This is a genomic window from Pseudomonas sp. C1C7 (assembly GCF_013359595.1).
Taxonomy (GTDB): Bacteria; Pseudomonadota; Gammaproteobacteria; order Pseudomonadales; family Pseudomonadaceae; genus Aquipseudomonas.
This window is the reverse complement of the sequence record NZ_JABFMP010000050.1, coordinates 1-41276: the sequence shown is the minus strand read 5'-3', so window position 1 is coordinate 41276 and position 41276 is coordinate 1. Positions and strand designations below refer to the sequence as shown.

At 62.5% G+C, this 41276-nt stretch carries 42 protein-coding genes; 20 read left to right on the top strand and 22 right to left on the bottom strand.

Features of this window, described 5'->3' with window-relative positions; translation table 11 throughout:
* Window positions 1-240: 240 nt before the first annotated feature.
* Genes HNO86_RS27535 through HNO86_RS27525 form a run of 3 tightly spaced genes read right to left on the bottom strand, consistent with a single transcriptional unit; the run spans window position 241 to window position 3165 of the window.
* On the bottom strand, window positions 241-1395 hold the full coding sequence (locus HNO86_RS27535; protein WP_372242568.1) for a 3,4-dihydroxy-2-butanone-4-phosphate synthase: 1155 nt from the start codon (window positions 1393-1395) through the stop codon (window positions 241-243).
* A gap of 17 nt (window positions 1396-1412) precedes the next feature.
* Window positions 1413-2339, bottom strand: a complete 927-nt coding sequence (locus tag HNO86_RS27530) for an alpha/beta hydrolase (RefSeq protein WP_175380080.1) — start codon at window positions 2337-2339, stop codon at window positions 1413-1415.
* The gene (locus tag HNO86_RS27525) at window positions 2326-3165 is read right to left on the bottom strand and encodes an SDR family NAD(P)-dependent oxidoreductase (protein ID WP_175380079.1); all 840 of its coding nucleotides are present in this window, start codon (window positions 3163-3165) and stop codon (window positions 2326-2328) included. The genes HNO86_RS27530 and HNO86_RS27525 overlap by 14 nt, the downstream gene beginning before the upstream one ends.
* Before the next feature lie 146 nt (window positions 3166-3311).
* Here HNO86_RS27525 and HNO86_RS27520 point away from each other — a divergent pair, with 146 nt between their 5' ends.
* The 4 genes from HNO86_RS27520 (at window position 3312) to HNO86_RS27505 (ending at window position 6666) form a co-directional block, all read left to right on the top strand.
* A complete protein-coding gene (locus HNO86_RS27520; protein WP_175380078.1) occupies window positions 3312-4355 on the top strand; it encodes a Rieske 2Fe-2S domain-containing protein in 1044 nt (347 codons plus the stop codon).
* A 133-nt stretch (window positions 4356-4488) separates the two neighbouring features.
* Window positions 4489-5619, top strand: a complete 1131-nt coding sequence (locus HNO86_RS27515) for a helix-turn-helix transcriptional regulator (protein ID WP_175380077.1) — start codon at window positions 4489-4491, stop codon at window positions 5617-5619.
* Between the two features lie 101 nt (window positions 5620-5720).
* Window positions 5721-6272 (top strand): ADP compounds hydrolase NudE, encoded by a 552-nt coding sequence (nudE, locus tag HNO86_RS27510; protein WP_175380076.1) that lies wholly within the window; start codon window positions 5721-5723, stop codon window positions 6270-6272.
* Window positions 6273-6498: 226 nt separating this feature from the next.
* On the top strand, window positions 6499-6666 hold the full coding sequence (locus HNO86_RS27505) for a hypothetical protein (protein WP_175380075.1): 168 nt from the start codon (window positions 6499-6501) through the stop codon (window positions 6664-6666).
* A 61-nt stretch (window positions 6667-6727) separates the two neighbouring features.
* On the opposite strand, the gene dmpG is transcribed toward HNO86_RS27505, so the two are convergent.
* From dmpG to HNO86_RS27485, 4 genes are read right to left on the bottom strand one after another with little or no spacing between them, the layout of a single operon-like run.
* Window positions 6728-7762: a 4-hydroxy-2-oxovalerate aldolase gene (gene dmpG, locus HNO86_RS27500; protein ID WP_175380074.1), complete on the bottom strand. Its 1035-nt coding sequence runs from the start codon at window positions 7760-7762 to the stop codon at window positions 6728-6730.
* 13 nt (window positions 7763-7775) lie between these two features.
* Window positions 7776-8684, bottom strand: a complete 909-nt coding sequence (locus tag HNO86_RS27495; RefSeq protein WP_175380073.1) for an acetaldehyde dehydrogenase (acetylating) — start codon at window positions 8682-8684, stop codon at window positions 7776-7778.
* Window positions 8685-8703: 19 nt separating this feature from the next.
* Window positions 8704-9495, bottom strand: a complete 792-nt coding sequence (locus HNO86_RS27490; RefSeq protein ID WP_175380072.1) for a fumarylacetoacetate hydrolase family protein — start codon at window positions 9493-9495, stop codon at window positions 8704-8706.
* A complete protein-coding gene (locus HNO86_RS27485) occupies window positions 9492-10322 on the bottom strand; it encodes an alpha/beta fold hydrolase (protein WP_175380071.1) in 831 nt (276 codons plus the stop codon). Before HNO86_RS27485 ends, HNO86_RS27490 begins: the two co-directional genes overlap by 4 nt.
* Window positions 10323-10485: 163 nt before the next feature.
* On the opposite strand from HNO86_RS27485, the gene HNO86_RS27480 reads away from it, so the two are divergent.
* Together HNO86_RS27480 and HNO86_RS27475 are read left to right on the top strand one after the other, a co-directional pair.
* Complete coding sequence (locus HNO86_RS27480) at window positions 10486-11259, top strand: SDR family oxidoreductase (RefSeq protein WP_175380070.1); 774 nt, start codon at window positions 10486-10488, stop codon at window positions 11257-11259.
* Between the two features lie 150 nt (window positions 11260-11409).
* Entirely contained in the window at window positions 11410-11895 is a 486-nt protein-coding gene (locus HNO86_RS27475; RefSeq protein WP_175380069.1) for an SRPBCC family protein, read from the top strand.
* Window positions 11896-11967: 72 nt separating this feature from the next.
* Here the strand turns inward: HNO86_RS27475 and HNO86_RS27470 are convergent, their stop codons facing one another.
* From HNO86_RS27470 to HNO86_RS27445, 6 genes are read right to left on the bottom strand one after another with little or no spacing between them, the layout of a single operon-like run.
* Window positions 11968-12354: a steroid Delta-isomerase gene (locus HNO86_RS27470; RefSeq protein ID WP_175380068.1), complete on the bottom strand. Its 387-nt coding sequence runs from the start codon at window positions 12352-12354 to the stop codon at window positions 11968-11970.
* Window positions 12354-13556, bottom strand: a complete 1203-nt coding sequence (locus HNO86_RS27465) for an acetyl-CoA C-acyltransferase (protein WP_175380067.1) — start codon at window positions 13554-13556, stop codon at window positions 12354-12356. Before HNO86_RS27465 ends, HNO86_RS27470 begins: the two co-directional genes overlap by 1 nt.
* Window positions 13557-13580: 24 nt before the next feature.
* A complete protein-coding gene (locus tag HNO86_RS27460; protein ID WP_175380066.1) occupies window positions 13581-14039 on the bottom strand; it encodes a MaoC family dehydratase in 459 nt (152 codons plus the stop codon).
* A gap of 2 nt (window positions 14040-14041) precedes the next feature.
* Entirely contained in the window at window positions 14042-14824 is a 783-nt protein-coding gene (locus HNO86_RS27455; protein ID WP_175380065.1) for an SDR family oxidoreductase, read from the bottom strand.
* 13 nt (window positions 14825-14837) lie between these two features.
* Window positions 14838-16031, bottom strand: coding sequence for an acyl-CoA dehydrogenase family protein (locus HNO86_RS27450; protein ID WP_175380064.1), 1194 nt, complete (start codon window positions 16029-16031; stop codon window positions 14838-14840).
* A complete protein-coding gene (locus HNO86_RS27445; RefSeq protein ID WP_175380063.1) occupies window positions 16028-17200 on the bottom strand; it encodes an acyl-CoA dehydrogenase family protein in 1173 nt (390 codons plus the stop codon). Before HNO86_RS27445 ends, HNO86_RS27450 begins: the two co-directional genes overlap by 4 nt.
* A gap of 228 nt (window positions 17201-17428) precedes the next feature.
* Between HNO86_RS27445 and HNO86_RS27440 the strand changes: the two genes are divergently transcribed.
* Window positions 17429-18076: a DUF480 domain-containing protein gene (locus HNO86_RS27440; protein ID WP_175380062.1), complete on the top strand. Its 648-nt coding sequence runs from the start codon at window positions 17429-17431 to the stop codon at window positions 18074-18076.
* A gap of 164 nt (window positions 18077-18240) precedes the next feature.
* Here the strand turns inward: HNO86_RS27440 and HNO86_RS27435 are convergent, their stop codons facing one another.
* Window positions 18241-18759 carry a cupin domain-containing protein gene (locus HNO86_RS27435; protein ID WP_175380061.1) on the bottom strand — a complete coding sequence of 173 codons (519 nt, stop codon included), beginning with the start codon at window positions 18757-18759 and terminating at the stop codon, window positions 18241-18243.
* A 50-nt stretch (window positions 18760-18809) separates the two neighbouring features.
* Window positions 18810-19631, bottom strand: a complete 822-nt coding sequence (locus HNO86_RS27430; protein ID WP_175380060.1) for a shikimate 5-dehydrogenase — start codon at window positions 19629-19631, stop codon at window positions 18810-18812.
* 245 nt (window positions 19632-19876) lie between these two features.
* Here HNO86_RS27430 and HNO86_RS27425 point away from each other — a divergent pair, with 245 nt between their 5' ends.
* From HNO86_RS27425 to HNO86_RS27415, 3 genes are all read left to right on the top strand, one after another.
* Window positions 19877-20242 (top strand): hypothetical protein, encoded by a 366-nt coding sequence (locus tag HNO86_RS27425; protein ID WP_175380059.1) that lies wholly within the window; start codon window positions 19877-19879, stop codon window positions 20240-20242.
* Window positions 20243-20562: 320 nt separating this feature from the next.
* Window positions 20563-20757 (top strand): hypothetical protein, encoded by a 195-nt coding sequence (locus tag HNO86_RS27420; protein ID WP_175380058.1) that lies wholly within the window; start codon window positions 20563-20565, stop codon window positions 20755-20757.
* Between the two features lie 114 nt (window positions 20758-20871).
* Window positions 20872-21063 (top strand): hypothetical protein, encoded by a 192-nt coding sequence (locus HNO86_RS27415; RefSeq protein WP_175380057.1) that lies wholly within the window; start codon window positions 20872-20874, stop codon window positions 21061-21063.
* Here HNO86_RS27415 and HNO86_RS27410 read toward each other — a convergent pair.
* Complete coding sequence (locus tag HNO86_RS27410; protein ID WP_175380056.1) at window positions 21060-22121, bottom strand: AI-2E family transporter; 1062 nt, start codon at window positions 22119-22121, stop codon at window positions 21060-21062. The two genes, HNO86_RS27415 and HNO86_RS27410, sit on opposite strands and share 4 nt — an antisense overlap.
* 163 nt (window positions 22122-22284) lie before the next feature.
* Here HNO86_RS27410 and yegQ point away from each other — a divergent pair, with 163 nt between their 5' ends.
* Complete coding sequence (gene yegQ, locus HNO86_RS27405) at window positions 22285-23610, top strand: tRNA 5-hydroxyuridine modification protein YegQ (RefSeq protein ID WP_175380055.1); 1326 nt, start codon at window positions 22285-22287, stop codon at window positions 23608-23610.
* Between the two features lie 120 nt (window positions 23611-23730).
* Here the strand turns inward: yegQ and HNO86_RS27400 are convergent, their stop codons facing one another.
* Window positions 23731-24594, bottom strand: a complete 864-nt coding sequence (locus tag HNO86_RS27400; RefSeq protein ID WP_175380054.1) for a LysR family transcriptional regulator — start codon at window positions 24592-24594, stop codon at window positions 23731-23733.
* Window positions 24595-24692: 98 nt separating this feature from the next.
* Between HNO86_RS27400 and HNO86_RS27395 the strand changes: the two genes are divergently transcribed.
* On the top strand, window positions 24693-25601 hold the full coding sequence (locus HNO86_RS27395) for a DMT family transporter (RefSeq protein ID WP_175380053.1): 909 nt from the start codon (window positions 24693-24695) through the stop codon (window positions 25599-25601).
* Window positions 25602-25646: 45 nt separating this feature from the next.
* Here the strand turns inward: HNO86_RS27395 and HNO86_RS27390 are convergent, their stop codons facing one another.
* Window positions 25647-26513, bottom strand: coding sequence for a LysR family transcriptional regulator (locus tag HNO86_RS27390; protein ID WP_175380052.1), 867 nt, complete (start codon window positions 26511-26513; stop codon window positions 25647-25649).
* A 190-nt stretch (window positions 26514-26703) separates the two neighbouring features.
* Here HNO86_RS27390 and ampC point away from each other — a divergent pair, with 190 nt between their 5' ends.
* The 3 genes from ampC (at window position 26704) to HNO86_RS27375 (ending at window position 30082) form a co-directional block, all read left to right on the top strand.
* Window positions 26704-27786 carry a class C beta-lactamase gene (ampC, locus tag HNO86_RS27385; RefSeq protein ID WP_372242569.1) on the top strand — a complete coding sequence of 361 codons (1083 nt, stop codon included), beginning with the start codon at window positions 26704-26706 and terminating at the stop codon, window positions 27784-27786.
* 300 nt (window positions 27787-28086) lie between these two features.
* A complete protein-coding gene (locus tag HNO86_RS27380; protein WP_175380050.1) occupies window positions 28087-29454 on the top strand; it encodes an AAA family ATPase in 1368 nt (455 codons plus the stop codon).
* Window positions 29447-30082, top strand: coding sequence for a retron system putative HNH endonuclease (locus HNO86_RS27375; RefSeq protein ID WP_175380049.1), 636 nt, complete (start codon window positions 29447-29449; stop codon window positions 30080-30082). Before HNO86_RS27380 ends, HNO86_RS27375 begins: the two co-directional genes overlap by 8 nt.
* Window positions 30083-30119: 37 nt before the next feature.
* Here the strand turns inward: HNO86_RS27375 and HNO86_RS27370 are convergent, their stop codons facing one another.
* Window positions 30120-30689: a DUF4174 domain-containing protein gene (locus tag HNO86_RS27370; protein ID WP_175380048.1), complete on the bottom strand. Its 570-nt coding sequence runs from the start codon at window positions 30687-30689 to the stop codon at window positions 30120-30122.
* 293 nt (window positions 30690-30982) lie between these two features.
* Between HNO86_RS27370 and HNO86_RS27365 the strand changes: the two genes are divergently transcribed.
* From HNO86_RS27365 to HNO86_RS27350, 4 genes are all read left to right on the top strand, one after another.
* Complete coding sequence (locus tag HNO86_RS27365; RefSeq protein WP_175380047.1) at window positions 30983-31732, top strand: creatininase family protein; 750 nt, start codon at window positions 30983-30985, stop codon at window positions 31730-31732.
* 181 nt (window positions 31733-31913) lie between these two features.
* A complete protein-coding gene (locus HNO86_RS27360; RefSeq protein ID WP_175380046.1) occupies window positions 31914-32303 on the top strand; it encodes a sigma factor in 390 nt (129 codons plus the stop codon).
* Between the two features lie 41 nt (window positions 32304-32344).
* Window positions 32345-32761, top strand: a complete 417-nt coding sequence (locus HNO86_RS27355; RefSeq protein WP_175380045.1) for an organic hydroperoxide resistance protein — start codon at window positions 32345-32347, stop codon at window positions 32759-32761.
* 145 nt (window positions 32762-32906) lie between these two features.
* Window positions 32907-35819 carry a winged helix-turn-helix domain-containing protein gene (locus tag HNO86_RS27350; protein ID WP_372242567.1) on the top strand — a complete coding sequence of 971 codons (2913 nt, stop codon included), beginning with the start codon at window positions 32907-32909 and terminating at the stop codon, window positions 35817-35819.
* 22 nt (window positions 35820-35841) lie between these two features.
* Here the strand turns inward: HNO86_RS27350 and HNO86_RS27345 are convergent, their stop codons facing one another.
* From HNO86_RS27345 to HNO86_RS27335, 3 genes are all read right to left on the bottom strand, one after another.
* Window positions 35842-36459 (bottom strand): response regulator transcription factor, encoded by a 618-nt coding sequence (locus HNO86_RS27345; RefSeq protein WP_175380044.1) that lies wholly within the window; start codon window positions 36457-36459, stop codon window positions 35842-35844.
* Between the two features lie 75 nt (window positions 36460-36534).
* Window positions 36535-36906, bottom strand: a complete 372-nt coding sequence (locus HNO86_RS27340; protein ID WP_175380043.1) for a response regulator transcription factor — start codon at window positions 36904-36906, stop codon at window positions 36535-36537.
* Entirely contained in the window at window positions 36906-39440 is a 2535-nt protein-coding gene (locus HNO86_RS27335; RefSeq protein WP_175380042.1) for a PAS domain-containing protein, read from the bottom strand. Before HNO86_RS27335 ends, HNO86_RS27340 begins: the two co-directional genes overlap by 1 nt.
* Window positions 39441-39700: 260 nt before the next feature.
* Between HNO86_RS27335 and HNO86_RS27330 the strand changes: the two genes are divergently transcribed.
* On the top strand, window positions 39701-41137 hold the full coding sequence (locus HNO86_RS27330; RefSeq protein WP_175380041.1) for a catalase: 1437 nt from the start codon (window positions 39701-39703) through the stop codon (window positions 41135-41137).
* Window positions 41138-41276: the final 139 nt, after the last annotated feature.

Genomic DNA, 41276 nt, shown 5'->3' with positions numbered 1-41276 from the left:
CCCGCCACCCCCACCGCCACCCAGCAAAAGGCCGATGCCTATCAGCTGTGGCAGGGGCATGCGGTGATCACCGTGATCGACGGCAACATGACCGCGCCGCAGGTGGTGCAGGATCGGGCGGAGGGGATGTTGAAGGGCATCAAGCCTTAAAGTCGTGGATCAACACACATCACTGTGGGAGCTGTCGAGTGCAACGAGGCTGCGATCTTGTAAAGGCAAGATCGCAGCCTGCGGCAGCTCCTACACAGAATCTGTGGACCAACCCAAATCACTGTGGGTTTTGCGGGTGCCTTGGATCGGAGGCTGGAAAGGCACAAACTCGGTGACTTGCAGATCGAATCCCGACACGGCCTTGTAGGGCACCGGGGAGCTCATCAGGCGCATTTTGCGGACCTTCTGGTCGCGCAGTATCTGGGCGCCGATGCCCAGGGTGCGCTGCGGGAACTGTGGAGTGCGGGGTTTGGCCCCGGTGCTGAGGCGCAACTGTTCGAGCACGCTGTCGGCGGTTTCCTTTTGTGCCAGCAGCACCAGCACGCCACAGCCCGCCGCCGCGATGCACGCCAGCGAGCGCTCCAGGGTCCACTGCTGCGCCCCGCCCTCACTCTCGCAACCCAGGGCATCACGCAAGGTCTCGATACTCTGCACCCGCACCAGCACCGGCTCGGCGCTGTCGATCCGGCCCTTGACCAGAGCCAGATGCATCGCGCCCTGATACGTGTCCTGATAGGTCGTCACCCGAAACTCGCCATGGCGGGTATGCAAAGGATACTCACCGCCACGCTCGATCGTGCCCTCATGAAGAATCCGGTAGTGAATCAGATCGGCAACGCTGCCAATCCTCAACCCATGCCGCCAGGCAAAGGCATGCAGCTCGGCGCCACGGGCCAGTTCGCCCTCTTCATTGAGAATCCCCACCAGCGTCGCCGCCGGCTGTAGTCCCGCCAGCCGCGTCAGATCACACGCCGCCTCGACATGCCCGGCCCGCTGCATCACCCCGCCCGGCAAGGCCTGCACCGGAAAGATGTGCCCCGGCTGCACCAGGTCCGCCGGCCCGCTGGCCGGGTCGACCGCCACCTGAATCGAGCGCGCCCGGTCCGCCGCCGAAATGCCGGTGGACACCCCGGTCGCCGCCTCGATGGAGCGGGTAAACCCCACCCCATGCCGGGCCCGGGAATTGGGCACCATCAGGTCCAGCCCCAGCGCCCGGCAACGTTGCTCGGTCAGGGCCAGGCAGATCAATCCTCGCGCCTGCACCGCCATGAACGTGACCGCATCGGCCCCGGCCTGCTCGGCGGCCATCAGCAACGAGCCCTCGCCGTTTTTCTCGTCGTCGGTGATCACCACCATCTGCCCGTCGGCAATGGCCTCGATCAACCGCGGCACACTGTCGAACACAAACTCCGCCGCGCCGTTCAATTGAGTGCCCCGCGGACATCAGCCGCCGCTTCGGACAACACCCGCGCCGCGCCCTCGACAAAAGGCGCCATGCTGATGAATCCGTGGATCATGCCTTCACAGCGTTGCACCCGCACCGCGACACCCGCCTGCTGCAAACGCGCGGCAAACGCCTCGCCCTCATCGCGCAACGGATCGAACTCGGCGGTAATCAAGGTGGTCGGCGGCAACCCCGCCAACGACTCGGCCCGCAACGGCGAGGCCAGCGGATCATCGCCCTGCCCGGTGTCCTGCAGATACTGCTGCCAGAACCAGTACATCATCGCGCTGCTCAGCAGATAACCCTCGGCGAAATCCTCATAGGAACGGCTGTCGCAACGGGCATCGGTCACCGGATAGAACAGGCACTGATAGCTGATCTTCGGCCCCTGGCGCTGCGCCGCCAGTTGGCTGACCGCCAGCGCCAGATTGCCCCCGGCGCTGTCCCCGGCCAACGCCAGGCGGCTGGCATCGACGCCCAGCGCGGCGGCATGCTCGACCAGCCAGCAGGTGGCCGCGTAGCAATCGAGCGGCGCCGCCGGGAAGTGATACTCCGGCGCCAGGCGATACGCCACCGACACCACCACCGCTTCCGTCTGGCGAGCCAGCGAGCGGCACAGATTGTCGTGGGTATCGAGATTGCCCATGACAAATCCGCCGCCATGGAAAAACACCAGCAGCGGCAGGTTGCCCTCCTCAGACGGCCGATACAGCCGCGCATCCAGCTCACCGTCCGCGCCGGCCACCCGCAGTTCACGCACCTCGCTCATCGGATCGCCGGGAATGGCCGGCAGCAGGTTGTCGGAAAACTGCCGGTACTGCACGGCGTCCACCTGGCTGAAATCAGGTTCCGGCAAGTCGCGAAACTGCTGCAGCACCGTCGCGATCTGTTTATCCAGCGGCATGGGCATCGTCCTCTACATCGGTCATTTGAAACAGTGGATTGGTCTCTTGCAGGATGCTCTGCACCCGCCGCTCCAGGGCCGGTTTGAAGCCCTTGTGCGGCAGGATCCAGAAGCGCTTTTCATCGATGGCGGCGAACACCTGGGCCGCAAGCTCGGCCGGGGTCATGCCCTGGCGAATGGTGTTGTCGAGCAGCTGGCTGAAGGACGATCCGGCTGAATCGGCAACTTGATTGGAAGCCATGATTTCACTGGCCACCGGCCCCGGGCACAGCACCGAGACGGTCACCGGCGCACCGAGCATGGCCAGTTCGTAATGCAGGGTTTCGCTGAGGGCGACCACCGCCTGCTTGGTTACGTTGTAGGGCGCCATCAGCGGACTGCTGACCAGGCCGGCCAGCGATGCTGTATTGATCACGTGGGCTCCACGGCCCTGGCTCAGCAACAGCGGCACAAACGTGCGGATACCGTTGAGCACCCCGCCCAGATTGACGTCGAGCATCCGCTGCCACTGCGCATCGGTGATCTCCCAGCTGAAGCCGGTCTGCATCACCCCGGCGTTGTTGAACAGCAGATCCACCCCACCGAACTGCTCGACGGCGCAGTCACGCAAGCGCTCGACCTGCTGCACATCGCCGACATCGGTGACGCAGGCCACCGCCTGTACACCGCCCGCTTTCAGTTCATCGCACAGGCTCTGCAGCCCCGCCGCATCCCGATCCGCCAGCACCAGGCGCATGCCCCGCGCGGCCGCGTGCCCGGCCAGGCCGCGACCGATGCCGCTGGCGGCCCCGGTAATCACCGCCACCGGCCCTTGTTCATTATTCATCGCCAACTCCTGCCATGGGTCCAATGGCGCCAGTAGAGCCGGCCGGGGTTTGGCGGCCATCGTCCATTCAGACGATGCCGGCTTTTACAGGGGCGGCAGAATCCGTTACATGCGCCAACCCCGTGATCCCTTGGGAGAATAATAAGATGAGTAACCTGCACCGCATCGAAGCCAAACTGCTGGAAGACCGCTATGCCCGCGGCTGGCATTGCCTGGGCCTGGCCGCGCAATACCGCGACGGCAAGGCCCATCGCCTGGAGGTGTTCGGCACCAAGCTGGTGGCCTTCCAGGGTGAAGACGGCGAGCTGCATGTTCTCGATGGCTATTGCCCGCACATGGGCGCCGACCTGAGCACCGGTTGCGTGGAAGGCAACTCGATCCGCTGCCCGTTCCACGCCTGGCGCTGGGGTGCGGACGGCGTGTGCGACGACATTCCCTACGCCAAGCGCATTCCGCCACGGGCCAAAATCAAAAGCTGGCCGATCATGGAAGAAAACCGGCTGCTGTTCGTCTGGAACGACCCGGAAGGCAACCCGCCGCTGCCCGAGCAACGCATCCCGCGCATCGACGCCTGTTTCAGTGACGAGTGGGCCGCCTGGGAAGTCGCCGAATTGCAGATCGGCACCAACTGCCGCGAGCTGATCGACAACATCGCCGACATGGCGCACTTCGGCACGGTGCACGGCGCGCCGGTGGACGAGTTCATCAACGTCTTCGAAGGCCACCTGGCCACGCAGATCATGAGAGCCCGCAGCGAGCGCCTGTCCGGTGACAGCGTACTGAGCACCGAGGCCACCTATTTTGGCCCGGCCTATCAGATCACCGAGATGACCGGCGCGATGAACGGCCAGCCGATTCATTCGATCCTGCTCAACTGCCATGTGCCGATCGATCTGGACAGTTTCACCCTGCGCTACGGCGTGCTGGTGAAGAAGATTGCGGGGCTGAGCGAAGAACAGAATCAGGCGATGGCCAAGGCCTACGTGCAACAGGCCCAGGCCGCTTTCTACGAAGACGTGGCGATCTGGCACAGCAAGACCCGCGTCGACAACCCATTGCTGTGCGACGGCGACGGCCCGGTCTATCAGTTGCGCCGCTGGTACGAGCAGTTCTACACCGATGTCGCCGCGCTGTCGGCGGACGTGGCCGAGCACAAGAAGTTCGTCGTGCGCGCCTGCGAAAAGGCCTGATCCGCAGCCCGTCGCGCTCCCGCGGCCTGACCGGCAGCCGCCCGTCAGGCCCCGGGTCCGAGCGTTGCAAGGAGTCGATAACGGCGCTTATTCTCGGCCACCGCCAACGCTAATAATAAAAATGGTTTTACCTATGCAACAAAGTCTCTGCCTCGATACGTTCAGTGATTTGATCGGCAACCTCTATCAGGGCCCGCTGGAAACCATTCCATGGGCCACCTTTCTCAATCAGCTCAACGTGCACCTGAACAGCAAGTACGTGACCTTCATCCTGCGCCCGCCCAGCGCCCATGTGGACGGGCTGATGGTCAACACCACCGGCACCTCGACCGAGGCGACCGCGTCGTACAACACGCACTTTTTCAGCCTCGACCCCTTTGTCGGCCTGCCCAACCGGCAGGTGGTGACGTCGGCCGAATTCCTCTCCACCGACGAGTGGCTGCAGTCGGAGTTCTACAAGAACTTCCTCGAGCCGGTGGGGGTGTTCCACATTCTCGGCGCCGACATCAACACCAACGATGGCGCGCAGTGCCGGATCCGCATCAGTCGCGGTCGCGAGGACAAGCCGTTCGGCGATGAAGAAAAGGCGGTGCTGGCGCAGTTCATTCCGCATCTTGAGCGTTCGATCAAGATTCACATGCAGCTCAACCGCATCGAGGCCGAGCGCAACCTGTACGCCGGCGCGGTGAATCAGATGGCGGTGGGCACGATCATTCTCGATGAGTCGGGCAAGGTATTGCAGACCAATCAGGTGGCCGACCGGCTGATCCAGGAGAAGGATGGCATCAAGCTGGTCAACGATGGTTTGCAGGTGGGCACGGCGCGCGATACCCAGGAGTTCCGGCGCCTGGTCAAGCAGTCGCTGCTGTCGCAGAAAAGCAGCAACCCCTCGGTGGTCGAAGCACTGCGGGTGCAGCGGCCTTCGGGCAAGGCGGATCTGGGGATCATCGTGCGCTCGGTGCCGCTCACGGATTGGAGCGAAGGCAAGCAGTGCCCCACCGTGGCGATTTTCATCAGCGACCCGGAGCAGCAATCCACCGCGCCTCAGGAGATTGTCCGGGCGCTGTTCGACTTCACCCCGGCGGAGACTCAGTTGGCGATGTTGTTGGCCAACGGCCTGACCCTGGATGAAGCCTCGGAAGAGCTGGGCATCAGCCGCAACACTTCGCGGGCGCATCTGCGTTCGACCTTCTCCAAGACCGGCGTGACTCGCCAGACCATGTTGGTACGGCTGATTTTGCGCAGCGTGGCGACGCTCGGCTGACCGACTTGTTTGTGCAACGATGACCGCCCTCGTCCGCTTGGACGATGGCGGCCCAGGTTGTACGGCGCACAGTGGCCATGTCCCAAACGGGGGTACGACCCATGCGCAACTGTCCAACCATCCTCAAGACCGAACTGCTGGCCGAGAGCGGCCATTTTCAGATCGAAGCCCTGCACCTGCAATTCAGCAACGGCCAGCGACGGGTTTACGAACGCCTGCGCGGCACCGGGTATCGCTCGGTGATGCTGGTGGCGATGCCTGATCCGGAGCATGTGCTGCTGGTGCGCGAATATGCGGTGGGCGTGGAGAAAACCATCCTCGGCCTGCCCAAGGGCGGCGCCGAGCCCGATGAAGATTACCTGCAGGCGGCGCAGCGCGAACTGGGTGAAGAAGTCGGCCTGCGTGCCGCGCAACTGACCGAACTGGGCGAACTGACGCTCGCGCCGGGGCACCTCTGTCATCGTTACCAGGTCGTCCTGGCCGAACACCTGAGCCCCTGCCAACTGCAAGGCGACGAACCCGAAGCCCTGGAATGCCTGCGCATCCCCCTCACCCAAATCCCCGACCTCGTCGCCCGCGGCGAACTCCACGAAGCCCGGGCGATTGCGGCGTTGTTCATGGCGATGGGGGCGTTGGCGCAACGTGGCGCCTGACACACCGCCATCGCGGGCAAGCCCGCTCCCACAGGTTTTGTGACCACCGCCGGCTTTGTGTAGGAGCTGTCGAGTGCAACGAGGCTGCGATCTTTTAAAGGCAAGATCAACAGATCGCAGCCTGCGGCAGCTCCTACAGTGGTCTGGGTAGTCCATTCGGACGAAGCCCCTTGCACCTCGCCGCAATACCCTGCTTCTACAACAATAAAACCGTACCGAGGCCGCCATGCGTAAAGCCACTTGCGCTCTGTTCATCATCGTCTGTGCCGGCAGTTCCGCCAGTCTTTGCCAGTTGTTCAAGAACGAGGCCTATCGCCCGGCCACGGCGTATTTCAGCTGTTCGAGCAATGCGATGAGCTGCTACCCGCCGCTGGTGCGCAGTCTGCTGCCTTGAATAAACCGCAAGACATAAAAAAACCACCGAATCACCGGTGGTTTTTTATTGCCCGCAACGATCAGGTCGGCAACACGCCCCGGGCCCGCGACAGGGTCAGGGCCAGGTCCTCGATCATGTCTTCCTGACCACCCACGGTCCCGCGACGCCCCAGTTCCACCAGCAGCTCACGGGCGGCGATGCCGTATTTCTGTTCGGCGCGCTTGGCGAACAGCAGGAAGGAACTGTAGACCCCGGCATAACCCAGGGTCAGCGCATCGCGGTCCAGGCGGATCGGCTGGTCCATCATCGGCACCACCAGGTCTTCGGCCACGTCCATGATCCTGTACAGATCCACGCCACTGTTGACGCCCATGCGCTCCAGCACCGCGACGAACACCTCCAGCGGCGTGTTGCCCGCCCCCGCGCCCAGCCCCGCCACCGAGCCGTCGATGCGCGCCGCGCCCGCCTCGATCGCAGCCAGGGAGTTGGCGATGGCCATGCCCATGTTGTGGTGACCGTGGAAACCCACTTCAGTCCCGGCACTCAGGCCCGCGCGCAGGGCGCCGATCTTCTGCGTCACTTCATCGGGCAGCATGTAGCCCGCCGAGTCGGTGCAATAGATGCAGTTGGCGCCATAGCTCTCCATCAAACGCGCCTGCTCCAGCAGCTTTTGCGCGCTGACCATGTGCGCCATCATCAGAAAGCCTACGGTATCCAGGCCCATCTTCGCCGACATGCCGATGTGCTGCCCGGAGACATCCGCCTCGGTGCAGTGGGTGGCCACGCGAATGGTCGAGACGCCGTGCTCATGGGCCATCTTCAGATGGTCCAGGGTCCCGATCCCCGGCAACAGCAGCGCCGAAACCCTGGCCTGCTGCATCTTCGGGATCACCGCGGCGAAATATTCCTCGTCGCTGTGGGCCGGGAAACCGTAGTTCAGCGAAGCCCCGCCCAGGCCATCGCCGTGGGTGATTTCGATCAATGGCACGCCGGCCACATCGAGCCCTGTGGCCACGGCGACCATCTGGTCCAGGCTGATCTGGTGCTGTTTGGCGTGCATGCCGTCGCGCAGGCTCATGTCGTGCAGACGGACGCGCTTACCTTGCAAATTCATCGGGATTCTCCACTCAACGGACAGGCAGTTGCAGGGTGCCCTTGTGGGCTTCTTCGGCGAACATCTCGGCGGTGCGCAAACCGGCGGCAGTCATGATGTCCAGGTTGCCGGCGGACCTGGGCAGGAAATCGCCCAGGCCCTCGACCTCGATGAAGATCGACACCTTGCGCCCGTCGAACACCGGCCCGTTGATCAGCTTGTAGCCGGGCACATAGCGCTGCACTTCACGGACCATCTGCAACACCGACGTGCGGATCGCATCCTGGTTCGGCTCCTCGTCGGTCAGGCAATGGATGGTGTCGCGCATCATCAGCGGCGGCTCCGCCGGGTTGATCACGATGATCGCCTTGCCGCGCCGGGCACCGCCGATCTGCTCCACGGCACCTGCGGTGGTGCGGGTGAACTCGTCGATGTTCTGCCGCGTACCGGGGCCGACCGAACCGGATGACACCGTGGCGACGATCTCGCCGTAAGCCACCGGCTGCACCCGCGAGACCGCCGCCACCATCGGGATGGTCGCCTGGCCACCGCAAGTGACCATGTTGACGTTCATCGCCAGGCTCGAGGCGTGCTCCTTGAGATTGACCGGCGGCACGCAGAACGGGCCGATGGCCGCCGGCGTGAGGTCGATCATGATCACTCCCAGCTCGTTGAGTTTGCGGCTGTTTTGCGCGTGCACGTAGGCCGAGGTGGCATCGAAGGCGATGCGAATGTCGTCGTCGAGAACGTGAGGCAACAGGCCGTCCACGCCCTCGGCGGTGGTCTTCACGCCCATCTCCCTGGCCCGCTTGAGGCCCTCGGATTGCGGGTCGACGCCGACCATCCACACCGGCTCGATCCATTGCGACCGACACATTTTCATCAGCAAATCGGTGCCGATATTGCCCGGGCCGATAATGGCCGCTCTGAGTTTCTTGCTCATCCGGTTAAAACCCCACAAGTCAGGCGCAGAAAGACACCCGGGCGCTGCCCAGGCCGTCGATGGTCAATTCGAAGCGGTCGCCGGCTTTGGCTGGCTCCAGCGGTACCAGCGAGCCGGACAGAATGATTTCCCCGGCCTTGAACGGAATGCCGAAGGCGCCCAGGGTGTTGGCCAGCCAGGCCACCGCCGTCAGTGGATTGCCCTGCACCGCCGAGCCCAGGCCTTCGCTCAACGGCGCGCCGTTCTTGAACACGCGCATGCGCAGGTTGGGCAGGTCCAGCTGCCGTGGATCGACCTGGCTGTCGCCGAGCACGAACACACCGCAGGAGGCGTTGTCGGCGACCGTGTCCTGGATGCGGATGCGCCATTCGTGAATCCGCGAGTCGACGATCTCGAAGCACGGCATCACGCACTCGGTGGCCTCCAGCACGTCGGCTTCGGTGATGCCGGGGCCGACCAGATCACGCTTGAGCTTGAAGGCGATTTCGCCTTCGGCGCGGGGCTGGATCAGCTTGTTGGCCGACAGGGAAATCTGCGCGTCATCGGCAAACGACATCTGCCGGGTGATGAAGCCGAAATCCGGCTGGTGCACGTTGAGCATCTGCTGCACGGCCGCCGAGGTGACGCCGATTTTCTTGCCGACGATCTGGTCACCGGCCGCCACCCGCCGCTCAATCGCGTAGAGGGAAATGTGGTAGGCATCTTCGATGCTGATGGCCGGCCAACGCTCGGTCAGCGGCGCCAGTGTCGAGCCGCTGAGCAGCGCCTGATAAAGCTCTTCGCCGAATTCACGGCGCAATTGCACGCTCATCCGCGGGCCTCCTGAAGAAACGCCAGACACTGGCGATTGAATACATCACGGTGCTCGACCTGCACCCAATGCCCGCATTCGCTGAGCATCACGAAACGGATGCGCGAGCAGTGTTCGAGCATGGTCTGCGCCCCCGACGACGGGCAGAACTTGTCGTTCATACCCCAGAAACCGAGGATCGGGCATTGCAGTTCGGCCAGGCGCGCGGTCATGTTCGGCACCTGCATGGTCGACAGCACGCACACCGGTTGCTGCTGCACCACGACCACCCGCTCGTTGACGGTTTCGTCGCTGATCAGGCTGGCATCGAACAGTTGCAGCGCCAGCAGGCGACGCATGCCCGACGCGTCGTTCAGCTCACCCTTGGCAAAGGCGGCGCCCATCTTCTGGATGCCTTCCATTTGCAGGTAGTACTGCTCCTTTTCCATCAGGCCACCGGGGGCCATCAACACCAGGCGGCTGACCCGCTGCGGCTGGTCGAGGGCCAGCTTGATGGCGATCGCGCCGCCCAGGGAGTTGCCCACCAGCACGCAACGCGGGATGTCCAGGGCGTCGAGCAGACCGCTCAGGGCGCTGACGAAGAAATCGAGGGTGTAGAGGGTGTCGGGCTTGTCCGAAGCGCCGTAGCCCGGCAGGTCCGGGACGATGACCCGATAGCCCGCTTCGGCGAACACCGGATAGTTCTGCTTGAAGTTGCTGTGACCGCTGGCGCCCGGCCCGCTGCCATGGATGAAAATCACCGGCTCGCCGCTGCCGCCCGTGTCCAGATAGTGCAGCTGCAAACCTTCCGGCAGCGTAACGAAGTGCCCTTGCGCTGAAGCGCCCATAAGGTGTCCTCCCGGCCTGTTGTTGTCGCCGGATTATTCCGAGGGCCCGGGTGCTCAACATCGTCCGAGAGGACTACGCCGCCCTAGTCTTTTCGGACGTTGGCCGCGCGGTGCGCCAGACCTAGCATCGACAGCATTCCCGAGCCAGACAACGAGGCATCCCATGCTTGATCCGATGGACTTTCGCGGCAAAGTGGTACTGGTCACCGGCGGTGGCAAAGGGGTTGGTCGCGGCATCAGCCAGCGCTTTCTCGAGTGCGGCGCCGAGGTGGTGATCTGTGGTCGCGAAGCGCCGGCCAGCCTGCCGGCCGGTGGTGGACGCGAGGCGTTTTTCGTGGCTTGCGATTTGCGTGATGTGGAGCAGAGTGCAGGACTGATTGCGCAGATTGTCGAGCGTTTTGGTCGCCTGGATGTGCTGGTCAACAATGCCGGCGGCTCGCCGAATGCCGATGCCGCCACGGCCTCGCCGCGGTTCAGCGAGGCGATCATCCGCCTGAATCTGCTTGCGCCGCTCAATCTCTGTCAGCAGGCCAATCAAGTGATGCAGGGTCAGGTGGATGGCGGGGCGATCATCAATATCTGCAGTGTCAGTGCGACCCGCCCTTCTCCCGGTACGGCGGCTTATGGCGCGGCCAAGGCCGGGTTGCTGAACCTGACCACCTCGCTGGCGGTGGAATGGGCGCCGAAGGTGCGGGTCAATGCCGTCACTGCTGGCCTGATCCTCACCGAGCAGGCGGCGATGCACTATGGTGACGAAAACGGTCTGGCCCGAGTCGCGGCGACCATCCCGTTACAGCGCCTGGCAACCCCACAGGACATCGGCGATACCTGCCTCTACCTGGCCTCGCCCCTGGCCCGTTACGTCAGCGGCGCAGACATCGCCGTTCACGGCGGCGGCGAACGCCCGGCCTTCCTCGATGCCGCCGGCCCCTTGTAGGAGCTGTCGAGTGAAACGAGGCTGCGATCTTTTGATTTTCTCAAAGCAAGTTCAAAAGATCGCAGCCTGCGGCAGCTCCTACAGAATTCATGGTCACCACGGATCCGTTGCGATCTTTTGACAAACCCACCCAACACAAGGCCCCCAGACATGTCCGCAACCGCCAGCCACAGCCTGCTCCTCAACCTCCCCCCACAAACCACCTGGGCCAAACTCAGCAACCTGAGCCTGGCCCCACACTACGTCCCCGGCCTTACCGGCAGCCACTTCCACCCCGGCCCCAAAGAGGGCGTGGGCGCCAGCCGCCGGGTATTGCGCAGGGGCGGTCAGTACCTGGATGAAAGCGTGGTGCAATGGCAGGAAGGTACGGGATTCGTGCTGCGGTTGCACAAGGACAGCAACGACTCGCCCTTTCCGTTTCGCCAGGCAAGTTTCAGTTATGCCTTGCAGCCTGCGGGACAGGCGACGCGCATCACCCTGCAAATGCACTACAGCCTGCGCGGTGGCAGGTTGATGGAGAAGCTTTTGGGCAAGGCATTCGACAAGGTGGTGCGGCAGATTGCCGAGAACCTCAAGGCCTACTATGAGACGGGCCGGACCCAGAACACCGATCTCAAGCCTGCCACGGTCCCGTGAAATCATCTTCGCCTGACAAGCCGCCTTCGCGGGCAAGTCGAATCGTCGCACCGCCGCTCCCACAGTTTTTTTCTATGCAGAACGTGGGCCGATGTTGCTTTCGCCCCAATAGGCTTTCATCGAGCGGATCTTGCCGTCGGCGTTGAACTCCATCACATCGATCACATGCAGCGAGCACGGCTGTCCGCCCCACTCCATGTCAACGCGAAACGGCATTGCGCCGCAGCCGTTGGAAGTGACGCGTACGGGGCCGGTGCGGGTGGCCGAGACTTTCATTGCGCCCAATCCCTGGCGATAGAAACCCGCGATCGCTTCGAGGCCTTGCAGGGGCACCTGGCCGACGGGATCTTCGACAGTCGCATCCTGCGCATACAGCGCAACAATCCCCTCGATATCACCGGCATCGACCAATTCCACATAGCGTTCCATGGTCGACTGAATCTGCTGGACACTGATCATCACACCACCTCGAACAGCGCTGCCGCGCCCATGCCGCCGCCGATGCACATGCTCACCACCACATAACGCACGCCACGACGCTGGCCTTCGATCAGCGCATGGCCGACCATCCGCGCCCCGGACATGCCGAACGGATGACCAATGGCAATCGCCCCGCCGTTGACGTTCAGACGATCGCCTGGAATGCCCAGGGTGTCGCGGCAATACAGGACCTGGCAGGCAAAGGCCTCGTTCAGTTCCCACAACCCGATGTGCTCCATGGTCAGGCCGTGGCGCTTGAGCAGTTTGGGAATGGCGTACACCGGGCCGATGCCCATCTCGTCGGAATTGCAGCCGGCGACCGCCATGCCACGGTAGATCCCCAGCGGTTCGAGGCCACGCTTCTCGGCCATTTTCGCGCTCATCAGCACCGAGACCGAGGCGCCATCGGACAGCTGCGAAGCATTGCCGGCGGTGATGAAACGGCCCTTGTCGCTCCACTGGCCACCGGCCCACACCGGCTCCAGCGCATTCAGGCTTTCAAGCGTGGTGTCCGCACGATTGCACTCGTCGCGCTGCAGGGTGACCAGTTCATGACGGGTCTCACCGCTGGCCTTGTCGAAGATCGCCTGGCGGCTGGTCAGCGCCGTCAGCTCGCGGTCGAAGCGTCCGGCGCTCTGGGCCAGGGCGGTGCGCATCTGGCTCTGGTAGCTGTACTCGTCCTGTTCCTCGCGGGAGATGCCGTAGCGCGCGGCGACGATCTCGGCGGTTTCGAGCATCGGGATGTAGGCGTGCGGATCAAGATCGATCACCGAACTCGACTGGTTGCGGTAAAGGTTCTTGTGCTTGTTCTGCACCAGGGAAATCGACTCCAGGCCGCCGGCCACGGCAATGTCGATTTCATCGCACATGATGCCTTTGGCAGCCATGGCGATGCTCATCAGGCCCGACGAACACTGGCGCTCCACCGCCATGCCGGCGACCGATGTCGGCAGGCCGCCGGCAATCGCGCACAGGCGGCCCAGGTTGTAGGACTGGGTCCCCTGCTGGGCAGCGGCGCCGATGATCACATCGTCCACCTCCCCCGGCTCGATCCCGGCCCGGCGCACGGCTTCGCGCACCACGTGGCCGCCCATTTGCGGCGCTTCGGTGTCGTTGAACGCGCCGCGAAAGGCTTTGCCGATGGGCGTGCGGGCGGTCGAAACGATGACGGCTTCTTTCATGCTCAATTCCTCGAAAATGCTGACTCAGGCGGGGTAGTAACGGCTGATGGTGTCGACCACGCAGCCGGGGCGCTCTTCGCCCTCGATCTCGACGCTGACGCGGATGGTCGCCTGCACGCCGCCCTTGACCTCTTCCACCGCCATCAACTGCGCGCTGCCACGCACCCGCGAACCGACGCGCACCACGGACGGAAAACGCACCCGCTCGCAGCCGTAATTGACGCCCATGGCCAGGCCACGGACCTCGACGATCTGCGGCAGGAACAGATTGACCAGCGACAGGCTCAGGTAGCCGTGGGCGATGCAGGTGCCGAACGGCCCGCTGGCAGCTTTCACCGGGTCGACGTGAATCCACTGGTGATCGCCGGTGGCATCGGCGAACAGATTGATCCGGTCCTGATCCAGCAACAGCCAGTCGCTGACGCCCAGCGCTTGGCCTGCCGCTTCGAACAGGGCCATCGGCGTGTCGAAAATACGCGCCATCTTCAAGCCCTCTGGCTGGACACCGACAACACTTCGCCGGTCATGTAGGAGCTGTAGTCACTGGCCAGGAACATCATCACGTTGGCCACTTCCCAGACTTCGGCGGCACGCCCGAACGCTTCGTTGGCCGCCAGTTTGTCGAGCACGGCCTGGGGCGCGGATTTGCGCAGGAAATCGTGCAGGGCGATGCTCGGGCTGACCGCGTTGATGCGGATGCCATGTTCGGCGGCTTCCACCGCCGCGCAGCGAGTCAGGGCCATCACCCCGGCCTTGGCGGCGGCGTAGTGGGATTGCTCCTTCTGCGCACGCCAGCCCAGCACCGAGGCGTTGTTGACGATGACTCCGGCGCGACGCTCGATCATTTTCGGCAGCATGGCGCGGGTCATGCGCATGGTGCCGGTGAGCGTCACGTCGATGACCCGGTGCCATTCCTCGTCGGCCATTTCCACCAGCAAGCGCGAGCCGCCAAGGCCCGCGTTGTTGATCAGCACATCGACCCCTTGCAGCTCACGTTCGGCACAGGCGATCAGCTGTTGCACCTGGGCTTCGTCGGTGACATTGCACACCTGGCCGAACACCGCCTGCAGGCCGGTGGTTTCACGGATTTTCAGCACCGCCTCGGCCAGCCGGCCTTCGTGGATATCGCTGATCATCAGCGCGCGACAGCCCTCTTCGGCGGCGCGCACCGCAGCGGAAAAACCGATCCCCGCCCCCGCCGCCGCGGTGATCAGCACCGACTTGCCGCGCAGCAGGCCGCGCCCTTCGACATATTGAGGTACAGACATGAACTCTCTCCTTTCAGGCGCGCGGGCGCGGCTCCTTGGGCATTCCCAAGGCGCGCTCGGCTATGATGTTGCGCTGGATTTCGTTGCTGCCGCCGTAGAGGGTGTCGGCGCGGCTGAACAGGTACAGCGACTGCAATCGGGTCAGTTGATAAGGGCCGGCTTCGAGCAATTCGGCCTGCGGGCCGAGCACGTCCATCGCCAACTTGCCGAGGCTGGCATGCCAGGTCGACCAGAACAGTTTGTAGATGGTCGCCTCCTTGCGCAGTGAACCGTCCTGGCTGCCCGAGAGCATGCGCAGCGAGTTGTAGCGCATGATCCGCAGCCCGCCCCAGGCTTCGGCCAGGCGCTGGCGCAGGATCGGATCGCGGTCGGCGCCGTTGGCCCTGGCGATGGCGATGATTTCGTTCAGCTCATTCTGAAACTGCATCTGCTGGCCGAGGGTCGACACACCGCGCTCGAAGCCCAGCAGCGCCATGGCGATCTTCCAGCCATCGCCTGGCGCGCCGATGATGTTGGCCGCGTCGGTGCGGGCATCGTCGAAGAACACTTCGTTGAATTCCGAGGTGCCGGTCAGTTGCTCGATGGGTCGCACAGTGATCTGTGCCTGGGCCATCGGCACCAGCAGGAACGACAGGCCGCGATGGCCCACGCTGCCAGGTTCAGTGCGGGCGATGACAAAACACCAGTCCGACTCATGGGCCAGGGAAGTCCAGACTTTCTGGCCGCTGATCAGCCACTGCCCGGTCGACTCGTCCAGCACGGCGCGGGTCTTGACGTTGGCCAGGTCCGAACCCGCTCCCGGTTCGGAGTAACCCTGGCACCAGAACTCGTTGCCGCTGACGATCCCCGGCAGGAAACGCTGTTGCTGCTCGGCGGTGCCGAAGGTCGCGATGGTCGGCCCGGCCAGGCCTTCGCCGATATGCCCCATGCGTCCGGGGCCGCCGGCGCGGGCGTACTCTTCGTGGAAAATCACCTGACGGGTGATCGACAAGCCGCGCCCGCCATGCTCCGGCGCCCAGCCGACACAGGTCCAGCCACCCTCGGCGAGTTTGCGTTCCCAGGCTTTGCGTTCCTCGGGAAACATGTGCTCGTCCCCCGGTCCGCCACGAAAGCGCAGGGCCTCGAACTCGCCGCAAAGGTTGGCGCTCATCCAGTCGGCGACTTCCTGGCGGAAGCGTTCGTCCTGCTCGCTGAAACTGATTTTCATGGCTGCTCCCCGAGAATCACCGTGGCAATCCGCTCGCGATGCCAGGCCGGCAGCCCGAGGAAGCTTTCGCTGGCACGGGCGCGTTTGAAGTAGAGGTGCGGGTCGTATTCCCAGGTGAAACCGACGCCGCCGTGTAGCTGGATCGATTCGGATGCGCAGTGGAAATAGCTTTCCGAGCACTGCGCCTTGGCCAGCGCCGCCGCCAGCGGCAGCTCGCTGGCGACCTGCGGATCACCCTCAGGGTCAAGGACTTCCTGGGCCACGCAGGCCGCGTAATAGCTGGCCGAACGCGCGCATTCGACTTGCAGCATCATGTCCGCGGCACGGTGCTTGAGGGCCTGGAAACTGGCGATGGGACGGCCGAACTGCTGGCGCTCCTGCATGTAGGCCACGCTGAGGTCGAGCACCTGTTGCGCGCCGCCGGTCTGCTCGGCGGCCAGGCCCACGCAGGCCAGTTGCAGCACCTGCTCCAGCACCGGCCAGCCCTGGCCCGCTTCGCCCAGCAGGCAGTCGGCTGAAAGGTACAGGCCATCGAGTTGAATTCGCGCCTGACGCCGGGTCTGGTCCATGGTCGGCAGCATTTGCCGTTCGATGCCGGCCTGATCGGCCTTGACCGCAAACAGGCTGATGCCCTCCTCGCCGCTGGAGCCAGGCAGGCGCGCGGCAACGATCAGCAGGTCGGCGCCGTGGCCGTCGAGTACGTGCTTGAGGGTGCCATCGAGAACAAACCCGTCACCTTCGGCGACCACCGTGGCCTGCACGTCGTCGGCCGCCCAGCCGTTGGCGCTGCTGAAGGCCAGGGTCGCGGTGACGCTGCCGTCGGCGATCTGCGGCAGCCAGTGCTGTTTCTGTTGCTGATTGCCGGCCAGCAACAGGGCCGGCGTGGCCATGCAGGCGGTGGCGAAAAACGGCGAGCACAAGAGGCGTCGGCCCATCTGTTCCAGCAGGATCGCCAATTCGACAAAGCCCAGGCCCAGGCCGCCGTAGGTTTCGGGGATGTGGATCGCCGGCCAGTACATCTCCTGGCACAAACGCTGCCAGAGGGCTTCATCGAAACCCCGTTCACTGACCATGGCCGCGCGTACGGCGGCAGAATCCGAGACATCGGCGAGGAAGCCCTCGGCCGATTCGCGGATCATTTCCTGTTCGTCGCTGAATGCAAACTCCATCGCGGCGCCTTCTGCTCGTTGGACGGGGCGCACGAGAAACGACGCCCCCTTTGAGCAGCGAGTTTGGCGGTGGGGAGATGTGGCAGAATCGTTAGCCTTGCCTAGTCCGAATGGGCGATGCCGCCTGCATTCAAGGCCTGCATGCAGGCAATGCTCGACTAACCTCGTTGAACGAGGTCTTATTAGCCGTGATTTTCCAGATCAACCGTTAGTGAGGTTCAAGACACTGTGAGCACCGAGCAAGAAACCACCTTCGACGAACCGCGCCTCAACAGCACCGAAATCCGCATTCTCGGTTCCCTGATCGAAAAACAGGCCACCAGCCCGGAATCCTATCCGCTGACCCTCAATGCCCTGGTGATCGCCTGCAACCAGAAAACCAGCCGGGAACCGGTGATGAACCTGACCCCGGGCCAGGTCGGCCAGAGCCTGCGCGCCCTCGAAGGCCGCGGCTTCGCCAAACTGGTGATGGGTAGCCGCGCCGACCGTTGGGAGCACAAGGTCGACAAGGCCCTGGAGCTGGTGCCGGCCCAGGTGATCCTGACCGGACTGATGTTTCTGCGCGGCCCGCAGACGGTCAACGAACTGCTGACCCGCAGCGGGCGCATGCATGAATTCGAAGATACCGAACAGGTAGTGCACCAGCTTGAACGCCTGATCGCTCGTGGGTTGGCGGTACTGATTCCGCGCCAGGCGGGCCAGCGCGAGGACCGTTACACCCATGCCATGGGTGATCCGGCGGATGCCGAGGCGATCATGGCGGCGCGGCAGAATCCGGTGGAGCGCAGTGGCGGGGGCGGGGTTTCGGTGGAGCGGATCGAAGAGCTGGAGGCGCGGATTGCGGCGCTGGAGGAGCGGTTGGCGCGGTTGGAATAAAGTGGTTTGCCGGTGCATTGATGCTGGATGTACCGGCCTCTTCGCGGGCAAGCTCGCTCCCACAGGGTTTTGTGTTGATCACATAATATGTGAACACCATCGCCCACTGTGGGAGCGGGCTTGCCCGCGAAGAGGCCGGTACATACAACACAACAACCAGCTGACTACTCACCCTCCCAATAATCGACACCCTCCTCCTGCCGCGCCACGGCGACGAATCCCGAGGCATTGCCCTCGGCATCGACCTTGAAATCATCCATCACCGCATACTTCCCGGAATCCGGGTATTCGCAGATCTCCGGCGATTGCTGGGTACTGATCGCCAGATAGCGCAACTCGGCATCACTGGTATTGATGATCTGATGCGCCTGTTCCGGACCACCCGGCGGGCAGGCAATCACGTCACCGGCGCGGATCGCGAAGCGCTCGGCGCCCAGGCGCACTTCACCCCGCCCGACCACCACATAGAACATCTCTTCATTGACCCGGTGACTGTGGAACGGGCTGCCACGCATTCCCGGCTCCAGCACATAAAGGCGGTAACCCAGCTTCTGCGCGCCCAGTTGCTGACCAATGAGCGCCTGGCGCTGTTGGTAACGACCGGCGGTTTCACCGGTCGGGGCGAACGCTTCGGGCAAGGGTTCCAGTACGACCTGATCCAGATTGAGAATCGGAGGGTGCATAGAGACCTCGATCACTGTGTAAACCGTTTACTGTAGGCGCTGGTGCAAGTTCAGCCTGCCCGCGCAAACGCCACCGCCTTCTGAAACTGCTCATCCGTCGGCCGCACACCGGTGTACAGCACAAACTGCTCCAGCGCCTGGATCGCGATCACCTCGAGCCCGGTAATCACCTTCTTGCCCTCGGCCCGACCGCGCACGATCATCGGCGTTTCCGAGGGAATCGCCACCACATCGAAGATGATATCCGCTGTCTTGATGACGTCTGCCTCGAACGCCAGTTGCCCGGCCTCGGGTCCGCCGTCCATCCCCACGGGCGTCACGTTGACCAGCATCTGCGGCCGACGCTTACCCAGTTCCGCCTGCCATTCGTAGCCCAGCGAATCCGCCAGGGCACGCCCCGCCGCTTCGTTTCGCGCCACGATCAGGCCGTTTTTGTAGCCGCCGTCACGCAAGGCGCTGGCCACGGCCTTGCCCATGCCGCCGCTGCCGCGCAGGGCGAAGGTCACGTCCTTGGGCACCGCGTGGGTCTCCAGCAGCTGGGCGACGGCGATGTAGTCGGTGTTGTAGGCCTTGAGGTGGCCGTCGGTATTGACGATGGTATTGATCGATTGAATCGCCGCGGCCGATGCGTCCATTTCGTCCACCAGCGCGATGCAGGCTTCCTTGAACGGCATCGACACACCGCAACCGCGAATGCCCAAGGCACGGATGCCGCCCACCGCGCCCGGCAAGTCCTGGCTGCTGAAGGCCTTGTAGTAGAAATTCAGGCCCAGTTGTTCATACAGGTAATTGTGAAACCGCAGGCCAAAATTGCCGGGGCGCCCGGAGAGCGACATGCATAGCTGGGTGTTTCGGTCGGGGTTCATCTGCATGTGAATCTCCTTGCAATGCACTTTCAGATGGACGGGATTAGCCAGCCCATCGTGTTCTGTTCGATCATATTCCCGAGCCCGAATGCCGGATTGAACGTCGGTAAACGAGCCGGTACAGACCTTACACAAAATTTACCTTGCAGCTGTGCTGATTTTCAGAAAAACGCTGTCTTAGAAGTATCCCCGCGACGATCCATGGGTCTATTGCAGAGCCAAGCGCCGGGTCGAAGAACCGAGGAATTATCATGATCCGTAAAATCCCCACAGTTGCCTTGCTGATCGGCGCTCTGGCTATCGCAGGGCAGGCAGAAGCACACGGCGGTGGCGGTTGGGAAGGCCCGGCGGTCTTTGGCGCGATCGTTGGCTCGGCCATCGTCGGCTCGGCACTCATCAACGCCAACCGGCCGGTCTACGTCGCACCGCAGCCTGTCTATGCGGCGCCACCACCGGTCTACTACGCACCACCGCCGCCACCGGTCTATTACCAGCCGGCGCCGGTGTACGTGCAGCAACCGATCTACTACCGCCCGGCTCCGGTCTACTACGGACCGCCCCGCGGCTACTACGGCCCGCCTCGCGGTTACTACGGCCGTGGGTATGGTCACTACTGACAGGTAGCAGGCACAAAAGCCCCGCCGGAAATGGCGGGGCTTTTTATTGTGCGAGATCCTTGTGGGAGCGAGCCTGCTCGCGATGAACGCCCGGACATCGCGGGGTATCAGATACCCAACGTTATCGTTGACGACCATCGCGAGCAGGTTCGCTCCCACAGGACTATCACAACCGTTCGTCGGGTTTGGTCTGGATACCTCTCGTCGGTGTCGCTATCGGGACAGTTTCGCCCGTGCAAACGGTCATATTGGTGTCATGTCGGATCCGCAAGCTTGAGCCTGTCCGCCAACAACAGGTTACTTACAACAAGGACGCCCCCATGCCCACACAGAACCCGCACCACATTGTCGGTCTGTGCACCTCGAGCAAGGTGTACAACACCCTCACCGAGCTCAAGCAGCTGGAAGGCCATCGAACGGCCAAGTTCCTCTCGCTGCTGACCCAGAATCTGGTGCGCAAGGGCCTGCTCAACGAGCGTGAAGTGGTGCATATGCTCGATCAGGTGGTCGACTGAGCGACAGACGGTCGCAATGCCTCAACGGCGTCAATGACCACTATCGAAAACGGTGATTGTCGGAAATTTCGCCGGGCTCGTAAGGTATCTCCATAGATTGATGGAGAGCCCGAAATGTCCCAAGTTCAGATCATGTCCGTAGTCGGCAGCGCCGTTCCCGCAACGCTCAGAGCATCGGGCCTGCTGGCCTGCTGGTATCTGGTGCTCGATGGCGAACAGGTCAGCGGCCCGCTCACCTCGCTGCCGGCAGCCCAGGCCATGTCGCAACGCTACACCTCGGAACACGCCGGCAAGCTCAGCGCCTAAGGCAGCTGAACCCGCGGCTTGGTTTCCAGGAAAATGTCCCAGCTCGACATGAACAGCGCCGCGATCAGCGGGCCGATGACAAAGCCGTTCAGACCGAAAATCGCCAGGCCCCCCAGGGTCGAGATCAGGATCATGTAGTCCGGCATCTTCGTGTCCTTGCCCACCAGGATCGGGCGCAGCACGTTATCCACCAGACCGATCACAAACACCCCGAACAGCCCCAGCACCACGCCCTGCCAGACCGCTCCGGTGAACAGAAAGAAGGCTGCCACCGGCGCCCAGACGATCCCCGCGCCGACCGCTGGCAACAACGACAGGAATGCCATCAGCACCGCCCAGAGCAACGCACTGGGAATGTCCAGAAACCAGAAAATTGCCCCGCCCAGCGCGCCCTGGGTGATCGCCACCAGCAGGTTGCCTTTGACGGTGGCCCGCACCACGCGGTTGAACTTGAGTTGCAGACGACGTTTCTGCTGCTCCTCCAGCGGCACGGCAGCGCGCACCCGGCGCGCGAGATCGGCGCCGTCGCGCAGAAAAAAGAACAGCAGATACAGCATGATGAAAAAGCTGACGATGAACTCGAACGTGCCTTGGCCGAAGCTGAAGACCTGTGTCGCCAGCACCTGGCCGCCTGTGACCGCACTTTTGATGATCTTTTCGCGCATCGCCTCCAGCCCGCCGAGCCCCAGGCGATCGAGCATGTGCTGGAAATACGGCGGCAGGCTGTGTTTGAACTGCTGGACATAGCCGGCGATGTCCAGCTCGCCGTTCTCGATGCGCTGGTAAACCGCCGCCCCCTCCTGGACCAGCAGGATGCTGATGATGATCACCGGGAGAATGGCGATCACCAGGCAGATGCTCAGCGTGAGCAACGACGTGAGGTTGCGCTGCCAGCCGAGCTTGAGTTGCAGCCGCCGTTGCATGGGGGCGAACAGGATCCCGAGAATCACCGCCCAGAACACCGCGCCGTAGAACGGCAGCAGAATCCAGATGAAGGCGGCGCTCACCACGCCCAGCACAATTGTCAGGGACTTGTTTTGTACGGTTTCTTCGTTCATGTCCGATCCACGCCAATGCGCCGCAACGCCCGCGTGCGCCTTGATGCTTAGGCCACAACCGCTCGCGCGAGTGCCATCGCTTTGTGCAACAAGCATAGATCCAGATCAATAAATCCTCGGGGCAAGGCGTATACACTGCGCGGCTTTTGCGACCTGGCCCGCCATGAACCTCATCGCCCCCGAATTGCTCGCCCCCGCCGGCACCCTGAAAAACATGCGTTACGCCTTCGCCTACGGCGCCGATGCGGTCTACGCCGGCCAGCCGCGCTACAGCCTGCGGGTGCGCAACAACGAGTTTGACCATGCCAACCTCGCCCTCGGTATCCGCGAGGCCCAGGCTCAGGGCAAGCGCTTCTACGTGGTGGTCAACATCGCGCCGCACAACGCCAAGCTCAAGACCTTCCTCAAGGACCTGGCGCCCATCATCGCCATGGCCCCCGATGCGCTGATCATGTCCGATCCCGGCCTGATCATGCTCGTTCGCCGGCATTACCCGCAGACGCCGATTCACCTGTCGGTGCAGGCCAACACGGTGAACTGGGCGAGTGTCGAGTTCTGGCAGCAACAGGGCCTGAGCCGGGTGATCCTGTCCCGGGAGCTGTCCCTTGAGGAAATCGCCGAGATCCGCCGCGAAGTCCCGGCCATGGAGCTTGAGGTGTTCGTCCACGGTGCGTTGTGCATGGCGTATTCCGGCCGTTGCCTGTTGTCGGGCTACATGAACAAGCGCGACGCCAACCAGGGCAGTTGCACCAACGCCTGCCGCTGGAAATATTCGGCGCAGACCGCGACCGAAAACCAGGTCGGCGAGATCGTCCAGCCGTATCAGCCGGAACCGACCCTGGGCATCGGCGCGCCGACCGAGCAGCTGTTCCTGCTGCAGGAGGCCAATCGCCCTGGCGAATTGATGCCGGCCTTCGAAGACGAACACGGCACCTACATCATGAACGCCAAGGATTTGCGAGCCGTGCAGCATGTCGAGCGATTGACGCAAATGGGCGTGCATTCGCTGAAGATCGAAGGAAGGACCAAGTCGCACTTTTACTGCGCGCGGACGACCCAGGTTTATCGTCGGGCGATTGACGATGCGGTGGCGGGTCGCGAGTTTGATCGCAGTTTGATGACCGATCTTGAGTCGCTTGCCCAGCGTGGCTACACCGAGGGCTTTTTGCGGCGGCATGTGCATGACGAGTATCAGAATTACCAGAACGGCAGTTCGGTGTCGGAGCGCCAGCAGTTTGTCGGTGAATTGACCGGTGAGCGGCGGGATCGGCTGGCGGAGGTGAAGGTGAAGAACCGATTCGGTTTGGGCGATCACATGGAGTTGATGACGCCCAAGGGGAATTTCCATTTCGATCTGCATCAGCTGCAGAACGCCAAGGGCGAGCCGATTGATGTGGCGCCAGGGGATGGACATACGGTGTATCTGCCGATTCCGGATGCCGTGGATCTCGATTTTGGCCTGCTGATGAGAGACATCGGCATAGCCTGATCCCTTGTAGGAGCTGCCGAAGGCTGCGATCTTTTGATTTTTGAAGATCAAAAGATCGCAGCCTTCGGCAGCTCCTACACAAAGCAGATCGTGTTCAGGCAGACACAAAGCACACCGTGGTCAGGCAAACTCCTCCCGCAACATCGCCACAAACGCCTCCCGCGCCGGATGCACCCCGGCGTTCTCATGCCAGTAGAACAAATTGTCGATCGCCGTCAGCTCCGCAAATTCATACCCCACGCACCCAGCGCCCTTGGCGTACTGATCGAACACCCCCTTTGGCACCAGCGCCACGCCGGCTCCGGCGCTGACGCAGCCGACAATCGCGCCATAACTGGCCAGGCTGACAATCGGCAGCGCCTGCCCCTGGCGCAGCAACCAATGTTCCAGCGCCGCGCGGTACGGACAGCCCTGTGGCCACATGAAGACAGTCTTGTCCTGCAAATCGGTGATGTCGCGCAACGGCCCCAGCGAGGTCGAGGCGATCAGCAGCAGGTCTTCGCGGTACATCGGCGTGCGCTTGAGGTGCGAGCGCTCCACATCCACGGCGACGATCGCGCCGTCCAGACGATGGTTGAGGGTGTCGTCGAGCAGCTGGCCCCAGGCGCCGGTGGTCAGCTCCAGCGCCACCGCCGGATAGCGCTTGTGGAATTTCGCCAGCAGGCGCGGCAGGCGGCCGGTGGCCGAGGACTCGATGGCGCCGATGCGCAACGGCCCGGAAGGTTCGGCGGCCGGGTCCACCGCGCGTTTGGCCTCGGCGGTCAGGGCGAGGATTTTCAGGGCGTAGGCCAGAAAGGTCTGACCCGAGGGGCTGATGCGCAGCCCGCGACCCTCCCGCAGAAACAGCGCCACCCCCAGCTCCGCCTCCAGCGCCTTGATTCGCGCCGTGATGTTCGACGGCACGCAATGCAACACTTCGGCGGCGCGGGCGATGCTGCCGACCTCGGCGACGGTCTTGAACATGCGGATCTGCGACAACTCCATATGCATCACTCAAAGTGAACGGTTTGCGCAGTATAAGTCAGTTGTGGCGAATGATTCGAGTTCGGATACTTCGTGCATCTGCCATCCGGTGCCCCCCCATGAACGCCCTGACACCCTCCCCCGCTTCGCCCGTCAAAATCGTCCTCGCCATGGCCTTCGTGGTCGCCTGCTGGGGTTACTCCCCGAGCGGCATCCACATCGGCTTGCAGGCATACGATCCCGTGCACCTGGCGCTGGCGCGCTTTCTTCTGGCGTCGCTGTTCATGGCACTGGTCGCGGTGTTCAAGGGCATTCGCCTGCCGACACTCCGCGATGTACCGCTGTTGATGGGGCTGGGTTTCTTCGCGGTGAGCCTGCATCACGTGGCGATCAACTTCGGCCAACAGGGTGTGAGTGCCGGGGCGTCGAGCGTGCTGGCGCAGACCACGCCGCTGTTCAGCACCCTGCTGGCGCGTTTTGTGTTCAAGGATCGGGTCAGCGTCTGGCGCTGGGGTTGCGTGATCCTCGGCCTGATCGGCGTGGTGATTGTGGTGGCGGGCGATCGCGGGCTGGGCAGCATCGATGCCCATGGCTTGCTGATCCTGCTGGCGGCGTTGTCCTGGAGCCTGTACTTCGGCCTGCAGAAGCACCACAGCGGGCGTTATGACGGGCTGACTCTGGTTTGCTACACGGTCTGGTCGGGGACGTTTTTGCTGCTGATTTACCTGCCGGGTTTGATGGAGCAGGTGCTGAACGCGCCAGTGCGGGTGCAGTTGGCGGTGTTTGCCCTGGGGATTTTTCCAAGCGCCCTGGCGTATCTGGCCTGGGCGTATGTGCTGGCCCATGTGGATTTGAGTCGGGCGACGATGACGCTGTACCTGGTGCCGCCGACGGCGATGGCGATTGCCTCGATGACCCTGGGGGAACGGCCGACCTTGATGGTCGCGGTGGGGGGTGTGGTGGTGTTGATCAGTGTGCTGGCGTTGAATCTGGAAAGGCGGCCTTTGATCCAGACCGCCCGCGCCTGATCACCACAACCCCTGTGGGAGCGGTACGCCATAAAAAGGGGGGGATCATTGGGTCAGCAGCCAACTTTTGAACGCAGCCATCGCCGACGTCTCCGGCCGTGATTGCAAGCGGGTCAGCCAGTAACTGCCCGTGGTGATATGAATCGGAAACGGCTGGCAAATCGCATCCGCCGCCAGTTGCCGCGAGAACATCAGCGGCGGCGCCAACGCCACCCCCACGCCCTGCTGGGCCGCCTCCATCATCGCCAGCGACGAATCGAAAACAATACTGCGGGGCGACACCGCCAGATTCGACAACCCCGCCGCCTGAAACCACTCCGGCCATTCATCGGCGCGATAGGACCGCAACAGCGTCTGCTGCAACAGATCAGCAGGCTCGCGCACTTGCCGCGCGATATCCGGGATGCACAGCACCGATAGTGGTGCCTCGATCAAGCGCACCGCTTCGATCCCGTGCCAGGCCCCGGCGCCGAACCGAATGGCGTAATCCAGGCCCTCGGCGGCGACGTCCACCCGATTGTTGTTTGTCGACAGCCGCAAATCTATGAACGGATGTTTCGCCTGAAAGTCCGCCAGTCGCGGCAACAGCCAGCCCACGGCAAAGGTCCCCACCGCGCCGACCGTCAGTACTTCGCGCAAATGCCCGCCCTGAAAACAGGCCAGGGTTTCGGCGATCCGGTCGAAGCACTCGCACAGCACCGGCAGCAGGGTTTCCCCTTCACGGGTCAGCATCAAGCCGCGAGGCAGACGCTTGAACAGAGTCACTCCCAACTGCGATTCAAGCCCCTTGACCTGATGACTCACCGCCGCCTGGGTGACGCATAATTCCACCGCTGCCCGGGTGAAACTCAAGTGCCGCGCCGACGCTTCAAAAGCCCGCAGCGCATTGAGCGGTAATTGCGGCCGGATCATGACCACTCCCTAATTTTTCTAATGGCTCGCGCAAAATATCATCGGTTGTCCCACATCGAAAGACTGCATAGATTTGCCTGCTCCCGGCTCCCCGACAACTCATGGAAGTGACTCCGTCATGTCTCGTTTCAACCTGAACAAGTTCTCGTCCTACAGCACTTTCCTACTCCTGCTCGGCGCCAGCCAGTGCATGGCCGACGATCGCCTGCAAGGCATCGTCGATGCGGCCATGAAACCTGTGATGCAGGAACAGCAGATCCCCGGCGTGGCGATCGCCGTCACCGTGAAAGGCCAACCGCATTACTTTAATTACGGTGTCGCCTCGAAAGAAACCGGCAGCGCCGTCAGCGAAAACACCCTGTTCGAGATCGGCTCGGTGAGCAAGACCTTCACCGCCACCCTCGCCGCCTACGCCCAGGCCAGCGGCAAACTGGACCTGTCGGCCAAGGCCAGCCAGGTCCTGCCGGCGCTGCGCGGCAGTGCGTTCGACAACATCAGCGTGCTGCAACTGGGCACCTACTCCGCCGGCGGATTGCCCCTGCAATTCCCCGCCGAAGCCGACACGCCGGACACCATGCTCGGCTACTTCCAGCACTGGAAACCGACCTTCGCCCCCGGCACCCAACGCCAGTATTCCAACCCGAGCATCGGGCTCTTCGGCTACCTGGCCGCACAAAGCCTGGGCGCCCCGTTCGATGAGGTTATGGAAAAGACCCTGCTGCCCAAACTTGGCCTCAAGCACACCTTCCTCAAGGTGCCGAAAGACCAGATGAGCCTTTACGCACAGGGCTACAACAAGGACGACAAACCGGTGCGGGTCGGCCCGGGAGCATTGGATTCGGAAGCCTACGGGGTGAAAACCAGCGCGGCGGACCTGATCCGCTACGTCGAGGCGAACCTGCAACCGGCCCAACTGGAGAAACCTCTCCAACAGGCCATCGCCACCACCCACACCGGTTACTACAAGGCCGGCAGCATGACCCAGGGCCTGGGCTGGGAGCTCTACCCCTACCCGGTCAAGCTTGAGCAATTGCTGGACGGCAACTCCGCGCAAATGGCCTTCGAACCCCAGCCAACGGAGTGGATCACCCCACCGCAGGCGCCGCAGCAGAACGCCCTGCTCAACAAGACCGGCTCCACCAGCGGCTTCGGCGCGTACGTTGCGTACGTGCCCGAGAAGCAGATCGGCATCGTGATTCTGGCCAACAGGAATTATCCGAATGCGGAGCGGATCAAGGTGGCTTACCGGATTTTGAATGCCTTGAACGATTGATTCGAAAGATCAAAAAATTGCAGCCTGCGGCAGCTTCTACACGGGAAACGGCGTTTCCTGTGGAGCTGCCGCAGGCTGAGATCTTTGTTTTATGCCATGAGGTGCGGAACCACACCGTAGCAATTTGAGACTTTTACCTGAGTATTTCAGCAAATGAGGCGTACAAATTGTTCTTTACTGAGTACCGTTGCATTTGATGTAACTTCCAGATCCACCCATTGCTTCGAGTCAATCCATGGCAGGGAATGACATAATGTGCGCCTCACCACTCAAGCTGACTGACATCCAAAGGGCGTTGTAATGGAAATTTTCAATTTTGGGCTCGAGGATGTTGGCAGATTCCGCAATTTGACCATTCACCTTGCCCCCACTCCCAAACATCGCTCTAACGTGACTGTCCTGGTGGGAAACAACGGCGCCGGTAAAACCACTCTTCTAAAATCGATGGCCACCTCTTTGAGTTGGCTAGTGGCTCGAATTCGAAGTGAGAAAGGTAGTGGCAGCTACCTCACAAATGAAGACATACGAAACGGCGCATCAGTCGCTATCGTTTCGATAGCCGTGGTCGACGACAGCTACGCGAATACCAACCCTTCTGAGCTCTCCCCTGAAGAAATTCTGTTTGTGTGGAATACCGCTCGCGGAAAGAAGGGGCGTAATACCGCTGTACACAGCGAGCTATCACATGCGACTCGCCTCGCTAATCTTTACCGCACGCGACTGACTGCTGACGAAAAAGCCTCCCTTCCATTGATCGCCTACTATCCGGTAGAACGCTCGGTTCTGGAAATCCCGCTGAAAATTCGTACCAAGCACACTTTCGATCAACTCGACGGATACGACAATGCGCTGAATCGCGGCGTCGACTTCCGCCGTTTCTTCGAATGGTTCCGTGAACGCGAGGACAGCGAAAACGAATCCGGTGTGTCCGACATCGCTCTGGCAGAAATTTCCGCGAAATATGGGAAGGACAGCGATATCTGGAAGACGCTTTCCAACCTGAAAGCTTCATCCCGTGATCGTCAGCTGACAGCCGTTCGCTCCGCCATCGCTGCATTCATGCCCGGATTCAGCAACCTGAGAGTGCAGCGAAAACCACGACTGCACATGGCCATCGACAAAGACGGCGAAACACTCAATGTCTCCCAACTGTCGCAGGGGGAAAAGTCGATGATGGCGCTGGTTGGCGACATCGCGCGCCGCCTGGCAATGATGAACCAATCCTTGGATAACCCGCTTGAAGGTGACGGCATCGTCCTGATCGATGAAGTTGACCTGCATTTGCACCCGAAATGGCAGCGCAGTCTGATTCGGCAGTTAAGCGAGACCTTCCCAAACTGCCAATTCGTCCTGACAACCCATTCACCGCTGGTCATCAGCGATGCAAAAGATGTGTTGTGTTACGTGCTCAATGACGGGGAAATTCAGGAGCACAACGGCCTTTACGGACTTGATGCCAATCAGGTGCTTCTGGAAGTCATGGACACCGATATTCGTAACAGCGACGTGCAGAAGCGTTTGAATCGATTACTGGAACGTTTGCAGGAGGGTGATCTGGACTCGGCCAAAACACTTTTTTCCGAACTTTCGCTTGAATTACCTCAGGGACATCTGGAGCTTGCGAAAGCCGCGCTGTTGATTCGCAAATTGGAGTTACGTCGTGCGTAAGATCGACAAAGGCATGGAGCCACCCTCGTTGACTCGCTTCAAACGTTCGGACAACACCCTGCGCTACCGGGATTTACCACCGGACGAGAGCCGATCCATCCGATCATCGTGCATCACGGAACAATACGGCTTATGTGCGTACTGTTGTCAGGCCATCACGATCGATGACGCGCATAACGAACACATCGAAGCTCAAGATCGAGCGCCAAACCGGACACTGGATTACTCCAACATCGTCGCCAGTTGCCACCGCCACAATCAATGCGGGCATGGTCGCGGTACGCAGCCATTGCCTCTCACACCGCTGATGGTCGAGTGCGAAACCGAATTGAAGTTCTACCTGTCCGGCCTGGTATCCGGAAGCGAGCGGGCGATGGTATCCATCAGGGCACTGAATCTGGGCCATACCCAGGACAGCAACCGAGGCCTTGTCGGTGCACGCAAACAGATGGTTGATGCGCTGATTTACAGTCAATGCGTGCATCCGGAAGACTTGCAGTTTGAAGATGCAGACTTTCTGGCGTTGCTTATGGACGATCTGCAAACACCAAATGCACAGCAGTGCCTTCAGCCTTTCTCACCCGTTCTGGTCAATGTCATCCGCCACGTTTTGGCCCCAACCCTGTAGGAGCGAGCAAGCTCGCTCCTACAGACGGAAACCAGCCTCAATCATCCGGCTGCTCTGGCGGCTTGGTCGGTTTCGCCGGCTTCGCAGGTTTGGCATTTTTGGCACCCTTGGCCGCAGGCGCCGCTGGCTCGGCCGCCACGGGAGGTGGTGTCGGCGCGGCCATTTCCTTCTCTTCGGCCGGCAACGCATCGATGGTGGCGAAGATCTTCTTCAGATCCACCGTCTTCGAATCTTCCCCCGAAGTCTCAAGCTTCTTCTCGCCGTCCTTGCCCAGCAGAATCACTTTCGGCAACGCCCCGGCCCCCATCTTCAGCGAGCGGATCAGGGCCATGGTGTCCTGTTGACCGAGATCCTTGCCGTCGAGTTGCCCCGACATGTTCAGCACGCTGTAGACCTTGATGTTGCGATCAACGACTCCCTGTTTGTTGGCCGGATCTTCCAGGGACTTCTTCAGGCCCACCCAGACCGGATCCACGGTGCTCGAGGCAATGACAACCAGGGGACGGTACAGGCCTTTATTGATGTCCAGTGGTGAATCGCCATCGTTGGCGAACAGGGGGCCGGCGAAAGCCAGCAGGGTAGCCAGGGTCAGTGACCTGATGAGCATGCGCATCTCCTTTTGATATCCACGCTCTAGTGATTGCGCATCGCGGCGTTCGTTCCAGTGACGCTTCGCGAATGTGTTTCGCCTTGTTCAAAGCTTAGGTCAGGGCGGTCATTGCGCAACAGGCTGGCGCTACCAAGAGAGTTGCCCGACACCATTGTGTAATGTCCCCGCTCCGCCCGGCCATGTTGTCATTGGCTTCGCGGGCAAAGCAGGCAAGCACCCTGGGCCAGACATTGCCACGCACCACCGATGTCCACGCTCCGAAAAGGAGCCATCCGTTTGCGAGGCTGATCATGTTATTACCTCTGTCCACCTGGTCCGAGATCGAGCTGTTTCTTGAGCGCTCACGCACCATCGTCATTCCCATCGGCTCCAATGAGCAGCACGGGCCGACCGGGCTTCTGGGCACCGACTGGATGTGCCCGGAAATCATCGCCCACGAGGCGCAGAAATCGGCGGACATCCTGATCGCGCCGACCTTCAATATCGGCATGGCTCAGCACCACCTCGGTTTTCCGGGGACCATCACCCTGCGCCCGTCGACCTTCATCGCCGCTATCGGCGACTGGACGCGCTCGCTGGCGGCCCATGGTTTCGAGAAGATTTTTTTCCTCAATGGTCACGGCGGCAACATCGCTTCCATCGAAGCCGCCTTTTCGGAGCTGTATGCCGAGGCCAGTTTCGCCCGGCGCCGGGCGGGCTTCGCCTTGAAGCTGTGCAACTGGTGGGACCTGGAAGGCGTGGGCGCGCTGGCCAACCAGCAATTCCCGACGGGCCACGGCATTCATGCCACGCCTTCGGAAATCGCTGTCACCCAGTGGGCCTATCCCGATTCGATCAAGACCGCCGACTACTCGCCGCAAATCGCCAACTGGGGTCCGATCCGTGAAGCCGCCGACTTCCGCGCCCGTCACCCGGACGGCCGGATGGGTTCGGACCCGGCCCTGGCGTCACCTGAAAAAGGTCACCAACTGGTCACACTGGCCGCGCAAAGCCTGATTCGGGAACTGGAGACGTTCAGCCAGGAGCGGGCGCCCCGTTGAAACACCGCACCGCGGTTATCGCGCGAGGTGCGGAACTCGTCTAACAAGGGCTAACAGCGGATAACTGGTGATCGACCGGCAAAGGCATCACTCTTGAGCCTGACCACTGAACGCATGGCAACCCGGGTCCCCGGCCGTTGACCGTGAGCAGTTGAACTGATGGCTCAAGAGGGACCCGATCATGGCCGAAGATTATCGCCCAAGCAGTCTGTTCAACGTTGACCGCCCCGGAAACGAGGAACTGTGCGCCTTGATGGCCGATGCTCTTGCGCATGACACGGCCGCCTCCCTGCAACTGATCGCGACCGTCACCCCGCTGCTGCTGGCCTTCTTCGAGGGGCAGCAGCAGGCCGGGCGGATCGAACATGAAAGCGTCGGCGATCTGGTTCGCGAAGCCTTCATCACGCTCCATCGACGCCGCGCCGAATATGACTCTCATACCCCCTTTCGCGCGTGGCTGATCGAAATGGCGCGCTGCACGTTGCTGGAACACCTGCACAGCCTGCAAGAAAAAGACATCGCCTCGCCTGCATCCGCCCCGAACCGTCGCCAGGTTCTGCAAGCCATCTGAACGCCTTTTCCGACGTCGTCTCCGCCTACCAGGAAATGTCCATGATCAGCTTTGAAAAAGTCCTCTACACCAGCCACACCTACACCACTGGCGGTCGAGAGGGAGCGGGACGCAGCCTGGATGGCCGGCTGGATCTCAAACTCTCGCCACCGGGCGCCCCCGGAAACGGCACCAACCCGGAACAGTTGCTCGCGGTCGGCTGGTCGGCCTGTTTCCTGGGGTCCCTGCGCCATGCCTGCAATGCCCGGAAAATCGGTTTTCCGGCAGATGCCGCGGTCGATGCGCAAATCGATCTGGTCCATGGCGAACAAGGGTTTTTCCTGCAAGCGCGGCTGGCGGTTTCCCTGCCTGAAATCGCACCGGACATCGCGCAACAGCTCATCGATGCCGCCCACCAGAATTGCCCCTACTCCAAGGCGACCCGCTCCAACATCGACGTCAGCCTCACGCTTGCCTGAGACTTGCCTCACAAATGCCCGCGCAATGCTCTGATCCGCCATGCCCGGAGCACTTGATCGTTGAATCAAAACCCCTATGATGCAGACTTACGCGCACTATTCGCCTTCAGCGAACACACGATCCCCCTCGCAGAGAACCCTTCCAGTGGATTGCGTCCCGGACGATTTGCATGAACCCCTGAGCCTGCAACTCGCCTTCGGACCCTTTTGCGTTACGCCGGGCAAACGCCTGCTCACCAAACACGGTACGCCGGTGGACATCGGCGGTCGCGCGCTGGATCTGCTGATTGCCCTGCTCGAGCGCCCCGGGCGCGTGTTGTCCAAGTACGATCTGATCAAACTGGTCTGGCCCGATATCGTCGTCTCGGAAGGCAGCCTGCGTTTTCACATGACCGGCCTGCGCCGGATCCTCGGCGATGGCGAAGACGGCGCACGCTACATCTCGACCCAGGTGGGCGTCGGTTATGCCTTCGTCGCCCCCATCGAACGGCTGCAGGCCGATCATCATCTACCTGTCACCCAAGCCATTGCGCCCCCGGCCCACGGCAAGCGCCTGGCCAGCGGCGTCGGCAGCCTGCCGCCTCGCGCCAGGCTGGTGGGCCGGGACAACGATGCGCAAATGCTCGTCGACCGTTTGCTGCAGCCCAAGCTCTTCACCATCGTCGGCCCCGGCGGCGTCGGCAAGACCAGCCTGGCCATCGAAGTCGGTCACCGCATCTGTGCCGGGCACGATGACCGCGTGCGCTTCGTCGACCTGGCCCAGGTCGAGGATGCCGCCCTGGTGCCCTCCGCGCTGGCAGGCGCGCTGGGCATTGCGGTGCAGGCCGAGGACCCGATGCATGTGCTGCTGGCCCATCTGCGGGCGCGCAAGCTGATCCTGATCATCGACAACTGCGAGCACCTGATCGACGCCATTTCGGCGATTGTCGAACAGATCCGAGAAGCGGCACCCGACGTTGGGCTGCTGGCCACCAGCCGCGAACCGCTGCGCACTTTGGGCGAACACATCCATTGGCTCAGCCCCCTGGGTTTTCCGGGCGAGCCGCAAGCATTCAGCGTCGACGAACTGCTCACCTTCCCGGCGGTGAAACTGTTCGTTGAACGCGCCTCATCCGGTAACGCATCACTGGCGCTCGGCCCCGGCGATGCCCTGATGATCGCCGACATGTGCCGGCGCCTGGAGGGCATGGCGTTGCCGATCGAGTTGGCCGCCATGCGCGTGGCCACCCACGGCGTGCAGGCAACCCATGCGCTGCTCGGCGAGCGTTTTTCCCTGAGCTGGTCCGGGCGGCGAACAGCGCTGCCGCGTCACCAGACCCTGCGCGCGATGCTCGACTGGAGCTACGCCCTGCTCAGCGCCCGGGAACACCTGGTGTTCGATCGCCTGGCGATTTTCGTCGGCCCGTTTTCCCTCGATGCCGCGTCGCGGATTCTCGCCGATGTCCGGATCGACTCGCTCACCGCTGCCGCTGCGCTGGACGAACTGGCCTCGAAGGGGCTGGTCACCGTCGATCACAATGAAGCCATCGCCACCTATCGCCTGCTGGAGATGACCCGCGCCTACGCCCGGGAAAAACTCGCGGTGCACGGGGAGGTCGAGGCGCATGCGCTGTCCTTCAGGCACGCCGCCTACTTCACCGAGCTGCTCAGCCACCCCGGCGCCACGCCCGACGAGATTTTCGAGCGTTCCTCGCGGCTCGCCAGCCAGCTGGGCAATATCAGGAGTGCGCTGGAATGGAGTTTCGGCCCTCAGGGCGATCCGGGACTCGCGCTGCCACTGGCTGCGGCCAGCGCACCGTTGTTCCTGCACTTTTCCCTGATGGTCGAATGCCGCGCCTGGTGTTCCCGGGCCACGGAATTGCTGGAACTGGGTTACTTCGGCACGCCGACTGAAATGGAACTGCAGGCCGCCCTGGGGCTGGCGCTGATGTTCACCCGGGGCAACAGCGAAGCGGCGCACAAGGCGCTGCTCAGGGCACTGGACATCGCCCAGGCGCTGGACGATCACTGGTCGCAGCTGCGTTTGCTCGGGCGCCTGCAAATATTTTCCGAACGCATCGGCGACTTCCCCTCCTCGCTGGCCTGGGCCAGCAAAGCCGTGGAAGTCGGGGATCTCATCGGCAAGCCCGAAGCCATCGCCGTGGCCGCTTCATTGGCGGGCATTTCCCACCACTTGCTCGGCAATCAGCAACTGGCGCGCCAGGAGCTGGAAAAGTCACTGCGCTACAGCCTGCCATCCGAACGCAGCAGTACCGTTCACTACGGCTTCGACCACCGCAACCGCACCGGCCTGGCGCTGGCGCGCACCCTCTGGCTGCTGGGCTTTCCCGATCAGGCCCGACGCTGGGCCGAACAGGTCGAGGCCGAGGCCGCCGCGCTGGACCATTCGGTGACTTTTTGCATCGCACTGGTGTGGACACTGTGCATCCACATCTGGACGGGGGATCTGGACAAGGCCACGGCCGGCCTGGACACCTTCATCAAGGTCGCCGAAGCCAATGCACTGGCGCCCTATGTCGCCGCAGCCCTCGGCATGCAGGCAACGATCGCCATCCGCGCCGGCCAGCCGGGCAATGCCGTGGCCCTGCTCGAAGAGAGCCTGGCGCGACTGCAAGGCATGCGCTACGAGTTGCTGACCACCTCCTTCGAAACCTCGCTGATCGAAGGCCTGATCCTCGGCGGCCAGCACGAAAAAGCCCTGTGCCAGGCCGAGCGCACCATCAGCCATTGCCGCCAAAGCGGCGACGCTTATGCTCTGCCGGAACTGCTGCGCATCAGGGCGGGCATCTTCAACACCCTGGAACCGACCAACACCCTCGCCACCCATGACCGGCTCATGGAAGCGATCACATTGAGTCGCCTGCAAGGCGCCAGATCGTGGGAGCTCAGGGCGTCGATGGACCTCGCCCAGCTGTGGCTGGAGCAGGGTCAGGCGCTACAGGCCCGGGAACTGCTGGCCGAATGTCGCGAGCAGATGACCGAAGGCAACGACACCCTGGACAGGCGTCAGCTGGAAGCGCTCTGGCAGCGCGCGCAGATCGAAGAGGCCGGCGCGTAAGCGGCGGGCCGGCACCCGCCTTTCAGTCGAGTGGCGGCGAGAGCTGCGCCACTTTTTTCACCAGGTCCGCCAGGGACCGGGCTTTCATCTTGCGCATGACCTTGCCGCGATGGGCCTTGACCGTGATCTCGCTGATGCCCAGGTCCGAAGCGATGACCTTGTTCATGCGCCCTTCGACGACCATGTCCAGGACCTCCTGCTCTCGGGGCGTCAGGGTCGCGTGGGCCTCGCGCAGCACTCGCAGATCGCCTTCGCGATCCAGCGCCGCACGGCTGCATTCCAGCGCATCGGCGATGGCGTTGAGCAGGACTTCATCGTCGAACGGCTTGGTCAGGAACTCCACGGCACCGGCTTTCATGGCCCGCACCGTCAGCGGCACATCGCCGTAACCGGTGATGAAGATGATCGGCGTTTGCGACTGGTCACCGGCAATCACGTTCTGCAGGTCCAGCCCGTTGAGGCCCGGCAGGTTGATGTCGAGCACCAGGCAATTGGGCACCTGTGGCCGGGGCTGGGCGAGATACGCCGGGGCGGAGTCGAACAGTTGCGGTCGCCACTGGGCCTGGTCGATCAGCAACTCCAGCGACTCGCGAACGGAAACATCGTCGTCGACCACAAACACGATGGGCAGGTTATTCATCGTTGCTGCTCCAGTTTTCGGGGCTGACTCATTGATGACGTGCAACGGACCACCTCCTTGTGAATGGCTCGACACTCAGTCCACCGGCAACGCGGCGCTGAGTGCCTTGAGCAGCTCCGCTTCACTGAACGGTTTCATCAGGCAGTCCACCGCGCCCTGACTCATCAGGTACGGGCGCCGGCTCTCATCGCCCAGGGCGGTAATGAAAATGATCGGGATGCGGTACTGCTGCAACGCCAATTGTTTTTGCAGCTCGGGACCGGACATGCCGGGCATGGCGAAATCCAGTATCAGGCAGTCGGTCTGGCTGACATACCCGGACGACAGAAAAGCCTGCGCCGACGAAAACGCCTGCACCGCAAAGCCGAACTCCCTGAGCAGATCCGGCAAGGCCTCGCGCACCGACTCGTCGTCATCCACCACCGAGATGAGCAAAGGCGTCTGCATCACAGGCCCTCCCTGGCGGGATCGACGTCGTGCCCGGACGGGTACGGAATTGAAAAACGAAAGGTCGCACCGGGCCCGATATCGTTGGCCCGCGCCCACAGACGACCTTCGTGCCTGTCGATGATCGAGTGACTGACCGACAGCCCGATGCCCATGCCCGATTGCTTGGTCGTGTAGAACGCGTTGAACAGGCGCTCGGCGTCCTGTGGATCGAAGCCGGTGCCGTTGTCCCGCACTTCAAGAAAAACGTGATGATCCAGTTGTCCGGTACTCACTTGAAGGTGCCTTGATCGATCGCTAATGGTGCTCATCGCCTCTTTGGCATTGAGGATAAGGTTGAGAATGACCTGTTGCAGCTGGACACGATCGCCCTTGACCGGCGGCAGCCCTTCGGCGAACACGGGATTGAGGATCACCCTGCCCCGCTGCAGTTCGCCGAGCAGCAGCGCGATCACCTCCCGCGCCGCTTCGTTCAGATCGACGTCCTCCAGAGTGATGCTGTCCTTGGAGAACAGGACGCGCAGGCGCTTGATGACATCGGCCGCGCGGTTGCCATCGCGAATGGTGCGCCGTGCGGTTTCAAGGGCTCCGTCGACATTCGGCGGACTCGCGCCGAGCATGCGCAGGCAGGTGCTGGCATTGGTGATGATGCCGGCCAGGGGCTGGTTGACTTCGTGGGCAATCGAGGCGGTCAGCGCCCCCAAGCTCGCCACCCGCGCCAGGTGCGCGAGCTCCGAGCGGACCTCGCCGAGCGCCGTTTCCGACAGGTGCCGCTGAGTCACGTCCTGCAACGCGGCGATGTATTCCGGTTGCCCCTGCCCATCGCAGATCCCGTGGGCAACCAGGTGCACATGCTTGATCGTGCCGTCGGGCAGCTGCAGGCGATGTTCGTGTTCGAAGTCGCGGCCCTTCTGGCCTTGGGACCGGATCATCTTCTTGTAGTGGGCCAGATCGTCCGGATGGATGCGGGTATAGAGCAGGTCGAACGTGGGCTTAACGCCCGGATCCAGGTCGAGGATCCGATAGATTTCTTCCGACCAGGTGATGTCGTCCGAGCCTGCGCGCCAGGAAAAGGTGCCGGTCGAGCTCAGCCGCTGCGCCTTGGCCAGGAAAGCTTCGCTCTGACGCAGCGCCGCCTCGCCACGCGCCCGGTCGATGGCGATGCTGGCCAAATGAGTGAATTGGGCGATCAGGTTCTGTTGGGTCGGGTCCGGCGTTGCCGGTTTGCGGAACAGCAGCGAGAGCACGCCCGTCACGCTGCCGTTGTTGGACGTCACGGGAGTCGACCAGTTGGCCCGCAGGCCGTGGTTCAAGGCGATCGCCCGCCACTGTGGCCAGCGGGTTTCGAGCGTCAGATCCCGGGCAATCACTTGCTGGTTGTCGATTGCGGCCAGAGCGACCGGGCAGCGCATCGCGTCGGCGGGACGCGCGTCGAGTACGGCGGCCAGATCAGCCGGCAGGTTCGGCGCGGCACCGGCCATCATGTTCGGCGCGCTTTCCGGTACCCGATGCCCATGCTTGGGGTCGACCTGCACGATGCTGCAGATCCCGCCCTCGAAACTCGCCTCGACCAGCTCGCACAGGGTGTCGAGTATGAGTCGCAGCGAGGTGCCGCCGGCGATCAGGCCAAGCAGGTGCTTTTCTCCTTCCAGCAGCATCTCGGCGCGCTTGCGGTCTTCGATGTCGGTATTTTCCCCATACCAGCGCACCACCCGCCCGGACGCATCGCGCTCCGGCACCGCGCGGATCAGAAACCAGCGGTACACACCGTCGAAGCGCCGGATTCTGGCCTCGAACTCTCCCGGCTCAGCCGAATCCAGCACTCGCCGGTAGGACGCCAGCGTGCCCTGATCGTTCGGATGAACCGCCGCCATCCAGCCATTGCCGCAAGCCTCGTGCAGGGCGATACCGGTGTAATCGCACCAGCGCTGATTGAGGAAGCTGACATGGCCGTCCGGTTCGGCGCTCCAGACAAAACCCGGTACGGCGTTGATCAGGTTGCGAAAGCGCGCCTGCGAGGCACTGATCTCGACCAGCTTGCGCGCGATCAATGCCTTGTCGCGCTGGTGCTCGTCCTCTTGCGGACAGGGGCTTGGGGCCATCAGCGAAACCAGTGCGGGAATGCTGTCGATCAGTGCACGCCATTCGGGCTCGACCGCAGGCGCAGGCGGGATGGCGACGCAGTGATCCTCGATGTCGGCGCTGATTCCGCACCACTTGCGGATGTGGCCCTGGGCGTCCCTCAAGGCGGTCGAACGCAGAATGAATCGACGATAGACGCCGTCGGCGCGGCGCAGACGGGCCTGCATTTCACTGGGCTCACCGCTGGCGATGATGCCGCGCCAGTGCTCCGAGACCACGGGACGGTCGTCAGGATGCAGGAACGACAGCCAGCCCGTTCCCAGTGCGTCGTCCAGGCCACTGCCGGTGAACTGGCTCCAGTACTGATTGACGTAGTCGACACTGCCATCGGCGAGCGCGGTCCATGCCACGCCCGGCAGCCTGTCGATCACGCGGTCGATCTCGTTGTCCATGTCGATCCTGTCTGTACGGTCGCCCTTCGGGGAGGATGCCCCTGCCAGCGTTTGGCCGCCATCATACCTTGGTGTCGCATGCTGCCATCAGTGTCGCGGCAACTTCCGGCGACTGCCCGACCGGTCCTGAAGCCGCCGACACCTTGGTGCAATAGACCCTGCCCCGCGTTGCCAATCAACCTGAGCCAGTAAACATGAGCCGGGCGGCCTCGTGCCCGCGCCGAGCGCCAGCACCGCCCAACAATCGTGAGGAGCAGACCATGAAAAAACTGACCAGTGCCGCCGGCGCCCCGGTGGTCGACAACAACAATTCACAGAGCGCGGGCCCCAGAGGCCCCCTGCTGCTGCAGGATGTGTGGTTGCTGGAGAAGCTGGCGCATTTCGATCGAGAGGTCATTCCCGAGCGCCGCATGCATGCCAAGGGATCGGGCGCCCATGGCACGTTTACCGTGACCCATGACATCACTCGCTACACCAAGGCCAGGCTGTTTTCGCAGGTCGGCAAAACCACGGACATCTTCGTGCGTTTCTCCACCGTCGCCGGCGAGCGCGGGGCCGCCGATGCCGAACGGGACATTCGCGGGTTTGCCATCAAGTTCTATACCGAGCAAGGCAACTGGGACCTGGTGGGCAACAACACGCCGGTGTTCTTCCTGCGTGATCCGTTGAAATTTCCCGACCTCAATCACGCGGTCAAGCGCGACCCGCGCACCAACCTGCGCAGCGCCAATAACAACTGGGACTTCTGGACGCTCCTGCCCGAGGCCCTGCATCAGGTCACCATCGTCATGAGCGACCGCGGCCTGCCGCAGTCCTACCGGCACATGCACGGCTTCGGCAGCCATACCTTCAGTTTCATCAGCGCGGACCACCAGCGTTACTGGGTCAAGTTCACCTGGAAGACCGAACAGGGCATCGCCAACCTCACCGATGCAGAGGCTGGCGCCGTGATTGCCAGCGACCGGGAAAGCGCCCAGCGCGACCTGTATGAAAGCATCGAGCGGGGCGACTTCCCGCGCTGGAAACTGTTCGTGCAGGTGATGCCCGAGGCGGATGCCGACACCTATCCGATCAACCCGTTCGACCTGACTAAAGTCTGGCCCCATGGCGATTATCCATTGCTCGAGGTGGGTGTTCTGGAGCTCAATCGTAATCCCGACAATTACTTCGCCGAAGTCGAACAGGCGGCGTTCAACCCGGCGAACGTGGTGCCCGGCATCGGCTTCTCCCCCGACAAGATGCTGCAGGCGCGGCTGTTTTCCTATGGCGATGCCCAGCGTTATCGGGTGGGGGTCAATCATCACCAGATCCCGGTGAACGCAGCCCGCTGCCCGGTGAACAGTTTTCATCGGGACGGGCAGATGCGCACCGACAGCAACGCCGGCAGCACGCCCGGCTACGAACCGAACAGCCACGGGCAATGGGCCGAGCAACCGGACTTCCGCGAACCGCCACTGCGTTTGCAGGGCAGCGCCGATCACTGGAACCACCGTGAAGACACGGACTACTTCTCCCAGCCTGGGGCGCTGTTCCGCTTGATGGATGTGGCGCAGAAGCAGGCGTTGTTCGACAACACGGCGCGAGCGATCCACGGGGCTTCGGCGCAGGTCAAGCAGCGTCATGTCGAGAACTGCGCGGCGGCTGATGTGGAGTATGGAAGAGGTGTGGCTCTGGCAATCGAAGCGCTGAGTCACTAGCCCCTTTGTGGGGAGCCTGCTCGTGATGCTTTTGGGGACATATCCATTTCTGCGGTAACGGCTACTTATGGTTCCGCTCTTACAGCGGGTTACTTGGAAGAGCGCCAAGTAACCAAGCGCTTTTATCCCCTGACGTACG

What these genes read in the sequence shown, in the direction of transcription:
- yegQ (WP_175380055.1), top strand. Translation starts at nt 22,285, where the DNA reads ATGAACCTCATCGCCCCCGAATTGCTCGCCCCCGCCGGCACCCTGAAA.
- HNO86_RS27390 (WP_175380052.1), bottom strand. Translation starts at nt 26,513, where the DNA reads ATGATCCGGCCGCAATTACCGCTCAATGCGCTGCGGGCTTTTGAAGCG.
- HNO86_RS27495 (WP_175380073.1), bottom strand. Translation starts at nt 8,684, where the DNA reads ATGAGCAAGAAACTCAGAGCGGCCATTATCGGCCCGGGCAATATCGGC.
- HNO86_RS27470 (WP_175380068.1), bottom strand. Translation starts at nt 12,354, where the DNA reads ATGATCAGTGTCCAGCAGATTCAGTCGACCATGGAACGCTATGTGGAA.
- ampC (WP_372242569.1), top strand. Translation starts at nt 26,704, where the DNA reads ATGGCCGACGATCGCCTGCAAGGCATCGTCGATGCGGCCATGAAACCT.
- HNO86_RS27530 (WP_175380080.1), bottom strand. Translation starts at nt 2,339, where the DNA reads ATGCCGCTGGATAAACAGATCGCGACGGTGCTGCAGCAGTTTCGCGAC.
- HNO86_RS27430 (WP_175380060.1), bottom strand. Translation starts at nt 19,631, where the DNA reads ATGCAGATGAACCCCGACCGAAACACCCAGCTATGCATGTCGCTCTCC.
- HNO86_RS27330 (WP_175380041.1), top strand. Translation starts at nt 39,701, where the DNA reads ATGAAAAAACTGACCAGTGCCGCCGGCGCCCCGGTGGTCGACAACAAC.
- HNO86_RS27370 (WP_175380048.1), bottom strand. Translation starts at nt 30,689, where the DNA reads ATGCTCATCAGGTCACTGACCCTGGCTACCCTGCTGGCTTTCGCCGGC.
- HNO86_RS27490 (WP_175380072.1), bottom strand. Translation starts at nt 9,495, where the DNA reads ATGAGCGTGCAATTGCGCCGTGAATTCGGCGAAGAGCTTTATCAGGCG.
- HNO86_RS27360 (WP_175380046.1), top strand. Translation starts at nt 31,914, where the DNA reads ATGGCCGAAGATTATCGCCCAAGCAGTCTGTTCAACGTTGACCGCCCC.
- HNO86_RS27465 (WP_175380067.1), bottom strand. Translation starts at nt 13,556, where the DNA reads ATGAAAGAAGCCGTCATCGTTTCGACCGCCCGCACGCCCATCGGCAAA.
- HNO86_RS27335 (WP_175380042.1), bottom strand. Translation starts at nt 39,440, where the DNA reads ATGGACAACGAGATCGACCGCGTGATCGACAGGCTGCCGGGCGTGGCA.
- HNO86_RS27425 (WP_175380059.1), top strand. Translation starts at nt 19,877, where the DNA reads ATGATCCGTAAAATCCCCACAGTTGCCTTGCTGATCGGCGCTCTGGCT.
- HNO86_RS27450 (WP_175380064.1), bottom strand. Translation starts at nt 16,031, where the DNA reads ATGAAAATCAGTTTCAGCGAGCAGGACGAACGCTTCCGCCAGGAAGTC.
- HNO86_RS27480 (WP_175380070.1), top strand. Translation starts at nt 10,486, where the DNA reads ATGCTTGATCCGATGGACTTTCGCGGCAAAGTGGTACTGGTCACCGGC.
- HNO86_RS27355 (WP_175380045.1), top strand. Translation starts at nt 32,345, where the DNA reads ATGATCAGCTTTGAAAAAGTCCTCTACACCAGCCACACCTACACCACT.
- HNO86_RS27395 (WP_175380053.1), top strand. Translation starts at nt 24,693, where the DNA reads ATGAACGCCCTGACACCCTCCCCCGCTTCGCCCGTCAAAATCGTCCTC.
- HNO86_RS27340 (WP_175380043.1), bottom strand. Translation starts at nt 36,906, where the DNA reads ATGCAGACGCCTTTGCTCATCTCGGTGGTGGATGACGACGAGTCGGTG.
- HNO86_RS27515 (WP_175380077.1), top strand. Translation starts at nt 4,489, where the DNA reads ATGCAACAAAGTCTCTGCCTCGATACGTTCAGTGATTTGATCGGCAAC.
- HNO86_RS27365 (WP_175380047.1), top strand. Translation starts at nt 30,983, where the DNA reads ATGTTATTACCTCTGTCCACCTGGTCCGAGATCGAGCTGTTTCTTGAG.
- HNO86_RS27460 (WP_175380066.1), bottom strand. Translation starts at nt 14,039, where the DNA reads ATGGCGCGTATTTTCGACACGCCGATGGCCCTGTTCGAAGCGGCAGGC.
- HNO86_RS27505 (WP_175380075.1), top strand. Translation starts at nt 6,499, where the DNA reads ATGCGTAAAGCCACTTGCGCTCTGTTCATCATCGTCTGTGCCGGCAGT.
- nudE (WP_175380076.1), top strand. Translation starts at nt 5,721, where the DNA reads ATGCGCAACTGTCCAACCATCCTCAAGACCGAACTGCTGGCCGAGAGC.
- dmpG (WP_175380074.1), bottom strand. Translation starts at nt 7,762, where the DNA reads ATGAATTTGCAAGGTAAGCGCGTCCGTCTGCACGACATGAGCCTGCGC.
- HNO86_RS27420 (WP_175380058.1), top strand. Translation starts at nt 20,563, where the DNA reads ATGCCCACACAGAACCCGCACCACATTGTCGGTCTGTGCACCTCGAGC.
- HNO86_RS27445 (WP_175380063.1), bottom strand. Translation starts at nt 17,200, where the DNA reads ATGGAGTTTGCATTCAGCGACGAACAGGAAATGATCCGCGAATCGGCC.
- HNO86_RS27410 (WP_175380056.1), bottom strand. Translation starts at nt 22,121, where the DNA reads ATGAACGAAGAAACCGTACAAAACAAGTCCCTGACAATTGTGCTGGGC.
- HNO86_RS27525 (WP_175380079.1), bottom strand. Translation starts at nt 3,165, where the DNA reads ATGAATAATGAACAAGGGCCGGTGGCGGTGATTACCGGGGCCGCCAGC.
- HNO86_RS27380 (WP_175380050.1), top strand. Translation starts at nt 28,087, where the DNA reads ATGGAAATTTTCAATTTTGGGCTCGAGGATGTTGGCAGATTCCGCAAT.
- HNO86_RS27520 (WP_175380078.1), top strand. Translation starts at nt 3,312, where the DNA reads ATGAGTAACCTGCACCGCATCGAAGCCAAACTGCTGGAAGACCGCTAT.
- HNO86_RS27475 (WP_175380069.1), top strand. Translation starts at nt 11,410, where the DNA reads ATGTCCGCAACCGCCAGCCACAGCCTGCTCCTCAACCTCCCCCCACAA.
- HNO86_RS27455 (WP_175380065.1), bottom strand. Translation starts at nt 14,824, where the DNA reads ATGTCTGTACCTCAATATGTCGAAGGGCGCGGCCTGCTGCGCGGCAAG.
- HNO86_RS27485 (WP_175380071.1), bottom strand. Translation starts at nt 10,322, where the DNA reads ATGGGCGCTTCAGCGCAAGGGCACTTCGTTACGCTGCCGGAAGGTTTG.
- HNO86_RS27415 (WP_175380057.1), top strand. Translation starts at nt 20,872, where the DNA reads ATGTCCCAAGTTCAGATCATGTCCGTAGTCGGCAGCGCCGTTCCCGCA.
- HNO86_RS27345 (WP_175380044.1), bottom strand. Translation starts at nt 36,459, where the DNA reads ATGAATAACCTGCCCATCGTGTTTGTGGTCGACGACGATGTTTCCGTT.
- HNO86_RS27400 (WP_175380054.1), bottom strand. Translation starts at nt 24,594, where the DNA reads ATGGAGTTGTCGCAGATCCGCATGTTCAAGACCGTCGCCGAGGTCGGC.
- HNO86_RS27435 (WP_175380061.1), bottom strand. Translation starts at nt 18,759, where the DNA reads ATGCACCCTCCGATTCTCAATCTGGATCAGGTCGTACTGGAACCCTTG.